We start from the raw sequence: 57,671 nt of genomic DNA on the forward strand, positions 1-57,671 counted from the left end.
AAGGTTTTTTTGTCTTCGGCATGAAGATATTTGTAGAGTCTTGAGGCGGCCTCCCCTTTGACAGAGATCAAACTGTTTCCAGGAACCAAACCAACCAAACCAGCTTCTTCAACTGCTTTGATTTGTTGCTCGTGAGATTCTTTAAGAAATTCAGGTGTGTCAATGGGAGGTTCCTTCAAAAAAATGGCGTTGCTAGAACCATCTTTAGTTGGGATACTTCCGGTGAATTGGCCTTGGTAAATTTTGTCTAGTTTGGCAAGTTCTTCAGCTAATTTTTTCCCGTAGTCGCCAGAACTGTCACTACTAGGTACTGGGTTGGGGGTCTCTGGTTGAGGGGGGTTTGCAGCTACCGCTGTCTCGGTGGGTGGGTTTTGATTCTCTGCCTCTTTTTGATCAGTTAAAAAAGCTGGTTTGGGAAAAACCGGTGTTGGTTGGTCTTGGTTTTGAGCAGTATCCATAATTTAGTTTAATTTTGGGCAACGCTTAATAAAAATTTCTTTCCGAAAATTGCCTCGCAGATATAATAAGATGGGCCTTTTCTTTTGTCAACAGGAAATAAGCAAGCCCTTAGCTGTTTTGCGCTTCGTTAGTGTCTTCTTCTCGGTAATTTTTTTCAATCATTTCTTCAATAATCTGACGAGCCTTTAAAGCTTCTTTTCTCGTTAAACGAGTGATGATCATTGGTTCTTCAGTGCGAAGTTTTGGTACCACATGGATATGACCAAAGATCGGACCACAGTCGGCTTCGACTTGAGCAATATCGTGAAAATGCATGTCGCGCAAGCTATTCATTTGTGGACCCAGTCGGGTGACTAAAGTTATTTTATTTTTGTAAACAATCAATTCATCAGGGAAGAGCTGGAAAGGGAAAACTGCCCTCACTTTAAAGACTAAATTTGCATCCTTTGGATCAATTTTCTTCTCTGTTTTAGAAGCAAATTCGGCTAGAGCCTTTTCTTCTAAGGCCTTGGCTTCTTCTGGGGTTAAGGATTCAAACTTTGCCATTCCTAAAATCCTTTTAGCACAAAGAGAGAAAAATTGCTAATGACCTTTCTTATAAAAGCGAGAACGTACTTCACCGACCAAATAAAGAGAGCCAGTTACGACCAGAAGCGAAGAAGTTTCCCGAGCCCGATTTTTGGCCGACAAGAAAGCTTTGGTCAGATTCTCTTCTTTGATACATAAGTCATCTTTGTATATCAAACTACAAATATATGCAGCAGATATTGCTGGGTTTTTGGCCATATCAGTGTTGGCGGTAAACTGACTGGCGAAGATCTTTTCTGCCTTTGGTTCAACAATTTTCAGCATTTCGTTTACATTCTTACCCTTTTTAAAGCTAAGTAAAAAGATCAGTTTTTGTTTTGGAAAAAGTTTTTCGAGTGCGTCAATTAAACTGCTCATTTTCATCGGATTGTGCGCTCCATCGAGTATGGTGGTCGGTTTGGCCGCGACAATTTCTAGACGCCCAGGAACAGCTAAACTTTTTAGGGTATTTTCAACTTTTGCCCAATCAAGTTTAATGACTCCTTGTTTTTCCAAAAGCAAAAGAGCGGCTAGAGCTAAGGAACCGTTTTTAAGTTGAAAACCACCCAGGGGAGCAATTTTTAAGTCAGGATAAAAGTTTTTCCCAAAGACAAAGTCAAACTTGGAGCCTGTCAAAGAAATAGATTTACTTACAAAGCGAAAATCTTTTCCTAGCAAAAAAAGAGGAGAAGAAGTTTTTTGAGCTCTAGCAACGACAATTTTCTGAACTGAGGTTTGGGTGGCACCACTGACGACCGGAATCTTAGGCTTGAAAATTCCAACCTTGTCGCGGGCAATTTTTTCAACCGTACGACCCAGAATTTCAGTGTGATCCAGACCAACGTTGGTTAAAATCGAGAGCAGGGGGATGATGACATTGGTTGCGTCCAGTTTCCCTCCCAGACCAACTTCGACAAGCGCAAAGTTGACCTTTTGTTTATGAAAATAATCAAAAGCGAGAGCAACAAGAGCTTCAAAATAAGTCGGCGCCCCCAAGCCCTTTTTAGCGACTTTATCAATATGCTCGAGAAGAAAGTTGACCTCTTCAACAAAATCCTGATCGGGAATATTGGCTCGATTGATCTGAACTCGTTCAGTGATTTTTTCCAAATGTGGAGAAAGAAAAAGGCCAACTTTTTCACCCTGTCCTTGCAACAAACTAGCCAAGATCATTGCCGTCGAGCCTTTGCCAGCTGTTCCACCCACATGGATTAACTTTAAATTCTTCTCTGGGTTGCCCAAAGCCTTTAGTAAAAGCTTGATGCGCTCAAGTTTGAGAGCTTCTTCGGATTTAAAGTTGGCGGGTATTAAATTTTCCAAATAGTCTTGCGCTTGTCGAAAGGTAGAAATTTTCATTTCCTCTCGCTTTTAACAAAAAGAGGTTTTCTTGTCAAAACCTTGCTAGTTGCAATTCGATCTCAAATACGTTAGGCTAGGAGCACAAAATTTCAAAAAAGGAGCTTAAAAGCTGTATGTCAAAAGTAGTTGTAGATAAAATTAGTTCAAAAATGGCTGATCTCCTGGCCAAAGAGGAGTACAGTCCCAAGGTCATTAACCGGGGACAGGTAGTTGAAGGTTTGGTAGTTGCCAAATATCCCGAGCAGATACTGGTTGATGTTGGGGCCAAAGCAGAAGGAATTATCAGCAGTCGAGAAATTGAATCTGAAGGAGCTAATATAGAGGACATGAAAGTTGGTGACAAGATCTTGGTTTATGTAGTTTCAGCGGAAGGGGAAAACGGTCAAGCCATTCTTTCTTTGAAGAAAACTGGCGGAGAACGACGCTGGATCACAGCCACCAAAAAAATGGAAACCGGTGAAACCGCCTCAGTTAAAGTTCTTGAATCCAATCGTGGTGGTGTCATCGTTGATTTTGATGGTGTGCGTGGTTTTATTCCTTCCTCACACTTAGTCACCCCTAGTTCCGAAGTGATGGGACGGACTCTTGAGGTCAAAGTCATCGAAGTCGACAAAAAACTCAACCGCCTCGTTTTTTCCGAGAAAGAAGCTCACCCAGAGAGAGCCCTACCCAAGGTTGAACTGCCTTTCAAGGAAGGGGACAAATTGGATGGAGAAGTAACCAAGATGCTACCATTTGGATTCTTGGTCAGCTTACCTTCCGGGGTTGAAGGCTTGGTTCATATCAGTGAGGTCTCCTGGGAAAGAGTTGGAAATCTAGCTGAGATGTACAAGGTTGGAGAAAAAGTAAAAGTAAAAGTAGTCAGTATTGACCCCAGCAGTGGTAAAGTTAACCTTTCAATTAAACAACTTTTACCCGATCCTTGGCAGGAAGCCGAAAGCAAATATCCAATCGGAAAAGAGTTGGATGCCGAAATTTCGCGGACCAGTTCCTACGGAGCTTTTGTTCAGCTAGAGTCTGGAATTGAAGGTTTGATTCACTCCTCCAAGATTCCTTATGGAACCAAACTTGAAGCTGGGTCCAAAGTCCATATTAGTGTAGATATTTTTGATGCCAAAACTCGCCGAGTTGCCTTGCGTCTTGTCACCAAAGAAAAAGACAAAGACTTGCCGGCTCTCAAGGCAGGAGACAAACCTAAAAAGACCAAGAAAGGTTAGGTCATGAGCAAAAGACTGACAGAAAAATTTACGGATCGAGCCAAGAGATCTCTGGCGGTGGCTGCGCGTGAAGCCAAGCAACTAGGCTCAAGCTTGGTTGATACGGAACACATCTTACTGGGTGTTCTTCAAGATGAGACTAGCGTTGCTTTCAAAGTTCTAGCAAGTTTTCAAATCGATGCTATCAAAGTCAAAGAAGCAGTTGTCGCTTCAACAGATCCCAGAGACAAAAGTAATGAAGGTGAGGAGGGTTTTTCCGAAGCAGCTCAGGAATCAATCGCCGCCGCAGCTCTCCAAGCTTATCTTTGGGGTAGTGCCTTTGTCGGAACAGAACACATTCTTTGCGGACTAGCCAAGACCCCTTCTGGGTTGGCTTGTCACATTTTGCGCAGTTGGGGAGTTACCTACGAATCCTTGAAAAACCGAGTTGAAAGCTATTCACCTTATCAAAATCCGACAACCACTCCGAAAGAACCAAACACACCTCTTTTGAATACTTACAGCCGCGATCTGACTGTGTCCGCACGAGAGAAAAAGCTTGATCCAGTTATCGGTCGGGAAATTGAGATCCAAAGGCTGATCCAAGTTCTTTCGCGGCGTACTAAAAACAACCCGGTTCTTTTGGGAGATGCCGGTGTCGGTAAAACCGCCATTGTCGAGGGTTTGGCGCAAAGAATTGTTGACCGAGAAGTCCCCTCCCGCTTCTTCAATACCAGACTAATTAACCTTGATTTAAACGCTTTGGTGGCCGGTACTCGCTTCCGAGGCGATTTCGAAGAACGTTTGCTCGGAATCATGGACGAAATAAAAGAAGCGAGCAATATCATTCTTTTTATTGATGAGATCCAAACTATTGTTGGGGCTGGGGGTGCGGGGGGAGCTTTGGACGCAGCCAATATTCTCAAACCAGCTCTGGCCCGAGGCGAAATGCGCTGTATTGGGGCAACTACAATTGAAGAGTACGCCCACTTTATCGAGGATGATGCTGCTCTTGAACGGCGCTTCCAACCTATTCTTGTTGGTGAGCCCGATGGTGCGACCACAATAAAAATTCTGGAAGGATTGAAGTCACGTTATGAAAACTTTCACGGAGTCAAAATAAAAAAAGAAGCGATTGAACTTTCGGTAAAACTAGCCGCGCGTTACCTCACCGAAAGACACTTGCCGGATAGTGCGATTGATATTCTCGATGAAGCAGCCAGCAAAAAGTCAGTCTCTTTAAACACCTTTAGCAAGGACATCCTAAAAATTGAGGAGTCTTTGCAAAATCTGCGTGATGACAAAGAGGAACTAGTTAAAGTTGAGGAGTATGAAGAAGCCATGGAGTTGCGCGAACGAGAAAAAAGACTTTCAACCAAACTCAATATTATTGTCTCCAAAGATCCAGAACCAAAAAACTCAACTTTTGTTACAGCCGAAGACGTAGCCAGTGTGGTTTCGATGATTACGGGGGTGCCGGTGGAGGAACTAACTAGCAACGAAGCAGAGAGGCTGCTCAATCTAGAAAAAGAATTGGGTAGGAAAGTAGTTGGTCAAGACGAAGTCTTGAAAGATTTGGCTTCAGTGTTGCGTCGCAGCCGCGTCGGTTTGCGTGACCCACGCCGGCCGATCGGTTCTTTTATCTTTCTCGGTACAAGTGGGGTGGGAAAAACCTTGGTGGCCCGAACTCTAGCCGAAGTAATTTTTGAGGACCCAGAGAGCCTAATTAGATTGGATATGAGTGAGTTTTCAGAAAGACACACGGTTTCTCGTTTGGTGGGGGCACCACCGGGCTACGTTGGTTTTGAGGAAGGCGGGGAGCTGACGGACAGATTAAAAAGACGACCTTACTCAGTCATCTTACTCGACGAGGTTGAAAAGGCGCACCCAGAAGTTTTCAATATCCTCTTGCAAGTTCTCGAAGATGGTCAGCTCATGGATGGTAAGGGGCGAGTCATCAATTTCCGCAACGCGATCATCATCATGACAAGCAACGTGGGTTCTCATCTCATTCGCCGTGAAGGAGATATTGGTTTTGTCCACATCAACCCAAGTGAAAAAAGAGCAATCGACGCAACACATAAAGACCTGTCCCAAAAACTAACTGGAGAATTGCGAAAAATGTTTAAAGTTGAGTTTTTGAATCGAGTCGATTCAATACTAGTTTTCAAACCTTTACACAAAGATTCAGTCAAAAAAATCGCCAAACTCCTTTTGGATGAAGTCAAGATCCGTCTCAAAGACTATCGAATTAAACTTGATGTCCAGAACAAAGTTTACGATTTTTTGGTCAAAAAAGGTTTTTCTACTGAGTTTGGAGCTCGTGAACTACGACGCCTTATCCAGGAGGAGATCGAAGATCCGCTCTCCGAAGGGATTCTTTCCGGTACCTTTAGCCAGGGGCAGAAACTTTCTGTCAAAGTTGACCAAGACAAGATCGTTCTCAAGTGAGCCTTGCCAAACCCTCCCCCTCTCTCTACAATGTTTTGACCATGTCCAAAGCCGCGACTATTTATATCTGTCAGCAGTGTGGGTACCAATCACCCTCATATTTAGGGAAGTGCCCGAACTGTGAGAGCTGGGGGTCCTTGGTCGAAACTCTAGTAACTGAGCCTAAAGCCGGTAAAGGTCTAAGCCCAGCTCGGACAAAGCCAGTTAAGCTCGCAGAAGCCTCTCTGAAGCCCCTGAAGAGACTCGAGACTGGTTTGGAAGAGCTTGATCGGGTTTTGGGCGGGGGGATAGTTCCCGGCAGTCTGACCCTGCTTGCGGGCGATCCAGGCATTGGCAAATCTACCCTCTTACTTCAGCTGGCTTCAGAATTTACTTCCCTTTACGTTTCCGGTGAAGAATCAGTCGAGCAGGTCAAGATCCGCTTCAATCGGCTCAAACTCAAGGGTAAATTGATATCAATTTTACCCGAGACGAACCTAGAAAGTATTTTGGCCTCAATTCAAGATGAGAAATACCAAGTTGTGATCGTAGATTCGATTCAAACCCTACTTTCTTCTGAGCTCAACTCAACTCCCGGAAGTATTGCTCAGGTGCGTGAATGCGCCTTTAAACTACAGAGACTTGCCAAGGAACAAAATGTGGCTGTTTTCTTGATTGGGCACGTAACCAAAGAAGGAGCAGTGGCTGGACCAAAGGTTCTTGAGCACCTGGTTGATACAGTCCTTGTGCTTGAAGGTCAACGTGAGTCTGCTTTCCGTTTGCTTATTTCCAGCAAAAATAGGTTCGGTCCGGTTGACGAGATTGGAGTTTTCGAAATGGAGGAAAGCGGAATGAAGCAGGTCAGCAATCCAAGTAAACTTTTTCTCGAGGGTAGGGTTGAGGCTGCAGGTTCAGTTATCTTGCCCGTAGTTGAGGGTAGCCGTGTCTTGCTCACCGAAGTTCAGGCGCTCACCAATTCAACTAGCTTTGGTTTGCCGATTCGCCGCAGCTTTGGTTTGGATCAGAACCGACTGCAACTGCTCGTAGCTACGCTTAACAAGCGGGCTGGGCTCAATTTACAAAATCAGGATGTTTTTATCAATGTTGTCGGTGGTTTGAAGCTAGTTGAACCGGCTGCTGATCTGGCCGTCTGCTTGGCTATTGCTGCGAGCGTGTCCGATAGGGTAATATCAAAGCAAACAGTCTCTTTCGGTGAGGTTGGGCTTATGGGAGAAATACGCACCGTTCCCAACCTAAAGAAAAGAGTAGCTGAAGCTAAAAAGCTTGGTTTCAGCAAATTTATCACGCCAGAGACGGCCCGAACTTTGAAAGAGGCGATCGATCTGGCTTTTGAAAAGAAGTTTTTTACTAAATAAGGGCAAAACGAATTTATCCTGTCTTTATCTGAAAATTGCCCGCCCTGAACTAGATTTAATTTAGCGCAGGGTAAGAAAGGAATTATCTTTATGAGTTCAGGCCCCACCCGCCTGGTTATCGGTGGTATTTTCTGTCTAATCGGATTCTTCTTTGTGCGCACTTTTGTTCATTTGAACGAGAGCGGTTTGCAGTTAGCTGCCTACTTCGGTGCGGTAGTTGTCGGGGGAGCAATCGGGGTCTATTTGATCCCGTTTCTTACAAACTTTCTCGCCGTTCTCACCGCCAATATTTCAAAGAGAGTTGCTGCCGAAGTTTCATCTCAGCTTCGTTTACCCTCGATTCCCAGGCAATTCCCACGACGGGAAAAAGAAAATGGCCAAAAATGGATCAACCCAATCTGTGTTGATACCAGTGCTTTGATTGACGGTAGAATTGCAGAAATCGTCGAATCAGGCTTCCTTTTCGGTACGATCGTTGTTCCCAACTTTATTTTGCTTGAGCTACAGCACATTGCTGACTCAGCTGACGATCTCAAGCGAGGTCGGGGAAGAAGAGGTTTGGAGATAATGGAAATGATCAAAAAATCCAGGTATGTGAAAACGGTCGTTTACAGTGCGCCTGGTGAGGGTTTAAAAAATATTGACGAGAGGCTGCTCAAACTTGCCAAAAACCTCCATGCCAAGATCTTGACTACTGATTTTAATCTGAACAAAGTTGCCACTGTCTCAGGGGTCAAGATTTTGAACGTAAATGAGCTTGTCAACGGGATCAAAACCCCTTTCTTGCCTGGTGAAGAGATTGAAGTCAAGGTTGTTTCTGAAGGAAAAGAAAAAGAACAAGGAGTTGCCTACATGCCGGACGGAACGATGATTGTGGTCGAGAGAGGAGCTGGCTACGTAGGTAAGAAAATAAAAGTTGTCGTTTCTCGCGTCTTTCAGACCGTTGCTGGACGCATGATTTTCGTCCAAATCCCCGAACAAGTTACTTCCCACAAATAGACCGCTTTTTTCTCTAGCCACAAATTGCTGTACCAAACTTATAACAGAACCCTTGAGAGGAAAAGCCATTGGGAAGATCCACTAACTATCCACAAAAGGAAAAACAGCTATTTTTGAAGCTAAATTAACTATGGGGTAGAGGAAGAAGAGGACAATCTTTTGCTATAGGGTTGACAAAACTTGACAAAACAACTATAATATGCCAAGATACCTCCAGTGAACGTTAAAGGTAGCTGGTGTATCTAGCTCTTTTAACAAAACAGGAACTGCCTTTTAGGTAGGCCTTGAGAGATTCTCGAACGGGCAGGGCGAGAGTCTTGACCCGCCATCTGGCGGGTGGAATTATCCGAAAAAGCCTAACTGTTTTCTTGACAGGATATTTGAGGGGTAGAAAGTAAAACTCTTCAAAAACGAAGCACCACCATGGCCTGTGGATCAATAGTCGCCGATGGCGGTGCCCCGGGAATACATCTGGACAGCAGGTGTACTCTTTAATGATTATTAAGACAGCAACGAAAACAAAAATCAAGTCTGAAATGATCCTGACAAGAAAAGACGAAGCACAGTTATAACAAATAGTGAGTCCGAGGCATCCTAATTCGAACCTAGAAATGTTTAAGCAGAGGTCCCGGCGTCTGGTTTGGGGTAACACTCTTACTGGGCGCTGAGATCTCTGCTTAAGTTTTGCAGGATCGAAAAAGGGTGTTTTATGACAAGAAATTGACCAAGGCCTTTACAAGGCCTTTTTTTGTGCCTAAAAAAGGTAATTTTGTGCCTAGAGAAAATTTGAAAAATAAACAACTGAGATTTTTATCGCACCTTTAATAACCAGTTTTTGGGTAAAAAAACTGATCATAAATTCGAAGCTATGAGTGTTTCTCCTTAGCCTCAAGAAGGGCAACCACTAGTTAAAAAACTCTTTAATTGGTGGTTGCCCTCACTCGAGGCGCAAAATTGAATTCAAATGGAGGAGCATCATGCCTAGCGAACTTCCCGGGGGTCCAATCCTGATCGTCTACGTTGCTGCTGCTGCCTTCATGGTAGCTGGACTAATCTGGAACCTCAAGTGGAGGAAGAAGAAGCGGTCTGAAGCCGACGACGCCTTCATGATCGCCCATCGGCTTGCCGCGGCGAACCCAAACCTCAACCGCTACCAGCGTGAAGCAAACTACTTTCGCTTCACGGCCATGGTGCTGGAAGGGAGGGGTTCAGCAGTGGTGAGTGAGCACATCGGCTACATCCTTGAGGCTCTCGAAAACGGGCCGCAGCTTGTGGCGCAAGGAGGTGGAACTCCTTAACCATCAAGGTAAACCGAACTCATCAACAGGAGGAAAACGATGAATACCGGAAACAAACTGATGGGGTTGGGGGCGTTCCTCTTCGCCATCGCAGTCGCACTGACCTTCGCCATGGGCGGAGAGAAGGTGTTGACAGGCAATGACGTGGGCTTCCGAGTCCCGTTGAGGCCTGCTGACCCTTCGATCGCCGAGTCCTTGCCTTGCAAGGAAGATGAAGGTCAGTTGGTTGTACGCCCCCTGAACCGCCTTACTGGCAGCCTTTACAAGGGTCTCCAGGCAACGGCGGTGTACGGGTCTGAGCCTCTGCGCGGAAAGACGCAGGACGACGGCACGATCGTGTTCAGTGGAGTGCCGATAGGTGCTCAGCCGGCCGTCATCTTCGAGAGTAACGAGTTGGTCTGGACGGGTGATCGTATCTCCGAAAAGCACGTCCCGCTGCAACGCAGCCATGAGGACTGCACTGCGGAGACGGCGGTCTACCTTGTTCCGCTCAGTGATCCGAAACCGACCGACTATACGACCAACATCGATCAGGACGGGTGGGGTCCGCAGTCGGCACCAGCGCCTTTGGCTCTCTTGCCCGGCCACGAACAGCAGCTGGTGAGTTCAGTACCGATCGCGCCAGACCCGAGCGCGGAACAGTTCTTCATGGGTCTCGACCCGCGAGAGCAAACTCGAGTCACTATGAACTGTAACGGGTTCAAGGTCGACGCTAATTCGGATCCGAAAGAGCTGATCTTCGACTACGATGAGGCCGTGAGCAAGGGCTTTATCAGTCAGCTCGAGGCGGCTGGTTTCGATTTCGAGAAGGGTCCGGGTGGAAAGCTTCTCATCAAGGGAAGTGGCTACAAGGTGAGCGTTCTTCTGGACGCAGGTAGCTGCGACACCCGTTTGGCAGGGGGCTTTAGCTTCAGCGGTGAGCCAGCCTCAATCGTCCAGCTCTTGGACGGTACGGTGGCAGTTTTAGACGACAAATGTCTGAACCTGATCACCCCCACGAAACCGCCTGAGGAGACACCAACCCCGACCAACACCCAGACCAAGACGGTCACTCCGACGGGGACAGTACCGGCAACAGGTACGCCAACGCCTACCTCGAGCCCAACGAACACACCGAGCCCGACGAAGACTTTCACACCGACGAAGACGCCGGTCGTGAAGGAATTCCCGTCGTCGACACCGAAACCGCCGACCAGCACACCGGTGCCCTCGGCTACGGCAACTCCCGGTTGTCCAGGAGACTGTACACCGCCGCCGACGATAGCACCGACTAAAACGCTAGCGCCGGTTACGAATACGCCAGCGCACCCGACGAACACGCCGATACCGTGCGACTGTCACAAGACGCCAACGATACCGGTGCCGACACCAACGGACTACCCAACCGAGGTGCCCACGCCGACACCCTGGATAGTCTGACGAATGAGTAAAAGAGAGGGAATACAGGGAGACAGGAATAGAGATCAAAAGACTTGTAGTGGCAACACTGAAGTCTTCCTGCCCCTCTCTTTGAGCAAATCAAGCAAATTGGTTTTCTCGGAAAGGGGAGAACAAAGAACTACAAAGCCGATAGAGAGAGCTTTGGCTTGTTTGTTGATAAAGTCACTATTACGCTCTTAAATTAAGGTATAAGGCCTTTGCCAGCCCCCAAGGGTAAAGAACGCAGGGCTTGACAAGGACCTATAGTGTAGGATATAATACTTGTACTTTTAACTCCCGCCCCGCTTTCAGAAGCGCTTATAAATTTGCCTGACCCAAGTTCTGTAAGTAAAAAAATATGTTGAAAAAATTAACAGCGAGTTTGCTTACTGCCATTTTATCATTACCACTTTCTTTAGGGGTGGTTTCTCCATTGGCTTCTGTTGCCAATGCTACGGCTCCTCATTACACTCCAACTTTTGGAGTTGATAAGGATCAAGCTAAAGCAGGAGATACTCTCACCTATACTTACAACGTCAAAAACGATGGTCAAGTTGATCTTACCAGCGTCTTTTTGGCTGGAAATCTTTCCAACTACATTACTTTGAAGCCTGGTACAACTACCGCTACTAAAGGTTCTACTTCTGTAACTGGATCTGATGCTTGGATCACTGACGGTCTCAACCTCGGTGGTCTTAAAGTTGGGCAAAGTGCTTCTGTAACTTTCAAAGCTACAGTTAAAGCGGGTGTTGCCGCTGGCTCTCTTATTCAAACTGTGATGCAAAGCAAAACAAATGAGCTTCCAAACTGGATTCAATGTGCTGCTTATACCAATGTGGGTGCTACTTTGCAGTACAAACCTTCTAAGAGTGTCGACAAGGCGACCGCGACTATTGGGGACACTTTGACCTACACTTTGAAAGTAAAGAACAGCGGTGACTTGCGTCTGCACGATGTCTCTATCGCGGAAACCTTACCGACCAACGTTGACTACATTGCTGGCTCTACTGTCTCAACCAAAGGTAGTTCTACAGTTAACGTTACCGACGCTTGGATTGCTGATGGAGTCAATCTGGGAAGCTTAGAAGTTGGACAAACTGCAACCGTAGTCTTCAAAGTCAAAGTTTCTGACTCTGCTAAAGACGGTGACACACTTCAAAACGTTGGACACTTCACAGCTAAAGAGTTGCCAAATGAAATCCAATGTGCTGCTTTGACCAAAGTTGTCGTTCCTAGCAAAAAGGGTTACATCAAAGTCATCAAGTTTGAGGACTTCAACGGCAACGGTGTCAAAGATGGCGCTGACAAAGCTCCAAAGACAAGCTTTACCTTCCGTGTCGTTGGTATGGGTCTTGATTTCACTTTGACTACCAATGCTAAAGGTACAGCTGTCAGTGGTGCCCTTCCAGTTGGAAGCTACACTGTAACTGAGAAAAGTAAAGCCGGTTGGACGGCAACTACCGCTAAGACGGTAACTATCGAAGTCGAAAACAACAAAGTTACCGAGGTGCGCTTTGGTAACAAGCAAGCTGGTAAAGTTCTGCCAACAGAACTTCCCAACACTGGTCCTGAACTATTCCTCTTAGGTCTGCTTGGTATCGGTCCGGCTGGACTGGTCATCAAGAAGCTTAAGAGCCGAATCTAAGAAGCTTAGAAACTGATCTCCTGCCCGATCGGTTTTTAGCCTGTTGGAAAGAGAAAAGGCAGTCTATTGACAAGAGGTAGTGCAGAGTGTTTTAATGAGTGCGTTCTCAAACCTCACTTCAGTTTCCCTAGAATTTAAAACAGTGAGCTAGCCCAAAAAATAAAATGCCAAGAACTGCAAAAGAAAAAACTGATACCAAGGTTTCTTCGGATGAAAAAGTCCTTGAGGAAACTCCACAAGAAATAGCAACACCAGAGACTCCGAAAGGGAGTGACTTTGACTACGAAACTCGCGATAGTTTTGATAGTTTGGCTGCCCCAAGTACACGCGGAAAAGGTGTGCTCGAAATGATGCCGGAAGGTTACGGCTTTTTGCGGGCCAACGGTCTGACTGCCGGTAACGGAGACATCTATATTTCCCAATCCCAAATTCGTCGTTTTGATATTCGAGCTGGAGACAGTGTTGAAGGGTTGGTTCGTCCTCCCAAAGACACCGAGCGTTATTTTGGTATGCTCAAAGTTGAGAAGATCAATGATGTCAGCCCAGATCAGGCGATGAAAAGACCAAAGTTTGAAAACTTAACCGCCGTTTATCCTGACAAACAACTCAAGCTTGAAACCGGTAAACTACCCCTTTCGACCAGAATGATTGACCTGCTTGCGCCGATTGGTTTCGGACAGAGAGGTATGATCGTCTCCCCACCCAAAGCAGGTAAGACCACGATTCTTAAAGACATCGCTCACGGTGTTGCCACCAACTACCCTAAAGCGCATTTAATGGCCGTCCTGATCGGTGAGAGACCTGAAGAGGTGACCGACATTACCCGCAACGTCAAAGGTGAAGTCCTTTCCTCAAACTTTGATGAGCCGGCTGAAGCCCAAACCAGGGTTGCAGAAGTTGGTTTGGAAAGAGCCAAGCGCCTAGTTGAAAAAGGGGAGGACGTCATCATTCTTTTGGACAGTATTACTAGACTGGGACGTGCCTACAACTTAGCCTTACCACCTTCAGGAAGAACCCTTTCCGGAGGTTTCGACCCAATCGCTCTTTACCCACCCAAGAAATTCTTTGGGGCCGCCCGAAATTTTGAAAAAGGTGGCTCGTTAACAATTCTGGCAACTGCCTTGGTAGACACCGGAAGCAGAATGGATGATCTCATTTACGAAGAATTCAAAGGAACAGGAAACATGGAGCTCCATCTCGACCGCTCGCTGGCGGAAAGAAGAATCTTCCCCGCTATTGATGCGTCGAGATCTGGTACCAGAAACGAAGAGCTACTTCTTGGTGAGAAGGATCTTCAACAAGTTTGGCGCTTGCACCGCATGTTGGAAGCTCTGAACGAGCTGGAAAGAACCGAACTTCTCATTGAAAGACTTTCAAAATCAGGAAGTAACGAAGAATTCCTCGCTTCCCTTCATAAGGGCGACTAAATTTACCCAATATTAACTAAATATTTTGTTGCAACAACCAATTGAACTATGGTTAGCAGACTAGTCCAGAGAGTGGTAAGTTAAATTGGCCAAGACTTGCTAGTCTATGTTAGAATAAAAGTTGTTAAAAAGTTAGTCGTTTGAGCCACTGCCTGGCAAGCAAAGGCAACTATTTAACGGAGGGCACCCAGCGCTTTGTTGGTCAGTCTAGACAGTTTAGACATTTAGGATTGGTTGACAAAGTGCTGGGTATTTTTTCGATGGAACAACCCATCAAAGAGGACAGCAGCGACAATCTTTACAGCTACAATATCACTTCAAGTTTCCTAGATCTCGCTTCTTACAGTGAAGAGGGCTACGCAGTCAAAGAAAGAAAAGGTCTGCTCTTTCAGACTAGACTGGTTCTTCAGGTGCTCTTAGGTTGGCTAGGGTCCCTAGTCTTGGTGAGCTGGGACAGCCTGAGATTTCTTTTTGCTTACGCTTTCTTCATACAAAAGAAAGCAGTTGCCCTGGTTCATTTTCTTGATCTCTCAAAGGATCAGGCGGTTCATTTTATGATGTGGCGCCGCGGAGTTCTTTTTCGACCCGCCACCCACGGTGGGTTTTTGGCTCTTGGGGCGCTGGCGATTCTCGTTGGAGGGATTTTTTCTAAAGTTGAAATTGCGGCACAAGATTTAACTGCTTCTGAAAACCTAGTTTCAGCCCCCAACACCCCGGAGACGATTATTCCTCTGGGGCGACCACGCTCCGAGATCGTAAAGTATCAAGTAAAAAATGGTGACACTATTTCCTCAGTCGCCAAAAAATTCTCAGTTTCGGCTGACAGTATCAAGTGGGCCACCAGCTTAAAGGCAGACAAAATCAAACCAGGAGAAACCCTGAAAGTACCTCCGGTGACAGGAGTAGTCTATAAAGTTGCCGCCGGCGATACTCTAGCTAGTGTGGCAGCCAAATACTCAGCTGATAAACAAACGATTGCCGACTACCCGTTCAACTATATCGACGCAACTCTGCAGTTAAAGTTGGGACAAACCCTGGTAGTTCCCAACGGCAGTATTCCTGAGCCCAAACCGGCGCTTGCCACTCCGGCTCGATCCTATCTTCCAAATCTGGTAGCCCACGGTAGCGGTGCTTTGGCATGGCCAGTCCGCGGCTGTCAAATCAGTCAGTATGCTTCCTGGTTCCACCCTGCCATTGACATCGCTTGTCCTTATGGGACTGCCGTTTACGCAGCCGATTCCGGCCGGGTCATTGTTGCTAAAAAACTCGCTTACGATTTTGGTTGGCACGTTGTCATTGATCACGGCAACGGGATGACCTCACTCTATGCCCACATGTCAGCTCTTTACCCGAGGGTCGGGGATAATATCGGCCGCGGGCAATTGGTTGGGGCAGTTGGAACTAGTGGACGAGCGACTGGTCCTCACCTGCACTTCCAGGTTACAAGAGCAAGCAGCAGTCTCAACCCAATGTCGTTGCTGCCTTAAACCATCTTTAACCTTTCCCAAAATTCCTTTAAGCTTAAGCAATGATTGATAGCGTTCAAATAAGTCTAAAAGCCGGTCGAGGAGGAAACGGTCAAGTTTCCTTCAATCGCATGACTGGCAAGACTTACGGGCCTCCTGATGGGGGCAACGGCGGTAAAGGGGCAGACCTTTACTTGGAAGCAACTTCTGATTTAAATACCCTTTTACCGTTTCGTTTCAGTAAAGTTTTTGAAGCAGAAAATGGAGAAAACGGTGGTAAAAACAACAGACAAGGCGCTGCCGGCTCTGACCGGGTTCTAAAAGTTCCGGTTGGGACTATCCTCAAATCAATCAAAGGCGAGAAGCTTTTTGATTTGGAAGTCGAAGGTAAGAAGGTTTTAGTTGTCCAAGGAGGTAAAGGAGGGCGGGGCAACGCTCACTTGCCTCACTCACAGCTTTCTGATCCCAGGCCAGGGAAAAAATGGGACTATCTAAAAACGGCTGAGAAGGGTGCTGCCGGGGAAGTGATCGAACTAAACTTAGAGCTGCAGGTATTGGCCGACGTTGGTTTAATTGGTTTGCCCAACGTGGGCAAGTCAACCTTGCTGTCAAGGTTAACTGCTGCCAAACCAAAGATCGCTGATTATCCCTTTACCACCCTAGAACCGAATCTCGGCGTGATGAACTACGGAAGGGGAAACACACAGTCTTTGGTTCTCGCTGACATTCCAGGGCTGATTGAAGGGGCTTCAGAGGGGAAAGGCCTTGGAGATCAGTTTTTGCGTCACATTGAGAGAACTAAATTGCTGGTGCATGTTTTGGCTGTAAATGAAGCAGACTTACTTAAAAACTACCAAACCATTCGAGAAGAACTAAAGGCCTATGATCCGACCGTTACTACCAAAAAAGAAATCGTCGTCCTCAACAAAGCCGACCTGGTTACACCAAAAGAAATGAATGAGAAGGTAAAACAACTGTCAAAATTAAAAATAAAGCCACTCGTGATTTCAGCTGCGGCTGAGATTGGTTTGGATGAGTTGAAAAAGAAAATCGTCCAGGCCAGTAAATAAGGTTAGATTTCTACACTTTGTCCGTCGTCGAGGACAATTACTTCGACTTTTTCTGGGGCTTGGTTAGCAAACTCATTTGGGTCCGCTTTCCAGGCCGAGTAATGAATCGGAACGATGCGTTTTGCACCTAGGGATTTTGTTAATTCCCAGGCCTGCGGAAAGCGAACTGTCGGCCCGGCAATAGGAATAGCAGCACTTTCAATTTTTAGATCAGCAATTTTGATCCCGTCTCCCGGATCGAAAAAGATTCCGTTTATTACATAACCAGTGTTGGGTGGGCCGTCTCTACGCTCTGGTTCCAAGTCCATATGGAGCCCGCACTTTCCGTCTTCGGTGATTGTTTCTGTGGTGACTCTGTTATTACAACCACGGCACCAAAGACCTTGAAAGTGGGCTAGGTCTATGGGTAAAATTTTGAAATTTTCCACCTCGAATTCGACCCGGTCTTGAACAGGGTTAACTTTTATCCCAGACTTTGCAGCTAGTTTTACTACCGCTGAGTTAGCATAAATAGGTAGTGAGGTAAAAGCCTTGAGGTGTTCGGCGTCGAAGTGATCTGGGTGTTCGTGAGTAATTAAAACAGCATCAACTTTCCCCAGATCAGCAGCGGAAAATTTCTCAAAGGTATAGACTCCCGGATCAATCATCAGGTACTTACCATTTTCTTCGATTATTAAATTGGATTGGGGGAATTTAGTTATTTTCATAGTTTTGGTGGACCGAGGGAGATTCGAACTCCCGGCCTTTGCAATGCGAATGCAACGCTCTACCAACTGAGCTATCGGCCCCGGATGAAATTGTTAATGGTGGACCGGAAGAGACTCGAACTCTCAACCCCCTCCATGCCATGGAGGTGCGCTACCATTGCGCCACCGGCCCAAAGGTTGGAAGCATTCTATCAAAATGTGGGATTGAACTCAAGCTAAAGAGCTATTTTTAACTTTTATTGTTTTGGAGCTGCTGATTTACTTGCTTCTTGCGCTTTCTTCTTGATCTCATCCAGCAGTTTTTGCGCTTCCTCTTTTTTCGGATAGCCGGTAGGTACCTGATTGCCGGGCAAAATTTCTAGGTAAGCACCCAACTCGTTGACAGCCTGATTTAGACTGTCCACCCCACCTTTGGCGATGAAAGCTTGAGCTAGATCGTAGCGAGCTGGTAGATAGTCAGCTTTAGCTTGAGTGGCCGACTGCAAGAGTTTAATCGCATTTTCGTAATCCTTTTCAGAGTAATAGAGGGTTGCTAGCGACTGATAAAGCTGCGGGTTGAGCGGGTCGAGTTGAATCGCGCGGATGTAAGTATTTTTGGCGTGAATGAGGGCATTGGCTCTTTGATCCCCACCAATATTGCTGTAGATCAAAGCTAAAGATTCCCAGTTGGCCACGTTGAGGTTGCTGGTCCCAGGAACTTTCTTGATAGTGATCACACCCAGACCGCGAGTTTCATAGCCAGAGGCGATTTTACCCTCATTTTGTGCTTCACCAATCAAACCGACCAGAGTGTTTTGCTCATCTTTGGTGAGTTTACCTCTTTGACTGATTGATTTGGCCAAAGAAAGGTCAGTCAACATCAGGGTGCGGTGGTAAAGGTCAAAGTAAGAGTTGCTACGGATAGAGGCGAGCAGGTTGTCACGAATGTTTTTCCCGTTGGCGGGTTTTTGATTGGCCTCGTTGACGGCGCGGCGGAAGTAAACTTCACCGGCATACACTCGGTAACCAACAAAAACCAAGGCCAAAAAGACAAAGATAGCCGGAATGAAGCTAACCAGAGCCAAACTGTTTTGTTTCGGTCGGCCGGCGGGCTCAACTTGAATGATACCGCCACTGCGCAGTGCTACTAGACGAAGGTCAACGTCATCAACTCCGGCGACACCAGCATCTCTCAATAGGGAAAAGGCAGCAGCAGTGATCAAGAGAAAGACTAAGAAGGTCGCAATACCAGAGTTGAAGAAGACCAGACAAAGAGAGAAAACAACAATTGAGACTGCCAAAAAGAGGCTCTCTGAGTTCTGCTTGAGGTTCGGAGAATTGAGAACATATTTGATTGTCGGTCTGACGGCGGCAAGGACGATCAGCGAAAAGGCAATCAAACCAATGATACCCATCGTTGGGAGAATACCCAAATAGTCGCTTCCGGACTCATCAAAACGAATGTTCCAATTTGAAGTTGAGTTCATTTCAAATGGTTTGAAGGCGGTGAAATTAAAAAGATACGTCCCTGGTCCGGAGCCAAGAAGAGGTTTTTCGCCAGTTGCTCGAGCGGCAACTTTCCAACTATTAGCGAGAGGCAGAGTATTTTCTTTGACCAGCTCCAGACTGGCGGGCTTACCCTTTACCATAGGCTTCAAGAGAGTGTTTCGCAGCGATCCAGAAGCAAAGACTAGGGCGACAACAACGAAGATCGCGACCAGACCACCAGCTAGCCAACGATCAGTCGGCTCGAGAATGAGTTTTGGTGAGAGTACCAGAAAGGCGGCTCCGGCTACAGCAAGGCCAATCCAACCCACTCCCATGTTGCTGAAGATAAAGGCAAGACTCATGAAAAAGATTGCCAAGGCGGCGGCGGCTTTCAGAAAGTAGTTTTTTTCTGAAAAAAGAAGCGAAAAAGCAATTGGCAGGCTTACAACTAAGTAAAGAACCAACTGATTGATACTTCCAATTGGAGTCCAGTTTCTTGCTTTGGTGTAGGCTTGGGGAAGAAGGTACTGACCAAAGAAAGAAGCCGTGCTCAGAAAACCAAGGACCAAACCACTGGCCACTACAGCCCAAAGCAGAAGACGGCGAGTTTCTTTGTCCAGGTTGGAGACGGCAACGAAGTAAAGCAAGCTGTAAGAAAGAATCGAGAGAAAGGAGAAGTGGAACCTCGGGTACCAACCGGCAAGAGAAATGACCTGATCAACACTAAAAACAGTCGAGAGTAAACTAACAGCCAGGAAAATTAAGATAGGTATATCCAGCGCCGTGCGCACCACCCGGACCCGACCTTCAAGGAGCATTTTTCCAGTCCAGAGAAGAGTCAGGATGGATGCCGAGCCAACGAGAAGAATATATTTGTTGAAGTTGAAGGCCTCACTGGTAAAAGTTAAAAAGAAAAGCGGAGTGATAAAGGCCAAAGCAACTAGGTAATAACGAATAATAAGATTTAGGGTTTGTGTGTAAGCTTCTTTCATGGCGCTAAAAAACCCAGGCTAGTGGCAAATAAGCTTGGGCAATAATACCTTTCTCTTGCTTAAGTTAAGAGAGTGCAAGCAAGGTGCACTTAGTCTAGATTCTTCTGAAATTATTGTCAATTCCTTTTTTGTCACCTTTAGCAGCAAAGGTGACACCAAACTGCCGGCCGAGAGACTCCGCCTAGAATCTACTCCTCCTGATCAACTAAGAGCCAGTTAAATTCAACCGCCTTTGGCGCTGTCACTGGCGCGTTACTTTCAAGACTACTGTCAAGACCAACAGTGAAAGACTCTCCTTCTTTGACTTCCTTTATATATAGACTCAGACCCGCAGTTTTTGTTTTTGGGGTCAGATAAATTAACGATTCAGACTTTACCTTTGGAGTTTGGATCGTCACCTCTTCCTGACCAGCTTCAAAGCTAGCAGTCCCGGCGATTTGGGCAGTTTTTTTGATTGTTAATCTCTCGCCAATGACCAGCTCTTGAACTCGAACAAAAGTTGCTTGAACAGAGCTAAAGATAGCCTCACCAAGATCAGAAATCGAAGCAACAACTTCTCCAAAAGCGTTCTTAACTTTAAATTGACTTTGAGCTGAAAGTGAGGCAACTAAGTTCTTTTCTTCATCAAGACTTAGTTTTGCTAGGGCTGAATCATCCAAAGCCAAGGTGCTGACATCAGTTGGATTCGAAGACCCAGTTTCTTGGTTTTGGGTTTCGCCTTCGGCGACAGTTGTCAAAAGATCAGAATTTTCTGGTTGGGTGATACTGTCGTCCTGCCAGACGCGGAAATAGTCAACATCAAGATTAGCTGTTCCGGCGGCGGTCGTTACCGACATCAAAAACATTGACATGGCCGTGTTACCCATAGCTGAAGTAGTTGAAGTCACAGTTCCACAACTAGTCTCGACAATTCCGTTGGTGACATCATTGTCGACAAAAAACTGAATTTCCGGTGAGGTTGTCGAAGTTGCTTTACGAAACTCAATTCTTAAATAAGAAAAGTTGGTCGTTCCGAAACCAGTGGTTGGACAGGTGACGACGTTGGCAGCGTTGGTCCCATCCTGGACGACCCCGTACCAGCCAGTGGTGTTGCAAGTCGGAGTGGTTGGGGCTGAACAAGTAGAGAAGTAAACTCCTTTGTCCCCGACAACAGGAGCGTTTTTCGCAGTTGCAATGTTGCTGATACCAGCATAGTAGCGGGTTGTAGTCGCACTAACATTGGTTCTCACTTTCATGACAACTTGGGGGAAATTGCCGGTATTAAAGATATTGTTGTTGGTGTTGTTGGCATTGGTTCCGATGGACTCGAGACAGGCGACCCCAGTGCCCGTGTTGTAGCTGGAAGCAATCCGCTCAAAACCGTTGGTTGCGTTGTTGGAGGAGTAAGTACAGGTATTACTAGCATTGGAAGTACCGGCAATAGAGTTGGTGGTGATTTCACCGGTTTGGGCAGTACAGGAAGTAGCTGGGTTGCCGTATTCACCGCGGGCCTGTTGGTGGCTGGTAGCAGTAAAGCTAGAGTCCGCACAGTTACCACCGCGAAAACTATTGAATTCTTCGGCGAAGTAGGATTGTTTGCTGACAAAGGCGTCAGCCAAGACCAGGGAGCCAAACTGGGTGCTGTTGCCGGTCAAGTCACGAATTTGGAGAAGGTTGGTAGAGGCAGCATTATTTAGTGTCAGAGAAGTGACAGAGTTGGCCCCTGCCGTATTGATAGTAAAGACAGAGGCAGCTTTGTTAAGTCGAATATCAGCTCCGCTTCCGCTGTTTGCAATACTCAGGACCGCACCAGTTGCACTAGGGTAGGCCTGATTTAAAGAAAGAATGTTGGCCGAATCGGTGACTGCACTTCCAAAACCGGTCCAACTACTTGTGAAAGAAGCAACTGCTCCGGTGATATTTAAAGCGGTACCATCATTAATAGTTGTTCTAGAAAGAGACAGTAGGTTCCCACTTCTGGTGCTAGTTCCGGTATCCGAGAAGACCGCTTCCTCAACATTAACCAAATTCCCACTGATCGTGGCCCCACTCCAATTAAGGAAGTTAGGGTTGAGTTGAATATCCAAAAGTCTACCACTGCTTAGAGTGTTTTCAGCGGTAATCTGAACAGCTTTCCCCTCGGTCAGGGCACCTGCAGAAGTAACAAAGCCAGTACCACTGGTAAGCGCATCGACTGAGGCGGTGATAGCGGTTGCAGTTTGGACTCCACTGAAAAGAGAAATAGTTGAAGAAGCGTTGGTGTTGCCGATGTTGATCAGACTTATCCCCGGAGAGTCGTTGTTGTAGCCAATATTTATTTGCTTGTTGGAAGTTCCGGCACCAAGATCAATTTTTGAGGTAGCCGCAGCACCAGTAGGTACCTCTAGACTAATTGTGTGGACGTTGCCACCAAGATCTTCTAAAGTGGAGATACTAAAGTAGGTATTACTACCGTTTTTAATAGTCAGAGCGTTGCTCGTGCTGTTGGCCAAAGCAAGGTTGCTCGCCCCAACGAAGTTGATGGCGTTGTCCCAACCGGCACCAATATTGATTGCATTTTCGGTCGCTTGGGCATCGGCAGTAATACCGGCAATATCGATACCATTGAAAGTGTTGCTTGAGCCAGTGTGGTCAGCGTTGGTGTAGTTGAGATAAAGACCGCGGAAAGTATCTGACCCGTCAAAGGCAGCTAAAGAGCCGGAAAGGGTCAAAACATCAGCCCCGTTGCCAGCCGTGTTGACGCCGTTGTAAGTCCCGGTAGTGAAAGTCGAAACACCAGCTGAAGTAATTCTTGTAATAGCACTGAGCAAAAGGTTCCCACTAGTCAAATCAATATTGCCCCCGGTTTCGTTGAGGATAGAGTCCCCAATGTGACTGCCGTCAGGAGTAAATTTGGCAATTCTACCGTCAGTTCCGCTTCCGCCAATGATTCCACCTGAGCCTGCACAGTTGCCCAAGGTTAGTAAGCAAATTGAGTCTGAAGCAGCACTTGAGACGGGAATAATCACTGTTTTGTCCGCTCCTGGGTCAGCGGCAGTCAGTTCAATTTCAAAACTGTCTGCAGTTGCGCCTTCAAAGAAGAGACTGTTGCCATCGCCACCAGCGGTAGCGGTGAAGGCGGCTCCAGAAGCGATATCTCCGACGGCGATAATGTCACCGGCAGCTCCGACGCCAGTAATTTCTTTCCAGGTTAAGGTGTTTCCAGTTTGCCAGGTAAGAACATAATCAGCGGAAGGGGGAAGAGAATCGTCGTCAGGTAAAGTGTAAATTCGGTCAGTGGTGATCGCGTCCGGAGCTTTGAAGCCAGCATAGCCGCTACCGTTGGCAGCAAGCTCGAGAAAGCGCAGTTCACCAGTATTTCCTGCCCCGCCTCCCGTGGGGTTTAGTAGTAAGCCAACAAAGGTAGGAGAACTTGTAGTTAGTAGGTCTTGGTTCAAACTGACATCAGCTCCACTCACAGTTAAGGTTCTTGAAGTTGTCCCACCGGAAAGAGAGAAACCGTCTGCGTTGGCTGAAGCCAATGTCTTAGTACTTCCAGCACCTGTATCAACAACTGCATAACCGGAGACATCAGGGAAGACTAAGGAACGTATTCCGGTAGGGGCGGTTCCAATATATAAATACTGGCCCGAGCTAGTGTCTCCAAAAACTAGGTTTCCCGAAACAATGTTTAGGTTCGTACTTCCAGACGGGTTGTTGATTTTTAAGTTGCAGCCAATACCAAGGACAGAATTGCAGACTTCGATCGTTTTATCACTTGCATCGCTGAAAAGTAGGTTAGCATCACTGATAGTCAAGGTTCCACTGGAATTTATTGATAGAGCATCACCCCCGTCACCAATGCTGGCTGAAGTAGTAAAATTGATATCTCCACTTACAGTTAGCTCATCGCCGATAACCGCGCTCGAGTTGGTTTGAAGAGTGGTTGCGACCAAAAGACTGCCACCCAAAGTAGTATTGCCGTCAAAATCAACCCGAAATTCTTCGGTAGCACAGCTAGCACCAGTGCAGAGGTGTATTAGATCGCCACTAGCTCCGGTTTTGTTGATGTAAATTGAGTTTCTCGTGGTGTTGTCTATGTCAGCAAGGGCTGAGCCCGGGTTGTCTGGGTCTTCTGGAGCAAGATGGACAAAAGCGTTGCCGACGACACCTCCACTGGCGGAACAAGAAGCAATCAGGTTTGTGGTTGTATTGTTACGACAGAGAACTTCTGTATTTAGATCAGGAGCAGCTAAAGATCCGGTTAGTTCAATGTTGGCATCAAACCGGACTAGAGATTGAGAGTGAATGCCATAGTCCCAGCCAGTTCCAACACTGATTCCTGTTTCTGACCCCGAACCCCCCGTGATTCCCGAAATCGAAATCCCGTTGATGGTGCTGGTGTTGTTACTGGGAGCCGAGATTGTTAGTGGAGTTGTGTTGATATAAGGAGTAGCGAGATTTAAAGCTCCGAAATTGTTAAGAGTAAAAATATTGGTTCCACCATAGGCAACTCTCAAATAATTTCCAGAAGTAGTTGCCGCAATCGTAGCAGAGTAGGCAGTTGCCGGACCAGCAGTAATGCTATTTACAAAAACCCGAGCGTAATAGCGGGGTGTGACACCGGTCTCTGCACTTTGTATCCAACCACCCGGAACAGCCCAAGTGACAGTACCGTCACTTGTTAAATTGCTAGTTCCGTCGGAGACCCCAGTCAAACTACTCCAAGTATCACAGGCCGTTGCGGTGGAAGCGTTGGCACTACAATATTCCCAGCTAACGCTAGTTGGGGCCCCCGCCAAAGTAGCAAAATCAATATAAACGCGGCTAAAGGGGGTACTTTCGCCGAAATTGAGGCTGTCATTTGCAGAAGCCCCAACCGTAAAAGGAGTACCCCCCAAACTAGCTGCCTCAGACGTTACCGTAGAAGTGGGTGTTCCATTGATAGAGTAGAGGACATGGTCGAAAACCCCGTCAGTCGAAGAAGCCCCACTAATATCGATATAGTCTCCGGTGAAAGTTGCCGCCCGATTTTCTAAACGAATCACATCAGTTGTTGAAGTATTGCTGGTTGCAGCGCGCGCGTAAATGTTGGCGCTATCTGCTCCTTCTGAATAGAAAGCGTAGTCGTTGGTTCCTCCGGTCAAGTTTAGAGCGTGGATCCCGTATTGATTAGTTAAGGTTCCACCAGTGGGAACTTGGTTGTTGATCAAAAAGCCGTTTAAGTTAGTTACGGTTACTCCAGTGGTTACTCCAGAGCCAAGAAAGGAACTTGAGGTGGAGAATTGGTTGACATTGCTAACTGTCAAAGAAGCGGTTCCAGGATCATCAACTAGTAAATCAAAAAAACTAGAGTAGTTTACCAGGGCAGAAAGGGTGTGGGCTCCGGTGGCGCTGCTAGCTACCTCTACGTTTGCGACATTGGATAAGTTGATGTTGTTGGTAAGTATATTTACTCCTGGTTGGTTAATAAGGTAAGTCGGGGAAATAATTTGAAAAAGATCTGCTCCGGCCAAAATATCGGGAGAAGTGTTGACGATAATTGTTGGGTCAAAAGTTAGAGCTGCAAGACTAGCCGCGGCAATATTTTTTACATAATTACCACCAACGTGGATGACTGGGCTTTGGATAGCCGTGACTTCGGTCACTGCGTTGGCATCAGCCGGGTCCACATTAATTTCGATAGCGTTTTCCCAACCCGTGCCGATTCTTAAACCCGCTTCATTGATAGCATTGTTGGGAGTCACATTGCTGACTAAAATGGCATTTAAAACCGGTGTTCCGGAGGGGGAGCCGCCAGTATAGCCACTAACATCTACAGTTAGACCGTTTAAATCGCCAGTCAAAGTAGTTGCAGAGGAAGCCTCTACATTGATCAAACCGCCGCTACTAAGGGAACTACGCACATCCAGAGTGCTAGTCGGAGAGTTGGTTCCAAGGCCTAGATAGTTGTTGGTGTTATTAAAAAAGAAATTTGAATTGTCCTGAGTCAGAAGCCCGCCGCTGCCGGCAAAAATTACCGAGCCAGGAGTAAAACTAGAAACTGCCTGGAGAGCTACTGTTCCGGAGAGATTGGGCAAAGTGTAAGTCCGCTCAGAGCTTAAAGCGGTTGCAGTTAAAAGGCCTTGAGAGCCGTTGTGAAAATAAAGTTCGTTGCCCGCCCCACCGTCAGTAAAAGCTGCTCCGGCTAAGATATCACCAATTGCGGTTATATCACCGTTTTTACCTTGACCAGCACAATTGCCACTATTGAGACACAAAGTACCAGATTGATCAGGTAAAGAGATGTTTCGATCGGAAGTTAAGGTTGCAGTTTCAAGGAGAGCGCTAAAACTCCCACTTGGGAAGGCGACTCCTTCTTTGGCATGAACTAGAGAATTAAAATCAGTTTCGACATTGACATTAAAATAAGGATCGATACTGCTTGCCAGTACTACCCCTCCGTTGATTGTCTTGCTTAAGTCTAGACTTTCAAAAGCAGGACGGGAAAAGAAAAGGCCTTTGGCAAAACTGCCAATCAGTAAAGTTAAAGGAAGAAAAATCAAAATTAGGAAAACAGGCAGGGCAAAATTGCGCGAGAGTTTTAAACTCTTGGCAAAACCCCCCGCCAGAAAGGAAGGCTTCTGAGCTTTTATCTCCTCAAGGCTAGGGGAGAGAGAAACTTCAGGAAAATTTAATTGAGGACGAGCCGGAATAGTGGTGAAAGTTGGCAGTAGAGTGATAGGAAAAGATGTACTTTGATGATTTTGTTGAGCTGCTTGTCTTGTTTCTGTCTCACTATTTTCTTTATCCTCATTTTTTTCTTCGACCTGTCTTTCTCTCAACAAAGCCTGGATCGTTTTACCTGATTTTAGTTCTTGGTCAATACCAACTAGGGTTTCAACGACTGACTCTCGATAAGCCCCAGTTGGTGCTGAGAGAGAAAAAGACTTACGGGTGGCATTGGGAAGAAGACCAATCTTGGTGTAATAGCGCAGACGGTTGCTTGGATCCCCCTTACCAAAATCAACACCGGCATTTTTAGCTCGGCTAATGATTTTTTCGATCGGTAGCAGGTCATCCTTATTTTCCCGAAGAATTGCTTGGATTGATTCACCGGACTTGAGGTGGCGATCAATTTCAACAATTTTTTCAACGACTGACTCTCGATAAGCGCCGGCTGGAGCAGAGCTAGCAAACGATTTTCGGGTCGCTTTTGGCAAAAGCCCAATCTTGGTGTAGTAGCGTAGACGGTTGTAGGGATCTCCTTTACCGAAGCTAGCACCAAGGTTTTTGGCACGTTCAATAACTTCTGGGAAAGAAATGAGGAGGTCGCTTGAATTGGGCAGATTTCCTTTAGCCATGGCAGGTTGGGTTTAAGGCTATTTCTCGCGACTTACCGTCACGGGAAATGTACCTAAATTGTACCCATTATATTAATGTAAGTCAAGTTTGAAAAAAGGACAGAAAAAGTGTTTTTGCGTGGCTATTTGTGTTATAATTAGTTTATTGAAAAGCCTGCCATGAAACTTCGAGTAATTTTTTTGCTTATTTTCATAACCCTTTTTTTAACAAGCAAAGCTTTTGTTTTGGCCCAAGATTTCAGCAACGGACAAATAGCAAAAAATCTGCCGGTTGAAGACAAGGGTGTGTCTAGCGGTGACATAGTTTCCAAAAGTGACACTGGTCTAGTTCGAGCCAGCAGCGCCTATGACAAAAACCTTTTCGGGGTCGTCGTTGAAGATCCGAGTTTGAGTCTAAACAAAACATCCTCAGAGAGTTTCCCAATAGTTTCTTATGGTGTATCAAAAGTTAAATTAAGTGATCAAAATGGATCAATAAAAAAGGGCGACTTCGTCACCTCAAGCAAAACTCTTGGCGTTGGTCAAAAAGCGACAGACTCTGGTTTTGTCCTGGGTAGAGCTTTGGAGGACTTAAACTCAAAAACTGGACAAGTCTCAGTTTTTATCAATATTCAGTACAAGGCCGCCGACAGTCCGCAAAATGCCGTTTCTAAGGCAATTTCCAAGGCGGCTGAAGCTTTTACTTCTCAGCTTGAAAACCCTGAAAATTTTCCCGTGATACTGCGTTACTTACTCGCGGTTATCTTGGCTGGTCTGTCCTTCGGCTTTGGTTTCCTTTCCTTTGTTCGGGCCTTACGACGAGGCATTGATGCCATTTCCAGAAATCCTTTGGCCAAAGGTAGCATCCAGTTTGTGGTCTTTCTGAATTTGGTCGGAGTCTTTGTGATCAGTGCCGCAGGAGTTGGTCTCGCTCTTTTTATCATTTTTTATAAATAAAAATGCAAGAGTTTTTTTTCATCAGCCTTTTACTAAACGCCCTCGCTCTGATCTTGGTTGTCTTCTTGGTTTATCGAGGAGACAAGACTCTAAACGAATTTCGTCCGTATGCAAAAGACTTAGCTCGGTCTAGAAAAGAACTCGATGAGCAGGCGTTTAGTATCGTTTCTCAAGCCAGAGCCCTGGCCGAGCAAATTGTTAGGAACGCTACTAGCGAGGGTGAGGTAAATGTTGAGGCAAGTAGAACATTAACAAAAACCCTGGAGGGAAGTTTAGCCAGGCAGCTTCAAGAAACAGTCTCAGAAAGTAAAGAAATGATACAAAGAGAAACAAGGGACAGTGTTGAGAACTATCAAAAAAATCTGCTGGATCTAAGTATTGATTTGGGAAATTACAGCAAAGAGCTAAAAAAGAAACTCTTGGACCAAGCCAACAACGAAATTTCCTCTCTTTCCCAAAGTATTGAAGAGGAGATTTTGCAGGTGAGAGGGGAAACAGAGAAAAAAATTAACCAGCGTTTGGCGAGCAGCGAAGCAGAAATTTTAGCTTTGCAAGAAAAGAAAATCAAATCTATTGAGGAAAACATTTATCAACTCCTAACAGAAATAGCCAAAAAGACTCTCGGCAAATCAATTGATTTGACAACCCACGAAGATCTTGTCATGGAAGCGCTCGAAAAAGCCAAAAAGGAGAAATTTTTCTCATGAACAGTGAAGAGCTTGCAGCTAAACTACTTGCTCAACTCAACACTCAGGAAGACCTCATCAACTTGGTTGATGAGCTCGAGGCTCTCTCAAGACGAGTTTTTCAAGCCGGTAAGCTCAAGGAAGAGGTCAGAACAAAATTCAGCCCGAGGTTAGAAGAAGTTTTTGTAGTCCTAAGGCAAGAGCAAGCTAGGCTCTCTAGTTCAGAAGACCAGGAAAGATTTTTCAGAGAACTAGTTAATTCTTTACTCAAGGTTAAAATTGCCAAGATTGTCTTTGCCTTTACTCCGAGTCAAGAGTTTTTAGAAAAGATAAAAACTCTTCTTGAGCAAAGGACAAAGGAAAAAATAGTTCTCGATATCTCTATTCAAGAGGAATTGATTGGCGGAATCCAAATCGAGTACAACGGTCTTTACCGTGATTATTCAGTCAGCACTGCCCTGGAAAACTTCTTTAACGACAAAACACAAGTAAACACTTTGATACAGAAGGGGAGACTTTGATGCGGGGGTTTAAAGACTATTTACAAGAAAGTGGGGAAATTGGTTACATCCAATCAATTGTCCACTCGATTGTTTATGTTTCTGGTTTACCCGGAGCGAAGCCAAGAGAAGTGGTGATGGCTGAAGGTGGGCAGAGGGGGATCATTCAGTCTCTTCTTCCCGATAGTGTCGAAGTCCTCATGCTCGAAACTCACGATCTAAAAAACAACTTAGCGGTGACTCGAACCAAGCAGTACTTTACTATTCCAGTTTCTGAGCAGATTCTCGGTCGTATTGTTGATCCGTTCGGACACCCAGTTGATGGTCTTGGTCCAATCCCGGGTGAAAAGAAACCAATGTCGATCGATCCAGGAGCTCCACCGCTGCACACGCGGGTTAAAATTGATAAACCTCTGGAAACAGGGGTACAGACAGTTGATCTGATGGTTCCGTTGGGTTATGGACAACGGGAACTAGTGATTGGTGATAAAAAAACTGGTAAAACTATTTTCCTCTTGCAAACTATCGTCAACCAAGCTTCAAAAGGAGTAATCTGTGTTTACGTTTCAATCGGAAAAAGACAAAGTGATGTCAAGGCGGTGGAAGAGTATTTAAAACATTGGAGTGGGGCTTTCAACAACTGCACTATCCTGGTTGCCAACTCTGCTGACCCGGCCAGTATGATTTACCTATCGCCTTTTTCTGGTTTTGCGATTGCTGAGTTTTTTCGTGAACAGGGCAAGGACGTGCTGATTATTTTTGACGATCTCACCAATCACGCCAAATTCTATCGTGAAATTTCTTTGCTTTCAAAAAGAACCCCGGGAAGAAGTTCTTACCCAGGAGACATCTTTAATTTGCATGCTTCTATGCTTGAGAGGGCAGGTAATATTAAATACGGTGATAAAACAGTTAGTATTACCGCTTTACCAGTCGCAGAAAGCTTTGAAGGGGATATTACGGGGTATATCCAAACCAACTTGATGTCAATCACCGATGGGCACATCTTTTTTGATGTTGAGCTTTTTCGCAATGGTGCCAGACCTTCAATCAACCACGCTTTGTCAGTCTCTCGGGTAGGAAATCAGACTCGTGGCAAGCTTGACAAAGAACTGGCTCAGAAACTGAGAGAAGCCTTGGCAAAATATGAAAAAGACAAAGAAATCGCCCGGTTTGGAGTCGATTTACCACAGGCTACCAAAACAGAAATTGATCTTGGAGAAAAAATTGAACTGATTTTCAATCAAGACACTGAGTCTCTGGTGCCAAGAGAGCTCTCACTGATGCTTTTTGGACTCCTTCTCGGCGGCTTCTGGGCTGGAAAGAATGTTAGCTCGGTCAAAGTTGACGTCATAAAAATCACCGAGAAGTTTCAAAAGGGTGAACTAAATGACTTTCTCACTAGACTTGCCAAGATAGACAAAATAGATGATTTGCTCTCCACGGTCAAAACTTTTTACGACCAGGTAACTGAGAAACTTTATGAATAGCCAAAAAGAGCTTAAAAACGAAATAAGCACAGTTTCGACAATTCAATCAATCACCAGTGTTTACCAGGGCATTGCTTCTTTGCGCATGAATCAGATTAAAGATAGTGTAGCGGAAAACAAAAAATTTATTGATGGTATTGCCGAGATTTATGGTCACGCCAAAACTGCCTATTTAGCCGATATTCAAAAACAACTGAAGAGCAAAGATCGGGAGAAAAAAAACGACCTTTCTTTTATCCGAAGAAACGGAAAGTCAGTCCTGGTTTTGGTTTCAGCTAACGAGCATCTTTATGGGACCCTAATCATCGATGTTTGGAGAAAATTTAGCGCTGAACTCAGGGAAAAACCAGGGGATTCAGTGGTGATTGGCAACTTTGGTAAAAGTTTGATCGTCAATGAAGTGACTCACACCCCAATCCAATACTTCGATCTGGCTGACGATAACCCAGATCCGGCCCAAATAAAAAAGATAATTCAATTTATCACTCAGTATGAGACAGTGATAGTTCACTTTGGCCAAATGCGGACTTTGCTGACTCAAGAACCGACCCGAGTCGAGATCACCGGTGGTGTTGCTTTGGATAAACCAATAGAAACCCCCAAGAAATACATTTTTGAACCAACACCGGCGAAAATAATGGAGTTTTTTGAGAGCGAAATAATTGCTACTTTGTTTAATGAAAAACTGCTCGAGCATCAGTTGGCTAGGTTTTCCTCACGAATGGTGGCCATGGATCAGGCAACCCAAAACGCTGGTTCTTTACAAACAAATCTAAAAAAAGATCTGACAAATATTAAAAGAAGACTGACTAATATCCGACAACTAGAAGTCTTTTCCGGAATGAGCATTTGGGGAAAGGAGAAGAAGTGATGGAAAGTTTTGGTCATATCCTTTCCGTCCGGGGTAATGTCGTCGAGGTTGAATACAAAAAAGACCAACCGGAACGACACGAACTACTTAGTCTCGAAGACAATCAGGAAATTGCTCTTGAAGTTTATAGTAGTTTACCTTCTGATATCTTTGTCTGCATCTCTTTGACTGATCCAAACAAACTTTCTCGCGGTTCAAAAGTAGTTCGAACCGGGGCAAGCCTAAAAGTTCCGGTCGGTCCGCAGTTGCTTGGACGTTTGGTAAATCTCTTTGGTCAGCCGATTGATGGTTTGGAGAAGCTAAAAACTGCTGAGACCAGGGAAGTTTACCGTGGCAGTCCTAACTATGACGAAGTCCGAAGTGGGACGGAATTTCTCGAAACTGGAATTAAAATTGTTGATTTCTTCACTCCGGTCAAAAAAGGGGGTAAAATTGGAGTCTTTGGTGGCTCAGGCGTGGGCAAGACGGTCTTGCTTTCTGAGCTGATGCACAACATTGCTGTCTTTCACAAAGGAGTCTCGGTTTTTACTGGTATTGGAGAGCGTATCCGAGAAGGGCATGAACTCTATGAAACATTGGCTCAAACCAAGGTTTTGCCAAACGTAGCCTTGGTTTACGGGCAAATGAATGAATCAGCAGCAGTGCGTTTTCGAGTCGGCCAGACAGGACTTACTTTTGCAGAATACTTTCGTGACGAGCAAAAGAAAGACGTCCTTTTCTTCATTGACAACATTTACCGCTTCGTTCAAGCTGGCAATGAAGTCTCAACTCTGCTAAACACGATTCCTTCCGAAGAGGGTTATCAGGCCACGCTGGCTGGAGAAATGGGGGCTTTTCAGGAGCGTCTCGTTTCGACCAAAGAAGGGTCAATCACTAGTGTTCAGGCAATTTACGTACCAGCGGACGATCTTTCTGATGCCGGTGTACAAGCAATCGTTCCTTACTTTGATTCGGTTGTTACTCTTTCTCGGGTTGTTTACCAGGAAGGTCGTCACCCAAGTGTCGATATCTTGACTTCATCATCTTCTTTAGTTCAAGCTTCAATTCTTGGGCTGGAACACTACGAAGCGTTGCTTGAAGCTGAAAAACTTTTGAAACACTATACCTACATGCAACGAATTGTTTCGATCATGGGGGAGAGTGAACTTTCGGTTGAAGACCGCTTACTCTTTTACCGAGCCAAAAAACTCTTAAATTATATGACTCAGGATATTCATGTCGTTGCCGATCAGACCGGAGTTCCGGGTAAATACATTAAACGAGAAAAGACAGTTAAAGACGTAAGCGCTATTCTTGGCGGACAAGTCGATCAAGTGCCAGAGGAGCGCTTTCTTTACATTGGGGATCTTTCAGAATTAAAGCAATGAGTGACAAAAACTTTCTTGAAGTTAGTTTAGTTTGGTCTCCATCTTTAAAACAACAAGGCTATTCCGGACAAGCTCTGGCGGTTTCTTCGGAAAACAGTCTCGGTAAGTTTGATATCCTGCCGCAGCACGCCAACTTTGTAACCCAGATAAACAAGCAACTCACTATTCATACTTTGGACAAAAAAGAAACCAAATACGAGTTTAACCGCGGTGTCCTCGAAGTCAGTGAAAATATAGTCCGGATTTTCCTGGGAATTTAGGTTTGATTCTAAACCTAAATTGTATTAAAATAGTTTTAATGCCCAAGATCATCTACAGAATCATTCTACTGAGCTTTGTTTTGTTGTCACTAAACCCCTTTCTATCTCCCAGAAAAATAGAGGCTTCGATAGAGGCTTGCAATGTTTCAGTCGATCCTCATCAAATCCAAGCTTCAAGTCAAGCTAGCTTTTACTTCACAGTCAGAAATTTTGATCAAAACCCGATTAGCTGGATAAAGATCACTAGACCATCAGCCAAATTTTCGATAGTCGAGCCTGTTTCTACCGGTGCTTGGTCGGCGAGCACAACTAGTAGCAGCATGACTCTGACCGGAGATGTAATCCAACCAAATTTCAGTGCCGATTTTGAGATAAAGGTCAGCACCAACGATCAAGTTTCGGCTAGTGCTGATTGGATAGTCCAAGTTTCAGACGATCTTGATGGAGCAAACCCTTTTAGTTGTAGTGGTAGTTTGGATACGGAAATAACTTGTGGTGGCTCTGACTGTATTGGACCGGTGATTTCTAATATAGCCTTAAGCAATCTGACTACAAGCTCAATAACAATTAGCTGGAAAACAAATGAAGCAGCCACTTCACGCTTGGACTATGGAACAACGGCTAGCTACGGTCAGTTTAAAAATAATAGCAGTCTTGTTTTGACTCATTCTCTTTCCCTGACTGGACTTTCTTCAGACCGGAGCTATCATTTCAAAATCACTAGTGCTGATTCTGTCAACAATAGTACTGAGACTGGGGATAACACTTTCTTGACCCCAAAGCTGTCTAGTAGTTCTTCCGCAGGAGAAGGGGTGGCTGAGGAAAACAACTCTTTGGGTTCGAAAAAGAAAGATTTAGTCAAAAAAGAATCAGTTCCGCCAACAGTATCGGTAAAAACTGATTTTTCTAAGCCTTTCAAAAAGGGGCCAGAAATTGAGGGTACGGCCCGGGACAACGCCGGAGTTTTCTTGGTTGAGTACTCTACTGATGGTGGGAGCAACTGGTTGCCAGCTGACAAAATGGAAGATCGAGAAGCGAAAAAAGTGGACTTTAGTTTTACCCCAGTTAATCTTGAAGAGGGAAATTATCGGGTTGTTGTGCAGGCAACCGATACCTCAGGGAACGCTACTTTATCGAAAGAAGAAATTTTGGTGATCGACCGTCTAGACCCAACTGTAGGGGGAAGTGTGATCTCACTTGGTCCGCAGATTTTACTTCCAGACCGCAACGGTCTGACTCGCACTATCGTTGGTCTGGATCAAAAAGTGACTTTGAGCGCACTCGGTGGAGCAACGACAATAGAGATTGGCACCAAAAACCAGTCTCTAAAAGAAGCCAAGAGTCAGCTTTTTTCTCTGACACGTTCAAGCCAAACTGGCCTTTGGAAAGGGGTAATGAACTTTACTAGCCCTGGTCTTTACCCTTTGGTTGTAGAAGCAGTTGACGGGGCTGGAAAGAGAACAAAGAGAGAGATTGGTCAAGTCTTGGTTATTGCTAGCGGCAAAGTAGAAGAAACCCAAGCACCAAACCTAGGAGTTCTACCAACTCCAATTGCTGAGGCTAGAGTCACAGCTCTTTACTTTGAAGAAAGTTCAAATTCTTGGGTGGTTTGGGATGGGGAATCTTATGGACAAGCAAATCCAGAAAAAACTGATAGTGAAGGAAAGTATCAACTTTTTCTCCCCGCCGGAAAATACTATCTAAAGGTAGAAGCAAATGGCTACCAAACTCTAATCAGCAATATCTTTACTCTAGACAAGGCCACCCCGGTAGTTGAAAAAATTTCCTTAAAAAAAGCCCTCAGAATTGGCTTTGGTGACTTTTCCTTCTTTTTGCCAAGCTTTTCTGTTCAGAAAATCGATATTAGTACAAAACTAGAGGATTTAGGGGTTTCAAACTTAACAGAGAAACTAGTCGACAAAGATTTACCAAGCTTAGATTTGGAAGATACGAATTCAAAAGTAAGCAACTTACTTGAAAATTTGGGTAAGCCAACCCTGATCAGTTTTGTTTCGACTTGGGCACCTTCCAGCCAAGAACAGTTTTCAGCTCTGCAGAGTTTGCAGGCAAGTGCCGATATTAACATCGTCCCTGTCGCCGAAGGAGAGAATTTAAGCAAAATTAAAGCTTTTAAAGCAATTTCTGGTTCCAAACTGACTTTCCTAGTTGACCCTGATGGTCTAAGCGTTGAAAAATTCGCTTTTGCGAGCTTGCCAACACACTACGTGGTTGATCGAAAAGGGATTATCAAAAAAGTTCTGGTTGGAGTATTATCAAAAGAAGATATTCTTGAAAACTTAGGTAGTTTGAAATAATGCTGCCCCTTGCCTTTTTAGGTCAAAACTTACACTTTGCAATTAGCCTTTTTGCCTCTTTGGTTTGCTTTGCTGTTTTTTGGCTCTACTTTGACGCCTGGGCCGCTAAGCGTCAGAGAAAAGAAATTTTTCTTTGGTTGGGATTCTTTTTACTTTCAGTTTCTTTTTTGAGCCACGCAACGACTATTGAGGACGGCATCTTGGGCAGCTCAATTTTGGGAAGTTTCAGCGAAATTTTCTCAACCCTTTTTCGCTCTCTAGGCTACTTACTTATTATCTTTGGACTAGCTCAAGATCCTCTGCAAAAGGTTCCTCAAACCGAAGGTTTGGTCTTAGAAAAGAAGCGAGCCTTATTTTTTCTCTCCAAGATCACTTGGTTGTCTTGGCTAAAATTCTTACCACCCTTTGGAGCGGCTTTGGTTTCGGTTCTTTATTTCCGTCGCGCCACCACTGGATTGGAAAGACACCTAAAAAGGGTGGCTCTGTCTTTTCTTGGGTTGACTTTAGCTGAGACCCTTTCTTTAGTGAGTCTATTTCGGGGTTCTGATAACCCCTTTATATTTAACTTAAGTTCCAGTTTCGGACCAGTTTGGTACTTGGAACACTTGGTCCTTTTTGTCAGCGTTCTTATTCTCGGAAAGTGGGTGTGGCAATATTTAACAACCCGGCTGCAAAGCCAGCTCTTCATGATCTTTACGAGCAGTGTTCTTTTAATTTTCCTTACCACTACGGTTAGCTTCACTTTTCTTTTGCTCGGGAACATTCAAAAAGAAGCTCTCGATAACCTTGGAACAGCAACCAATGTTCTTAATTACGCTCTTTCCTCAAAACGTGAAGAAACCCTCGCGAACGCTGAAAGTTTGGCAGCCAATCCAGAAGTAGTAGCTGCCCTGCAAGAAAAGAATCACAAAAAACTGAACACGATCACTCAAGAACAACTTGAGGTAAAGGCTAAAGCTTCAATTATCATTACTGAGAATTCGGGACAAGTACTTTCAAGAGGGGAGGATCCGGCTCGTTGGGGGGATTCACTTTCTGATGACTCTCTCATCAAAAGAGCCTTGATCGGCCTTTCAGCTACTAGTGTTGAGACCAAGGAAGATGTGCTTGCACCTTTGATTTACCTCAAATCAGCCGTCAGTGTGCGCGACAGCCAAAAAAACATCATTGGGACGGTCAGCATTGCTATTGTCATCGACAACAGTTTTCTTGACGGTATCAAGGCTGCCACTGGACTGGATAGCGCTATTTACGCTGGAAATGTACGTTCTGCGACTACATTTGTTGCACCAGACGGAAAATCACGTTGGGTAGGTATCAAAGAAACTAGCCAGGAAATAAAGAGCAAAGTCCTTGAAAGAGGGAATACCTTCAAGGGAAGTGTCAAGGTCCTCAACAAAGCCTTTCTTGGGGCTTACAGCCCACTTAAAGACGTTAACAATGAAGTGGTTGGTATGCTCTTCATTGGCAGAGCCGAAAGCTCTATTTTGGCAGCAGCCGGAGCCTCGATTGAGCTGACTTTTGCCGTCGCTGCTCTTCTTTTAGCCTTTTCAATTCTCCCAGCCTTTTTGATCTCAAGGTTTTTGTCGAAACAGCTCTCCTAAGATGAATATTCGAGTCCAAACCAAACTAGTTTTTTTGCTTTGCTCCCTCTTGGTAGTTTTCTTCTCGATTCTTTTGTTGGTTCGTTTTTTTGCCAACCGCAACATTGATCTCCTTTTCGAGTCGAGACAGGAGGAAAAAGAAGTCCTTTTCGACAATATCATCAAATTAAAATCTTCTTCGCTTTCTGCCTACGCTTATGACTATACCTATTGGGACGAAATGGTTGAGTTTGTTGAAGGCAAAACCAAAGACTTTGGTGAGGAGATCATTGCCCCGAGCTTGTCCACTTATGACTCGAATGCGGTTTGGGTTTACAACACTGATCTCAAACTTATTTACTCAGTCAGTAACACAGAGAAGCAAGAACTTAAAGATTTCCCACTTGATAAAACTACCCTTTTGCGCATTTTCACCCATGGTCTTTTCCCTCATTTTTTTGTTGATTCAAAAGCTGGCTTGCTTGAAGTGGACGCTGCACCTATCCAACCAACTAGTGATGCCGAGAGGAAAACCGCCCCGAAAGGATTTTTTCTGACCGCCAGAGTTTGGGATCAAGAGTACTTGAAGGGAATTGAGTCTTTAGTCTCGGCGCGTCTGAAGATTCTTAAGACCAACCAAAGTGAAAGACAGGTCAGTGATTTTAGCAAAGGAAGTATTGTCTTTGAGCGTGATCTTCCCAGCTGGGACAACACTACCGTGGCAAGGATTCAAGTTGAAACGGATTCCCCAAGCCTGGTTTCTTTGGGCAAAACTTACAACAACCAACTAATTATTTTAGTTATCTTTGGGCTGGTTGTTTTTAGCTTGATCTTTGTCTTTCTTTTTCGCTGGATTGGCAACCCAATTTCTGTTTTGTCGACTAGTCTGAACAAGCAAGACCCTGGTGTATTGGCAAAACTAAGAGTTGACAAAGGTAGTGAGTTTGCTTCTTTGGCTGACCTGATCACCAAGTTCTTTGCCCAACAAGATGAGTTGCGTAAAGAAAAAAACCTTTTTGAGAAAAAAGTGGTTGAGCGTACCGCTGAGCTCAACAAAGAAAAGGAAGGTCTCAGTAAAGCCAACGAGGCGATAGGAGAGGGTTATTTGCAACTTCAGCAAGAGAAAGCACGTTTGGTTTCTTCGATTAACTCATTGACTTTGGGTTTTATCATGACTGACCTGAAAAATGAAGTTTTTATTGCTAACCGTTCCGCGGCGAAAATTCTCGAAATTCAAAAACCAATTTTAACTATGAGCGACATCAAAGGTAAGATTGGAAAACTAGTTGACCTTGACCGCTACATTGAAAAGGCCAAAAAAGAGAAAGTCCCTCAAGAAGTCAAAGAGGTTAGTTTCGGCAACAAGTTTCTGCACCTCTTTTTCTCGCCAATTATTTTGCTGAAAGACAAAGAAGAATACATCGGAGCAGTGGTCTTGCTTGAAGATATTACTGAAGCAAAGATTCTCGATCGTAGTAAAGATGAGTTCTTTTCGATTGCCTCGCACGAACTGCGTACCCCACTGACCGCGATCCGGGGCAACACTTCACTGATCAGAGATTTCTACAGGGATAAGATTAAAGATAAAGAACTAGCCGAGATGATTGACGACATTCATGATTCTTCGATTCGTCTCATCAAAATCGTTAATGACTTTTTGGATACTTCCAGACTTGAACAAAAACGAATGGAGTTTAAAAAAGATAAGTTCAAGATTCTTGATTTAATCAAAGAGGTGAATAAGGAAATTGCTGCCAACGCAGAGCAAAAGAAAATTTCTTTGACAGTCAAAGATTCTGCTGACAATACTGAAGTGGTTGCGGATCGAGATAGAAGCAAACAAGTACTTTTTAATTTGATCGGAAACGCGATCAAATATACTGATAAAGGTGGGGTGGAGGTAGAGATAAACAAAACTAGCGGTTTTGCAAAAATTTCCGTTACTGACAGTGGCAAAGGAGTCCCTGCCGCCAATCAAAGCCTGCTTTTCCGTAAATTCCAGCAAGCGGCCAATAGTATTTTGACTCGGGATGGAGTCGGCGGTACAGGTTTAGGGCTCTATATCTCCAAACTTATGGTTGAGGGAATGGGTGGGAGCATCCAACTGGAAAAGTCAGTTGAAAATAAAGGTTCAGTCTTTAGCTTTACTTTGCCAACGGCAAAGCAGTCCTGAACGCAGTGAAGGTTTACCTTGCCAACGGCAAAGCAGTCTTGATAAAAATCTTTAAACTAACTTATAATTCTTTTGTAGATGGCAAAAATACTTGTAGTTGAAGATGACCCTTTGATGGCTCGCATGTACGAGAAAATTTTCACTTTTGAAAAGTACGAAGTGGAAACAGCCAACAACGGTCAAGAAGGCTTACAAAAGGCGAGAACCGGCGCACCCACCCTCATCTTGCTTGATATCATGATGCCGGAAAAAAACGGCCTTCAGGTCTTAGATGAGCTTAAGACTGATCCGAACACCAAAGCCATTCCGGTCGTAGTTTTGACCAACCTTGCTGGGGAAAAAGATGCTGAGACCGCTCTTGCCAAAGGTGCGGTCAAGTACATCATCAAAAGTGAGCACGAGCCAAAGGAAGTGGCCGACATGGTCAAACAAATCCTTGCCGGCTACACCCGCGACGAGGTTCCTGGAGGTTAGTGGTAAGTTTTAAGCTGTAAGTTCTAAGTTTGAAGAGATTTGATTAATCCACTCAACATTTTGCCAATTTCCTCATGACCTGATTGTAAATTTTGATAGAGATCTTCTTTTAGATAACCAAGGTCTCGGGCTAAGAGTAAGTGATACTTAGTTTCCTCTAAAGATCCTCTCGCCATGTTGAGAAATTGCCTAAACTCCTTTTTGTGTGCCTGGAACTACCTTCCACTATGTTAGTTGTGATTGATGCAGAAGATCGTCTTATTTGATCGCCTAATCGGAATCTTTCTTCACTCGGAAACCGGTTGGTTATTGAATAAACAAAAAGAGTTAGTAGATGTGCTTTTTTCCAAACATCAAGTTTTTCAAAGCTATTTTTTGTTTTGAATCTTTGATCTTGCATCGCTTAATCTTTTTATCTAAATGTATTATTCCTTATTCACTATCAACCAGTTGAAACGAAGGTTCTGGGTTGCCGAGGCACTTGCTTCGCCCGGTAAATCGCCACGGTTTCGTTGTAACCCAACCACAAAGCCCTCACCACTTCGTTTTTCTTTGATATAAAAAGTGAGTCCATCGGTTTTGGTCGTTGGGGTGATATAAATCAAAGAAGAGTCAGTTATCTTTTCTGATTCGATGAAGACTTCATTTGCTCCCGGATCGAAGCTGATCTCACCAGCCACTTGAGAATCGTCTTTGACGACTAGCTCACCAAAAATCAGTTTTCTGAACTCACCTACCCAGGAAGTCACCGAGAGGAAAACAGCTTCACCTGAGTTTGAGATCCAAGAGACAGCTTTGCCTGAGGACTGGTACCAAATACCGGCAGCGTTGTTCAGGACTTGATCGAGCTGGTCTTCAGTGAGTTTGTCAGCGACTAGATCAGAAGCTTGACCTACGACTTGGTGAGATCGAGCCGCAACTGAATCAGGAACATCCTGAACTTCTTGCTCGGGGACCGGGTAGCTGGGAGCATCGTCCTGCCAGACACGAACATAGTCAATATGAAAATTGAAGTTGCTGTTGAGAGAAGCATTAGCATGAGTATTGGCAAACCAACCCCAAGCCAAACCATCGACTGTAACCGAACCAAACGCCGGACAGGCAGTCCAACTGACTCCATCGGAGACATCACCATCCACGTAAGCATTGACACTAGCAGCAGAGGCACCAGCGCTAACGACTTCAATCCTCATGACCGCAAAGTTGGTGGTTGAGATGGTTACACCACAATCTTTGGTACTGATAGTAGCGCCATTCTGCAAACTGACATTCCAAGTCGTGTCGTTACAGGTACTGGCAGTGGTGGGGTCAGTACAGTTGCTGAAATAAATTCCGCTATCGTCACTGGTGTCCATAATGTCTTGAGCATCAGTGCTAACTCCTGAGCCGGCCGTACCAAGATTGCCCAGACCGATGAAGTAGCGTGAATTCGTATCCCCAGAGGCGGCTCGGGTCGGTCTGACCTTAAAAAGGGCAACTGGCAGGTTGTTACTATTAAACATAAGCTGAGCGTCATTGGCAGTGTTGGTACCGATGTACTCGAGACAGGCCGCGTTGCCAGTCCCATCGGCAGCATTAATTTCTTCATAACCACCATTTGAGTCCGCCACTGAGCGAAAAGCACAGGCTGCAGTTGCGCCTAGGGTGACGGCAACAGAAATTGGTCCGGTGGAAGCGGTACAGTTGTTGGTGTTGCCGTCCCCACCACGGGCGTTGACTGTCTCAGCAATGCAACCGGCACCAGCGGTGCGAAGGCGGTTAAATTCTTCTGCATAGTAACTATTGACACTGGCAAAAGCTCCACCAATCGCCAGACCGCCGAAGTTGGTATTCAAATCCTTGAACTGGAAGAGGGTGTTGGAAGAAGTGTCTTGCAGGTTTAAGACAGCAGTGTTGTCTGTAGCGGTCAATTTTAGCACTGAAGTCGCCCCGGAAAGCTGGACTTCAGTGTCTGAGTCAGTGGAAATAACCAAGTCTCCAGTTCCCGCCGGTGTAACGGTGATCGCCCGGTTACTTGCGCTAGTAATGTCAGCCCCACCACTGCTCAGAGTTCCGGTAAAACTGATACCGGTATCAAAAGTACCGGCGACCGTGATGCCGTTGGCTGTGGCCGAAGCCCCACCATCCTTTAAAGTTAAATTCAGACCGATTTGGTTGCCAGAAGAGGAGTTGGGGACGGTGTAGTTGGTGGAGAGGTCAATGTCGAGTCCAGTGAGGGCCGCGCTCTGGCTCACGGCAGTGACTGCGCCAACATCGAGAATATTGCCGGAAGTTTGAGTGGGCGTGAATTTAAACTCACCGTTTTCTTGAAATTCAAGGGTATGAGCAGTAAGGCTCCCGTTGCGGTAAAATACCCAGCCAGTGACATTGTCAGCGCTAGCGTTGCCATTGTCTACGCCAATGTATAGGTGAGCGGAGGCGGAGATATTACCGTGTTGCCCCAATCCTCCAAGGTCAGACACAGTTAAAGTAAGTTGCCCGCCGCTGTCTCCGACCTTAAAACTACCATCCTCATCTATATTTACGCTTGGAACCCCAGCCCCTCCGTTGGTAATTGTTAAAGTGTCAGCCGCCGCGTTGTTTAAATCAATAGTGAACGAACCGGAAGAAAGGATTTTGTTGGTACCAAGATTAATACCGTTGGTACAGGAACAACTAGACAGATCAATGCCGTCAGTAATAACACCGGAATTTGTAGTTTCGATCAGAACACCGTTGCTGATGGTGGAGGCTGGGTAGTCGGAAACTATGTGGAGACCGTTTGTTAGAGTAGAAGTAGATGCCCCACAAACTGCCGTAATACATTGCGATGAGGCGTAGAAAGCATCAGTTCCAACCACACTGTGATCACCTACTTCAATTGAACCTCCTAAAATACTGTAAGAGAAACCAGTGGTTATATTTCCTTCAGAGGCTCCACTCCCCAATTTTACACCGGTAGACAAAGTTGTACCTGTTGGTACAGCTATACTAAGACCAATTCCAGCACTAGTTACAGAAATTGCAGTTGTTGTTGTGCCAATGGAAATTGCAGTTGTGGTCGTTGCGCCCAAACTTATTCCCGTGGTCATCGTACCAGAGAGGCTAATGCCAGTTGTAAAAGTACCACCGGCGGTGTCAACAAGATTGATACCGTTGGTGATATTACCGCCGGAATTGGTTATCTCAATGCCGTCGGTGATACCGGCGTTGGCAGCCGAATCGATTTTGAGAGCATTACTTACTACTATGGAGCTGCCGGTCGAAGTGTCCAATTGCTGCAGTAGTAGCAGGTTCTCGGTTACGTTGTCAGTCGATAAGGAATCGTTTTGAGCGTTGTTAATGACGACTCCAGAATCTGTTCCGGCTGAAGTCCCAGCGTTGGTAAAATTAAAGCTAAAGAAGGAAGCGTTAGCATCCATAGTGGCCCAGTCCAAAGTTTGAACTGTTGATCCAAAAGCAATCGCGCCGTTCCCGGCAGCATCTCCGATCGCGTCCCAAGTGGTGCCGCCAGCTGAGCAAGAACCCCAAGTTGGTACCCCACTGGCACCAGCTCCGGAGAGTAAACACTGACTGCCGGTTTCTGTCTCAGCGACCCTGGTTACAACTCCACCGGTTGGGTGAGTGTACAAAACTCCGTTGGCATCAGTTCCGTAAGATGAAAAAGTAATGGTTCCGGAAGAAGTGATTCCAGTGGCTCCGGTGATGGCTCCGGCAGCCGTGATGTCAATGGTTGGGGTATTTAAAAAATTGCTGTAGCCGTCGCCAAAAGCACCGGTGTTGGTGATCGAGATTGCATCAGTCAGCAACAGATCGGTATCGGCGTTATCAATTGCTATTCCGACATCTAAGCCGTTGGTGTTGGCCGAGGCAGCTTGTTGGACAAAAATTCCCTGAGTAGTTCCAGCCGAAGATGATGGGGTGGCAACTATTGAAATGACATCGACGGTTCCGGCCAGATCGGAGGTCATAGCTACGTTTTCGGTTCCCGCCAGCGTAAAGTTGGTAGCGGTGTTAAAGGTCGCCGTGCCGTTGACGGTGATCGCGTCTCCACTGGCATTGCCCAGGCCAATGGTTGAAGAGTTGACAGCTAGGGTTGTCCCGTCATCTATGGTCAAAGTTCCGGAAGTAAAGTTGTCAGAAGTATCACTTCGCAAAAAGGAAGTTGAGTCAACACCGTCGAGCGCTCCAGAGTTTAGTGAGTAAGAAACTGAGGAAATTCTCTGTCGGGGAGAGAGAGTTTCACCTTCAACTTCGACTTCGAGGTAGAGAGCTGGGTTATCTGTAAAAAGGTCGGCGGGGAAAGCAGTGTCAGCTCCTCCACCAGCGAGACAGTCGTCGGTTGTGTCTTGATCTCCCAGACAAGCCGAGAAAATACCGTTTGAATCTGGGGTAAGGGTCCAAGTTCTTGAGGTCCATTTGAGAGTTCCGGCAGTTCTGGCATCGTAAATGTAGAAAATAATGTCGGTTGCTCCTGTCACCGGAGCATCCGAGCTATTGGTCAGCCTTCCCTGAAAGGAAAGAATTTGGGGTGGGGCAGAGGCGGCCAAGACTGCTCCGGTCAACTCATTGATGTTGATTGGCGCAGGAAGCAAATATTTGCTGTAAAAATTCAAACCGACCAGCAAAACTACTCCGGCCAATCCGGCCCAGTTGACATAGTCCGATATAGGATGACCACGATAGGCATGCCAAAAACCTGGTCTCCAGACGATTAACCTTTTGAACCAACCAGCCTGACCCTGCCCGGAGGCCGGTTGGTTTTTGTAACTAGTTTCTTTATGAAAACCCAGGAAAGATTTTAAGCTCCCCAAATAGCGTTTGATTGAAGACTCGGCTAGATTTTGACTGTGTAGAAACGAAGAGTAACGGTTGATGTCGTTACGATTGATCCTTTTGACCGTCTGGTCATCAATTGAGGCGGAATCCTTTGCGCCAGTTTTCCACAAAAGAAAAGAGGAGACGTCTTTCTGATAGTGGTAAAGAGTGGCTTTTGAAGAACCCTGCCTTTCTAAATCTTCCAAATAAGCAGCAACTGGCCCATGGTTGATAGCTTTTGACACTGTTTGAACAGAAACGGCAGAAGGTTGCTTGGTTGGTGGAGCGGTTTTCTTGAGGGGGTAGCCCTTGCTTTCTGCCCAAGAAAGAAAGGATTTGAGACTAAAATAAAAGCGGCGCAGAGAACTTTCCGAAACCTCTTCGGAAAGTTCTTTTAGAGCTTGGTTCAGATCCTCAGCTTCAAGATAATCAAAAGAAGCAACCTTTGAAAAGACTTTTCGGATGTCCGAGGCGTAGTTCTTTAAAGTTGAACGCGAAGAATTAAGGGAGGAGAGGTGTTCTATGAACTCCGGCAGGAGCTTCTCTAGGTCATTGGCAGTTAACATTGGGCAGGGCTAACTTCCTTTTCAACCGCTATTTTTAAATAACTGATTGATAAATCAGGCAGTTATACTAAAAATAGTAGCAGAAATTTGCCCCTTTGTCAAACCAAATTGAGTAGAAAAATTAACGTTTTAAATTCAGCAAAAATGGCCTCGAAATTGACCCGAAAGTGCCTTTTTACAACAAAATAAAATTACTTGATAAATCAAGTAGTTATACTTGAATAACGTCACGCTCCAGCGGGTCATAAATCGGGTAGTTATACTGATTGAAATATATTACCTGAAGTGATATGGGGTTAGGGTATTTAGTGTCATCCTCGTGAAAAACGAGGATCTGCTTTTTATTACTTTTAGAGGCGTCCCAACCGGGTTAAGAACTCCTTTTCAGTAAAGACACACCGGTAAGAACCCGTCAGGGGTTTTTCAGTCGAGCTGAGGATGATTAGAATAAATAATAGAATTATGAAAAACTATTACGTTTATATAATCGGCAACTCTAGACCGACGCTTTATATCGGGGTGACCAACAACTTAGTTAGGAGAGTTTATGAGCACAAGAATAAGCTAGTTGAGGGTTTTAGCAAAAAGTATGGACTTAATCTACTTTTGTACTTCGAGTTGTTTTCTAGCGCAGAAGAGGCAATTAAAAGAGAAAAGCAGTTAAAACACTGGAACAGAGAGTGGAAATTAAGGCTTATTAAAGAAGGTAACCCAGAGTTTAAAGACTTGTATGGTCAGGCAATTTAACGGTTGTTCTTGTCATCCTCGCGAAGGCGAGGATCTTGCTTGGAAGAACAAAAGATCCTCAATCAAGTTGAGGATGACAAAATTCAGAATTGGAAGAGTTGGTATTTGAGTACCTAGTAGCGGTTATTAATTCTTGGCAGCCCGTGAGACGCTCCAGGCGCGTTGACAACAACTCTTTTAGAATCGTTTGCAGCGCTTGTTCGATTTGAGTCGTGAAGGTTAAAGTTTACTCGTGGGAGTTGCTTTGTTGTTTGGATCTGCTGATAATCCAGGCGTTGTAGCGCCGTATTGCGAAGAAGAGAGCCACCAGCAAGACTACAAGGACCGCTGAGGCGATACCAATAGCCTTCCAAGGGATGATCCAGAAGCTAGTTTGTGCGGAAAGGGTTTTTGAGGTTTGACCGTAAACCAAATCGATTTTGGCCTTGTACAAACCGATCTTGAAACCAAGATCTTTCCAGGCTAGTTCAAAATTTCTGGTACTTCCCGGCAAAATGTTTCCACCGGCTTCATTGACTGGGATGACGGCAACTTTACCACCGAAGATGTTGGTGATGGTGATGTTTCCCTTGGGCGCAACATGGACGTTTCCTGAGTTTGAAATTGTTAAATTTAACTTCACATCATGGGTAGTTGGGTAGTTGGGTTTACTAGTTTTAAAGGTGGTTATGGTAGCACTCTCTTTTGTATCACCAGAGACACGGACCAAAATAAGCGCTCCTGTTTGGTTGATCAAACCAACACCAGTACCGGCGACAGTTGCTGCTTCGGTCGAGAAGAGTATAGCTCCGTAGTGACCACCGGCTTCACCGTTCGTGGGGACAGTAATATTAAAATTGAAAGCTTCAGATTTACCTGGTTCAAGAGTGACTGCCTCTTGAGTAAATTTGATCCACTTGGTTAGCGAGTAGGTGGAATTTTCTTCGCCAACATTGAGAAAGACAGGAGTACCATCGGTATTGTTTGATTTGAAATCAACGACAATTGGGTAGTAAGTAGTTTTTTGGTTGCCAACATTTTTTATTTTGATAATATCTTGTTGGTTGTCTCCGGGATCGAGGTTGAATTCATAAAGCGGGGAGCTGACTTCAATACCAGTAGTTTTATTATTGTTAGTGGACTCCTGAGCCAAGGTAATCGGGGTGAGGAGAAGAGAACCAAGACTGGCAGCGGCAGTTATTTTCGAAATTGTGGACAGTTTTCTCATTTTTCCTAAATCTTCAAGATTATATCTTCGCCAAAGTAAACAAGCAAGCTCCCGTTTAGAAGTTCCCGGTAGTGATCAAAGTTACAGTGTGAGAGTAGCTTCCCGCTGGTGTGGCTCCGGTAATTGAAGCTGCATGACAAAGAGTAACTACGTCACCTGCAGTTGGAGCTGAAGCATTGGCGTAAGTCTCAGTACCGTCGATCGGTTCCGCAGCTTCAGAGGCACCTCCACCACAGGCACCATCGTAGTCTCCAGCGTCTGGAGTCCCGGTAGTGTCGCTACTAGCAAAACCATATTCTTCTGAGCCGGCATTAACAGCACCTCCTGCTGAATCGCCAATGCTATTAGTACAAACTGCGACTGACGGAGAACAGAGGTTTCCATCTTCAACCAGGGTGGAGCCGTATCCAGAAGTAGCGTTGGTAACAATAGTATTGGTATAAGTACAGCCGCTGACACTAGCAGTTGTTAGAGTACCTAGAGCACAAGTAGTGTCGCTCAAAGTCGCAGTAATGGTTGGGTCAACAGTAGCCGAAACGCTGACCTGATCAGCACTCATGATTGGGACGGCGAGACTGCCAGTGTCCCCAAAGGTTCCGCCGATCGAAATTGTGTTGCTTCCGTCTGATCCTGGGTTGGTAATTTGTTCATTTCCAGCTTCATCGGCGGTGGCGTTGGTGCCAATTTCAATGGTTACCACCGAACTGCCGTTAATATAAGTCGCCGCTCCAGAAGGAGCAGTTAGAGTCAAAACGTCGGCAGCAAAGGCAGCTCCCCACTCAGTAGCACTAGCGGTACAGCCGCCAGCTTCTTCCTGTATGTCTTCATCGACCGTGTCGTCGGTAAGGTCGACATCGCCACAATCAATAGTGCTCGTATCAAAGTCAGCGGGGAAAGTCACAGTGATAGTCTCGTCCTGAATTACTTCAGTACCGGCGGTCATCGTAAAGCTGATCAAATGGTTGGAGGCGGTTGTAACTGCCAAGCGTGACATAGTGTCAGAAAGAGCGGTAAGGTTGCCGGCTCTTGAAGGGGTAGAGAAGGCGGGGAAAAGCAGAGAAACCAACAAGGCGGCAGCTAGTATCCTTATTAATTTCTTTCTCAGATTTATTTTCATTGCTGGAACAAGGATTAACTATATTATGAAGGTCAAGAAAAAGTCTGTCAAGCAAATTAAAAACTGCCAGTGGTAATAAAGGTGACAATTTGACTGTAAGAGCCAGCTGGAGTCAAACCAGCTTTTGAAGCGTGATAACAAATTGTGTTCACTTCGCCTGAAGAAGAGGTTGGGCCGACCGCCTTCGCGATTAATTTTGCGCTCGTTGTGACAGCAGCCGCATTGTGATTGACACAACCGGCATCGACTGGAAAATCAAGGCCAGCACTTGAGTTTGAAGTTGCCAGTCCATAGGCTTCAGTGCCAGCGATAATCGGGCTTGCAGCTACTGGATTAATATCATCACCGACACTGGTGCGCAGATTGCCGTCCTGAATTACAGTCAGATTGTAGCCCTGCATATTGGTAGTCACAGTTACAGTATTACTTTGGGTACTAACAGATCCAGTCGAGAGAGTACCAAGGTTAATTGTCGTTGAACTTAAAACTGAAGTAATTGAAGGGATTTGGGCTCCGACGCACTGAAAACCGCTGCAAGCAGTGTAGTTGGTTGAAATTGATTGCCCAGGGGCAAAGCCACCACCGGTATCGCTTAGATTGTAGTTAGCTGAGGATTTTGAGCCACCAAAGATACCAAACTCTCCCTCGAGGTTATAAGTGGCTGAAGTGGAAGTAAAAGCTTCTACCAAGCTAGGGAGAAAAAGAAGTAAAGAAGTAAAGATAGATATAGTTAAACAGAACCGGGCAAGGGCCTTCATTAAAGCAATTTTACTTCTTTAAGATGGGTAACTGCAAATTTGCCTTTTATTTCAGCAAAGCTTAAAATGTGGCAGAATTACAGTTATAATTAATAAATTCATGCGTCCTTATTTACCAAAAGAAATTGAAGCTAAGTGGCGAAAGCGTTGGGAGTCTGCCAAATCCTTCGAGGTTGATATCGAAAAAGCGCCGGAGCCTTTCTACAACTTGATGATGTTCCCTTACCCATCTGGCGAAGGTTTGCACGTCGGGCATGTTTACGCCTTTGGGGGAGCGGATACTTTCGGCCACTACATGAAAATGAAGGGTAAAGATGTCTTTGAGCCGATGGGTTTTGACAGCTTTGGAATTCATTCTGAGAATTTTGCGATCAAACAAGGTAAACACCCCAAAGAACTCATAGAGCAGACTACAAAATATTTCCGTGAAGAGCAATTAAAAAAGCTCGGGGCGCTTTTTGATTGGCAACACTCAGTGACTACTTCTGATCCAGATTATTACCGTTGGACACAGTGGTTATTTATCCAGCTTTTTAAAGCTGGTTTAGCGGTCCGTAAGAAAGCTAAAGTTGACTGGTGCCCAAGCTGTAAAACTGTCTTGGCTGATGAGCAGGTTATCGGCGGAAAATGTGAGCGTTGTGGGACCGAAGTTGAGAGTAAGGAACTTGAGCAGTGGTTTTTTAAAATTACCGATTATGCCCAGAGACTGCTCGACAATTTAGAAAAGATTGACTGGTCTGAGACGACGAAAACAATGCAGAAGAATTGGATTGGTCGCAGTGACGGTGCCGAGATCAAATTCAAACTAAGAAATGTTCCCGGACAGGAAGATGGTAAGCACTCAGTCAGCGTTTATACTACCAGACCCGAGACAATTTTCGGGGCAACCTTTTTGGTTATTTCTCCGGAAACCGTTAAATCCTGGTTGGAGGTTGGTTGGAAAGCCTCTGATGAAGTTAAAAGCTACGTTGAGGAAAGTTTAAACAAAACTGAGATTACCCGCCAAGAAGAAGGTAAGGACAAGACTGGAATCGATTCTGAGATTAAAGCAGTGCACCCCCTCACCGGCGAATTGCTACCAGTTTGGGTAGCTGATTATGTCCTTGGTTCCTATGGTAGTGGAGCAATTATGGCAGTACCAGCTCACGACCGGAGAGATTACGCTTTTGCCAAGAAGTTCAAGCTACCTATTGTGGAAGTTATTGACGGTCAAGTCTCAGATAAAGAAGTTTGGGAAGGAGAAGGCAAGCTGATCAACTCAAGACAGTTTAACGGTCAAAGTACCCAAGAGGCTAAAAATAATATATCAAAATATCTCGAAGAAAATCAATACGGATCAGTAAAAGTTAACTACCACCTCCGCGACTGGCTGATTTCTCGCCAGCGCTATTGGGGTCCACCGATCCCAATGATCTACTGTAGTAAATGTGCAGAAGAGGGTAAATCTTGGTTTACTTCCGAGGAAGCAAAGAATTGGCAAAATGAAAAATTAAAAATTAAAAGTGGAAAAATTCTTCATTCTTCATTCTCAATTCTTAATTCCCAGATGGTTGGTTGGTATCCTGTGTCCGAGAAAGACTTACCGGTTGAATTACCCGAGATCGAAGACTACCAACCCAAAGGCAGCGGTGTCAGTCCACTCTCGTCTTTGCCAGAATTTGTGAGCGTAAAATGCCCTAGTTGCGGCGAAGATGCCAAAAGAGAGACTGACGTTTCCGACACCTTTCTCGACTCCTCCTGGTATTTCTTGCGTTACCCTTCAACCAAGGTAAAGAATGAGCCTTTCGATCGAAGCCTAACTAAAAAGTGGTTGCCGGTGGATATGTATATTGGTGGCAATGAGCACGCGGTCTTGCATCTGCTTTACACCCGCTTCATCACCATGGTCCTACGTGATCAAGGTTGGCTCAACTTTGAAGAACCTTTCAAAAAGTTCCGGGCTCATTCTTTGATCACTTACAAAGGGGCCAAAATGAGTAAATCGCGCGGCAATGTCATCAATCCGAACGAGTACATGGATACTTATGGAACTGACACCCTGCGTATGTACCTTCTTTTCATTGGTCCTTATGATCAAGGTGGGGAGTTCAATGACCGGGCGATTGCTGGTATGTTCCGCTTTCTTGCCCGAGTTTGGACACTCACCCAAGAAGTAAAAGAAAAACCTGGTCATCAAATTGACCCAGAGCAAAACAAGAAGCTCCAAGAACTGATCAAAAATCTTGACCGTGGGATTTCAAGTTTGAAGTTTAACACTAGCATTGCCTACCTGATGGAATTCGTGAACTTGCTTTACAAAAACAAAGAAAAAGTTCATCTTGAACTATTGAAGCAGTTTGTACTAGTTTTGGCACCTTTTGCTCCATTTATTGCTGAGGAAATTTGGGGAGAACTTGGCGGGGATTTTTCAGTTCACCAGCAAAGCTGGCCAGAGTTTGATTCTTCGGCTTTGGCGAAAAAATATGTTACTGTTGTTGTGCAGGTCAACGGAAAAATGAGAGACAAAATTGAGGTCAGTAGTGAGGCCGCGGAAGAGGAAGTAACCCGCTTGGTTGTTGACCGACCCAAAATAAAAAATTACACTCAAGGCAAGAGAATAAAGAAAACGATCTTCGTCAAAGGGAGACTCGTCAATTTAGTTGTTTAAGTTTGGAGACCTCTGTAGAGGGCAGCTACAGCTAAGTGTTCCAACCAAATTTTTTAAAAGAAACTATCTGGAGGAAATCGTGCGCGACAATACCTATTTGCAGTCACGTCTTGACTGGCTTTGGGAAAAATACTTTCCCGATGTTGAACAGAAGAACAAAGTTTATATCAAATTTGGCCGAGCCGCAAAGTATCGCTTTGGCTCGATCAGACTTTGCTACGAGGACAACGGCAGCCACATTCTCATCAACGGGATCTTTAAAGACGATGAGTTTCCCAAAGAAATCATTGATCATACGATTGCCCATGAGATGGTTCATTACGCCCAGGGTTTTTCCTCACTCCGACCCCAAATGCACTCCTATCCGCACCGCGGTGGGGTGATTGACAAAGAACTTAATGATCGAGGTTTAAAGCATTTAGTTTTCTTCTACAACGTTTGGATCGTGCAGTACAAAAAAAGTCTAGGAATTTTCGACTGAGTCTCCAAACAAACTTTACTCCTCTAAAAACTCAAAATTTACTCTTGAAATTCTTTTACTTGCTCCTTATACTGCGATAAGAAAATTTTCTGCTATGGAAGAGAACCCCGTTGTGGATTCAATTTTAGAGTTTACTGACAAAAACAAGGTCCCAATTTTACTCGGGTTGGGCGGTATCGTGTTTGTTCTCCTTGGTCTTCTGGCCCCTAGTTTTAGCAAAAGCAAAACCCTCCCTGAGATTACAGAGTCTGGAAGCAGCAACTCGTTCATTAGAGTAGATGTTGAAGGCGCTGTCAACAAACCCGGGGTCCATCGAGTTGCGAGTGATGGTCGGGTTGAGGATGCCCTCAGGGAGGCCGGAGGTTTGAACAAGGAGGCAGACAGGGAAAGAATTGCCGAAACCATCAACCTAGCAGCCAAGCTCATCGACGGCCAGAAGATTTATTTCTTTCAAATCAATGATCAGAGCAGCCCTGCCTCTTCCTCAACCTTGATCAATATCAACCTAGCTACTAGCAAAGATCTCGATACTTTGCCAGGAATTGGCCCAGTCACGGCCGAGAAAATAATTAACGCCCGACCCTTTGCTAGTATTGAGGATCTCAAAGCAAGAAAAGTTGTTTCCAACTCAGTTTACGAAAAAATCAAGGATTTGATTAGTGCCAACTAAAAAAACAGCCGTTCTTCTTTTAGTTATCTTTATCTCGGCTTTGCTTTGGGTGCGTTGGGTCATCTACAGACAGACCTTACCGGAGATAACCGACCAAGGGAGAGTCACTATCAAAGGGACACTTTTGGAAGAGCCAATCGAAAAAGGGAACTTGTATTTCTTTACTCTCAACAGAACCAGAGTTTACAGTCGAGAAAACCTTCACTACGGAGAAGTCGTCGGTCTGACCGGAACTCTTGAAAAGGGAAGACTCTACCTTCCTGAGGTAAAAAGACTAGGGGGCGCAAGTTGGTTAAATTCAAATCTCCACAGACTACGACTTAGCCTCAAGGAAAAAATAAACTTTCTGTTTCCGCAGCCCGAGTCAGGGTTGATGAATGGGGTTTTGCTGGGAATAAAAAGTGAGCTAAGCCCTGGGCTGGGAGAGGATTTAAAGAGAAACGGAACGATTCATGTGGCAGTTGTTTCCGGCTACAACATCACTGTTGTTGGCGGCCTCTTTTTGGCTCTAGCAAAATTTTTGGGACGCAAAAAAGCGCTACTTTTAAGTTTGCTTGCGATTTCTTTCTACAGTTTGGTTACCGGTCTTGGAGCTCCTACCCTTCGAGCCGCTCTCATGGCTAGTATTGCTTATTTGGGGGTGCTCAGTGGAAGGGTAGTTTACCCGGTCTACAGCCTTTTTTTGGTTGCTCTTGTTTTGTATTTTCTAAATCCAGAAATAATCTTCGATATTGGTTTTCAGCTTTCTTTTTTCGCTACTCTGGGTATTTTGCTTTTTTCCGATCGAATCAGAAAGTTCACCAAACGCTTACCAGCTTTGTTAAAGGAAGATTTGGCCATTACCCTTTCTGCCCAGATCTTGGTTGTTCCAATCATCTTTTATTATTTTGGAACCGTCTCTCTAGTTTCACCTTTGGCTAATGCCCTCACTCTCTGGACTATACCCTTTGTGACTATAGTTGGTTTTGTAGTACTTTTTATCAGTTTTATCTATTTACCAATGGCCTCAATTTTTGCTTTGCTGCCCCTTTTTGGGCTTAAGTTTTTTATTCTGGTCAACGCCTTTCTTGCCTCTTTGTCTTTTGCAAGCCTGAGTTTGGAGAAAAACAATCTCTTCTTGCTTTTAGGCTACTATTTAAGCGTGGCTTCTTTAGTAATTTTTTATAAAACCAACTATGTTTCTAAAAAAACTTAAACCAATTCATTTTCTAATCCTGACTTTGGCCCTGAGCGCGACCTTTTTTTCTTTGCTCTATTTTCAAAGGCCAGACAGTAAGCTTCATATCAAAATTTATGATGTTGGCCAAGGGGACTCAATCTTTATCCGCACCGCCGCTGGCTACAAAATCTTGGTTGATGGAGGTCCGGACAATTCAGTTCTTGAGCAACTAGCCAAAGACATTCCGGCTTGGGATCACAAAATTGACTTTTTGATTCTTACTCATCCTCAAGCAGATCACCTTACCGGTCTTATAGAAGTGGTCAAAAGGTATCAAATAGGTAAGTTAATCTATAGCGGAGTGGTCAACAACACCAAAAACTACAAAACCTGGGAGGAACTAGTCGAGGAGAAAAAGATTGACAAAGAGATTGTCAGCGCCGGAGAAGAAATAAATTTTCCTGATAAAACCGAGATCAAATTTCTTTGGCCCAGAGAAGAGCACCCAATTGTCAAAGACCTTAATGAAGCCTGTGTAGTTTTTGAATTGAACTTCGGCAACTTCTCTGGTCTCTTTACTGGGGACGCAGATCAACAAGTTCAGCCCTACAGCGGAAACATTGGTGAGATAGATTTTCTTAAAGTACCCCACCACGGCTCTAAAACTTCTTTGCAGCCAACCTTCTTTATGAGACTTTCACCCACTGTTTCAGCGATATCGGTGGGAGCGAAAAACAAGTACGGGCATCCACGAGCAGAGCTATTAAATTTGTTAACCTCAATAAAAGATAACAAAGTCTATCGTACTGATAAAAACGGTACAATAGAAGTTGTTAGTGACGGTCAAAGCTGGTACACTAGCCTAGAAAGAGGTAACTAAACTTGATTAAACAAGAAATAAGCTATTTATTGAAGCAAGCTCTTGAGCAAATTCCCTTGGAAAACAAAGATATTTCCACGGAGGTTTTCAAAGGAAAGTTCGGAGATTATTCGACTAATCTAGCCTTTAAGCTTGCTGAAGCTAACAATAGCAAAGATACTAGCGAGATTGCTAAAAAAATCGTGGCTGAGATAAAAAATAACAACCTTTTTGAAAAGGTCGAAATAGCCGCGCAAGGCTTTATTAACTTCTATTTAAGCCCTGAGTTTCTCCAAAAAGAGCTACAAATAATAACCGAAAAAAAAGAAAGCTTTTCGCGACTAGAAATTAATAAAGGAAAAAGTGCGCGAGTAGAATACATCTCGGCGAATCCAACTGGCCCGCTGCATTTGGGCAACGCCAGAGGAGGCCCTTTGGGTGATACTCTAGCCAATGTTTTGGCGGAATCTGGCTACCAGGTTTTAAGAGAGTACGTTCACAACGATATCGGAGGTCAAGTTGAAAGACTGGGCAGATCACTTTTTCACTATATAAAAATAGAACAAAATGTACAATCTGAGCTTCAGGAAGATGACTATAAAGGTGAGTATGTCAAGGAATTGGCAAAGGAAGCAAGCAAAAAAATTGCTCTGGAAAAACTTGCCAACGAAGAAGAGGCAGTCAGGGCTCTTTCTGACTTTGCTTTAAACAAACTTTTTGACGAAAATTTGCTCGTGGTCGAGGGGTTGGGGATTGAGATCGACAAGATCTTTAATGAAAGCGATTTTCTTATCAGCGGCGAAACTGAAAAGGTCATCAAAAAACTACAAGCTTTAGGTTTGACCCAGGAAAAGGAGGGGGCAGTTTGGTTTGCACCAAACGATGATTATTTAGAGGATCGAGAGGCAGTCTTGGTGAAAAGCGATGGCAAACCAACTTATTTTGCCAATGATATTGCCTATCACAACCTCAAGTTTAAAGATAAACCAGATTTGGTTATTGATATCTTTGGTAGTAACCACCACGGCCATGTGCCCAAACTACAAGCGGCAATCTCTGCTTTGGGATACGATTTAGCTAAATTTAGAGTCATTTTGTACCAGTATGTTCGATTAAAAAAAGGAGAGGCAGTTGTGAAAATGGCCAAGAGAACTGGTGATTATGTTACGGCGGAGGAGGTATTAAAAGAGGTAGGTAAGGATGCTTTTCGCTTCTTTCTCTTGCAGCGCAGCCCTGAAACACATATGGATTTTGATTTAGAGCTGGCCAAAAAAGAATCAGATGACAACCCAGTCTATTACATTCAATACGCCTATGCTCGTATGAGTAGTCTTATCGCCAAAGAAAATAGAGAAAAAGCGGTCAAAGTAGATCTAAAACTCATTAAAGAAGATCAAGAACTGGAACTGATCAAAAAACTAATTGAACTACCGGAGTTGGTCGAGACTATCTCAAAAAATTTTGCGGTTCACCAGCTGACGAACTATGCACTTGAACTGGCTGACTGTTTTAACCGCTTTTATGAGGCTTGTCGCGTCATTAGTGAGGACAAAGAAATGACTGACTCAAGGTTAAATTTGGTTTCTGCTGCTAAAATAACTCTGGGCAATACTCTACGCTTGTTGGGTATTTCAGCTCCAGAAAGGATGTAGTGCCAGAACAATTAAAACTTTCTTCTCCTTAACCGTAGTTCTAATATTTATTTTTGCTTTTTTGTCTTTATCCCTAAACAAGTTTGGTAAAGATTTTTTTCAAGAGCTTAGCAAAATAGAGACTAGCTCGAGGCTTTTGGGTTTGGAAAAAAATTCAGATTCAAGACAGCCTCAAGGCAAAATGATCAGTAAATTCGCGCTCTTCAGTGATACACATTCAGACTCAGAAAACACTGCAAAAGCTCTCGTGCAGGCTAAAGAGGAAGGAGCCGGGTACATCGTTCACAGCGGAGACTGGAGCAAAGTGGGGACTCTTGAAGAGCTTAAGGAGCAAAGGGAGCTATTGAGCAAAAGCAAGCTACCTTTTTGGGGAGTGCTTGGTGATCACGACCTTTGGCAATCAGGAACGGAGAACTTTAGAGAAGTCTTTGGTTACACTTACACAAGCTTTGACAAAAATGGGGTTCACCACATTCTTCTCGATAGTTCTGACACTAGTCTTGGCCTGGGTGAAAAACAACTCTCTTGGTTAGAAGAAGATTTAAAAGTTAACGCCGGCAAGATAACTTTTATTTTCATGCATTTGCCGCCCTATAATCCCTACAACGCTCGGACAATTTGGGAGAAGGGGGGTAGCAATAGCACTATCAAAGGTCAGGTTGATAAATTTCTGAAGCTTATAAAGGGAAAAGTGGCAGGAATTTTTTCTGGGGACCAGCATTTTTCTTCCAGCTACACAGAGCCTGCTAGCCATGTTAAAATAACCATCGTCGGTGCTGTTACGGGTGAAAGAAACTTACAGCAGCCGCGTTTTGATATCGTTGAAGTTTACGACTCAGGGGAATTTAGAGTCAGCGAAGAGATTATTAAATAGGTTTTGTTATTGATAAAGGTTCAAATGCAAGCAAAGGTAAAAAAACTAAGGAATAATTTGAGTTTGATGACGGTAAATCTACCTGCTTTTAAATCCGTTACCATCCTTGTTTTCGTTGCCACCGGATCTCGCTACGAGATAAAGAGAACCAATGGCATTGCTCATTTTGCGGAGCACATGTTTTTTAAAGGTACGAAGAAGCGACCAACGGCAGCAGATATTTCAGCCACTATCGATGGGATTGGTGGAGAGTTTAACGCCTTCACCTCAAAGGAATACACTGGCTACTATGTTAAGGGTTCCT

Annotated in this window: 42 protein-coding genes and 2 tRNA genes (2 of these 44 cut by a window edge); 30 read left to right on the forward strand and 14 right to left on the reverse strand. The window is 44.8% G+C overall.

The genetic code is table 11. The annotated features are described in order from the left end of the window. From Q8P13_01070 to Q8P13_01080, 3 genes are all read right to left on the reverse strand, one after another. A protein-coding gene (locus Q8P13_01070; GenBank protein ID MDP2671037.1) for a hypothetical protein crosses the window boundary here: on the reverse strand, positions 1 to 458 show its 5' portion. The gene continues 253 nt to the left of window position 1, outside the view; 458 of the gene's 711 nt are visible here — the first part of the coding sequence; it begins with the start codon at positions 456 to 458; its stop codon lies beyond the left edge, outside the window. Between the two features lie 109 nt (positions 459 to 567). Further along, positions 568 to 1,005 carry a hypothetical protein gene (locus Q8P13_01075; GenBank protein MDP2671038.1) on the reverse strand — a complete coding sequence of 146 codons (438 nt, stop codon included), beginning with the start codon at positions 1,003 to 1,005 and terminating at the stop codon, positions 568 to 570. 36 nt (positions 1,006 to 1,041) lie between these two features. After that, positions 1,042 to 2,382 (reverse strand): folylpolyglutamate synthase/dihydrofolate synthase family protein, encoded by a 1,341-nt coding sequence (locus Q8P13_01080; GenBank protein ID MDP2671039.1) that lies wholly within the window; start codon positions 2,380 to 2,382, stop codon positions 1,042 to 1,044. A gap of 116 nt (positions 2,383 to 2,498) precedes the next feature. Between Q8P13_01080 and Q8P13_01085 the strand changes: the two genes are divergently transcribed. The 10 genes from Q8P13_01085 (at position 2,499) to obgE (ending at position 16,711) form a co-directional block, all read left to right on the forward strand. Then, positions 2,499 to 3,602 (forward strand): S1 RNA-binding domain-containing protein, encoded by a 1,104-nt coding sequence (locus tag Q8P13_01085; protein MDP2671040.1) that lies wholly within the window; start codon positions 2,499 to 2,501, stop codon positions 3,600 to 3,602. 3 nt (positions 3,603 to 3,605) lie between these two features. Further along, positions 3,606 to 6,032, forward strand: coding sequence for an ATP-dependent Clp protease ATP-binding subunit (locus tag Q8P13_01090; GenBank protein ID MDP2671041.1), 2,427 nt, complete (start codon positions 3,606 to 3,608; stop codon positions 6,030 to 6,032). Between the two features lie 41 nt (positions 6,033 to 6,073). Further along, positions 6,074 to 7,387 (forward strand): DNA repair protein RadA, encoded by a 1,314-nt coding sequence (gene radA, locus Q8P13_01095; protein MDP2671042.1) that lies wholly within the window; start codon positions 6,074 to 6,076, stop codon positions 7,385 to 7,387. A 90-nt stretch (positions 7,388 to 7,477) separates the two neighbouring features. Further along, the gene (locus tag Q8P13_01100; GenBank protein MDP2671043.1) at positions 7,478 to 8,386 is read left to right on the forward strand and encodes a hypothetical protein; all 909 of its coding nucleotides are present in this window, start codon (positions 7,478 to 7,480) and stop codon (positions 8,384 to 8,386) included. Between the two features lie 977 nt (positions 8,387 to 9,363). Beyond that, entirely contained in the window at positions 9,364 to 9,684 is a 321-nt protein-coding gene (locus tag Q8P13_01105; GenBank protein MDP2671044.1) for a hypothetical protein, read from the forward strand. A gap of 39 nt (positions 9,685 to 9,723) precedes the next feature. After that, a complete protein-coding gene (locus tag Q8P13_01110) occupies positions 9,724 to 11,103 on the forward strand; it encodes a hypothetical protein (GenBank protein ID MDP2671045.1) in 1,380 nt (459 codons plus the stop codon). A 358-nt stretch (positions 11,104 to 11,461) separates the two neighbouring features. After that, positions 11,462 to 12,748, forward strand: coding sequence for a SpaA isopeptide-forming pilin-related protein (locus Q8P13_01115; GenBank protein MDP2671046.1), 1,287 nt, complete (start codon positions 11,462 to 11,464; stop codon positions 12,746 to 12,748). Between the two features lie 164 nt (positions 12,749 to 12,912). Beyond that, the gene (gene rho, locus Q8P13_01120) at positions 12,913 to 14,175 is read left to right on the forward strand and encodes a transcription termination factor Rho (GenBank protein MDP2671047.1); all 1,263 of its coding nucleotides are present in this window, start codon (positions 12,913 to 12,915) and stop codon (positions 14,173 to 14,175) included. Positions 14,176 to 14,435: 260 nt separating this feature from the next. Further along, positions 14,436 to 15,662 (forward strand): M23 family metallopeptidase, encoded by a 1,227-nt coding sequence (locus tag Q8P13_01125; GenBank protein MDP2671048.1) that lies wholly within the window; start codon positions 14,436 to 14,438, stop codon positions 15,660 to 15,662. Between the two features lie 41 nt (positions 15,663 to 15,703). Beyond that, a complete protein-coding gene (gene obgE / locus Q8P13_01130) occupies positions 15,704 to 16,711 on the forward strand; it encodes a GTPase ObgE (protein ID MDP2671049.1) in 1,008 nt (335 codons plus the stop codon). Positions 16,712 to 16,713: 2 nt separating this feature from the next. Here the strand turns inward: obgE and Q8P13_01135 are convergent, their stop codons facing one another. The 5 genes from Q8P13_01135 to Q8P13_01155 form a co-directional block, all read right to left on the reverse strand. Further along, positions 16,714 to 17,418: an MBL fold metallo-hydrolase gene (locus tag Q8P13_01135; protein ID MDP2671050.1), complete on the reverse strand. Its 705-nt coding sequence runs from the start codon at positions 17,416 to 17,418 to the stop codon at positions 16,714 to 16,716. A gap of 5 nt (positions 17,419 to 17,423) precedes the next feature. Then, positions 17,424 to 17,499 (reverse strand) — tRNA-Ala (locus Q8P13_01140). 16 nt (positions 17,500 to 17,515) lie between these two features. Next, positions 17,516 to 17,590 (reverse strand) — tRNA-Ala (locus tag Q8P13_01145). 64 nt (positions 17,591 to 17,654) lie between these two features. After that, a complete protein-coding gene (locus tag Q8P13_01150) occupies positions 17,655 to 19,877 on the reverse strand; it encodes an O-antigen ligase family protein (GenBank protein MDP2671051.1) in 2,223 nt (740 codons plus the stop codon). 188 nt (positions 19,878 to 20,065) lie between these two features. After that, a complete protein-coding gene (locus Q8P13_01155; protein ID MDP2671052.1) occupies positions 20,066 to 27,178 on the reverse strand; it encodes a hypothetical protein in 7,113 nt (2,370 codons plus the stop codon). Positions 27,179 to 27,337: 159 nt separating this feature from the next. Between Q8P13_01155 and Q8P13_01160 the strand changes: the two genes are divergently transcribed. The 11 genes from Q8P13_01160 (at position 27,338) to Q8P13_01210 (ending at position 39,833) form a co-directional block, all read left to right on the forward strand. Further along, positions 27,338 to 28,114, forward strand: a complete 777-nt coding sequence (locus Q8P13_01160) for a hypothetical protein (GenBank protein MDP2671053.1) — start codon at positions 27,338 to 27,340, stop codon at positions 28,112 to 28,114. Positions 28,115 to 28,116: 2 nt separating this feature from the next. After that, positions 28,117 to 28,821: a hypothetical protein gene (locus tag Q8P13_01165; protein ID MDP2671054.1), complete on the forward strand. Its 705-nt coding sequence runs from the start codon at positions 28,117 to 28,119 to the stop codon at positions 28,819 to 28,821. Continuing rightward, the gene (locus tag Q8P13_01170) at positions 28,818 to 29,321 is read left to right on the forward strand and encodes a F0F1 ATP synthase subunit delta (protein MDP2671055.1); all 504 of its coding nucleotides are present in this window, start codon (positions 28,818 to 28,820) and stop codon (positions 29,319 to 29,321) included. The genes Q8P13_01165 and Q8P13_01170 overlap by 4 nt, the downstream gene beginning before the upstream one ends. After that, a complete protein-coding gene (locus Q8P13_01175) occupies positions 29,321 to 30,790 on the forward strand; it encodes a F0F1 ATP synthase subunit alpha (GenBank protein ID MDP2671056.1) in 1,470 nt (489 codons plus the stop codon). Before Q8P13_01170 ends, Q8P13_01175 begins: the two co-directional genes overlap by 1 nt. Beyond that, positions 30,783 to 31,661 (forward strand): F0F1 ATP synthase subunit gamma, encoded by an 879-nt coding sequence (locus Q8P13_01180; protein MDP2671057.1) that lies wholly within the window; start codon positions 30,783 to 30,785, stop codon positions 31,659 to 31,661. The genes Q8P13_01175 and Q8P13_01180 overlap by 8 nt, the downstream gene beginning before the upstream one ends. Continuing rightward, positions 31,661 to 33,028, forward strand: a complete 1,368-nt coding sequence (gene atpD / locus Q8P13_01185; protein MDP2671058.1) for a F0F1 ATP synthase subunit beta — start codon at positions 31,661 to 31,663, stop codon at positions 33,026 to 33,028. Before Q8P13_01180 ends, atpD begins: the two co-directional genes overlap by 1 nt. Beyond that, positions 33,025 to 33,288 carry a hypothetical protein gene (locus Q8P13_01190; protein MDP2671059.1) on the forward strand — a complete coding sequence of 88 codons (264 nt, stop codon included), beginning with the start codon at positions 33,025 to 33,027 and terminating at the stop codon, positions 33,286 to 33,288. The genes atpD and Q8P13_01190 overlap by 4 nt, the downstream gene beginning before the upstream one ends. Before the next feature lie 38 nt (positions 33,289 to 33,326). Beyond that, positions 33,327 to 35,603, forward strand: a complete 2,277-nt coding sequence (locus Q8P13_01195) for a redoxin domain-containing protein (GenBank protein MDP2671060.1) — start codon at positions 33,327 to 33,329, stop codon at positions 35,601 to 35,603. After that, complete coding sequence (locus tag Q8P13_01200) at positions 35,603 to 37,207, forward strand: cache domain-containing protein (protein MDP2671061.1); 1,605 nt, start codon at positions 35,603 to 35,605, stop codon at positions 37,205 to 37,207. The genes Q8P13_01195 and Q8P13_01200 overlap by 1 nt, the downstream gene beginning before the upstream one ends. Before the next feature lies 1 nt (position 37,208). Beyond that, positions 37,209 to 39,359 carry an ATP-binding protein gene (locus tag Q8P13_01205; protein ID MDP2671062.1) on the forward strand — a complete coding sequence of 717 codons (2,151 nt, stop codon included), beginning with the start codon at positions 37,209 to 37,211 and terminating at the stop codon, positions 39,357 to 39,359. Positions 39,360 to 39,437: 78 nt separating this feature from the next. Beyond that, positions 39,438 to 39,833, forward strand: coding sequence for a response regulator (locus tag Q8P13_01210; protein MDP2671063.1), 396 nt, complete (start codon positions 39,438 to 39,440; stop codon positions 39,831 to 39,833). A gap of 23 nt (positions 39,834 to 39,856) precedes the next feature. Here the strand turns inward: Q8P13_01210 and Q8P13_01215 are convergent, their stop codons facing one another. From Q8P13_01215 to Q8P13_01225, 3 genes are read right to left on the reverse strand one after another with little or no spacing between them, the layout of a single operon-like run. Continuing rightward, positions 39,857 to 40,009, reverse strand: coding sequence for a four helix bundle protein (locus Q8P13_01215; GenBank protein ID MDP2671064.1), 153 nt, complete (start codon positions 40,007 to 40,009; stop codon positions 39,857 to 39,859). Continuing rightward, positions 39,991 to 40,233: a four helix bundle protein gene (locus Q8P13_01220; GenBank protein ID MDP2671065.1), complete on the reverse strand. Its 243-nt coding sequence runs from the start codon at positions 40,231 to 40,233 to the stop codon at positions 39,991 to 39,993. The genes Q8P13_01215 and Q8P13_01220 overlap by 19 nt, the downstream gene beginning before the upstream one ends. A gap of 25 nt (positions 40,234 to 40,258) precedes the next feature. Continuing rightward, complete coding sequence (locus tag Q8P13_01225) at positions 40,259 to 45,196, reverse strand: site-specific integrase (protein ID MDP2671066.1); 4,938 nt, start codon at positions 45,194 to 45,196, stop codon at positions 40,259 to 40,261. 462 nt (positions 45,197 to 45,658) lie between these two features. On the opposite strand from Q8P13_01225, the gene Q8P13_01230 reads away from it, so the two are divergent. Further along, entirely contained in the window at positions 45,659 to 45,943 is a 285-nt protein-coding gene (locus Q8P13_01230; GenBank protein ID MDP2671067.1) for a GIY-YIG nuclease family protein, read from the forward strand. A gap of 226 nt (positions 45,944 to 46,169) precedes the next feature. On the opposite strand, the gene Q8P13_01235 is transcribed toward Q8P13_01230, so the two are convergent. From Q8P13_01235 to Q8P13_01245, 3 genes are read right to left on the reverse strand one after another with little or no spacing between them, the layout of a single operon-like run. Further along, positions 46,170 to 47,150, reverse strand: coding sequence for a DUF916 domain-containing protein (locus Q8P13_01235; protein ID MDP2671068.1), 981 nt, complete (start codon positions 47,148 to 47,150; stop codon positions 46,170 to 46,172). Between the two features lie 55 nt (positions 47,151 to 47,205). Next, positions 47,206 to 48,267: a hypothetical protein gene (locus Q8P13_01240; GenBank protein ID MDP2671069.1), complete on the reverse strand. Its 1,062-nt coding sequence runs from the start codon at positions 48,265 to 48,267 to the stop codon at positions 47,206 to 47,208. A 56-nt stretch (positions 48,268 to 48,323) separates the two neighbouring features. After that, positions 48,324 to 49,025, reverse strand: coding sequence for a hypothetical protein (locus tag Q8P13_01245; protein ID MDP2671070.1), 702 nt, complete (start codon positions 49,023 to 49,025; stop codon positions 48,324 to 48,326). A 100-nt stretch (positions 49,026 to 49,125) separates the two neighbouring features. On the opposite strand from Q8P13_01245, the gene leuS reads away from it, so the two are divergent. The 8 genes from leuS to Q8P13_01285 form a co-directional block, all read left to right on the forward strand. Then, complete coding sequence (leuS, locus tag Q8P13_01250; protein ID MDP2671071.1) at positions 49,126 to 51,672, forward strand: leucine--tRNA ligase; 2,547 nt, start codon at positions 49,126 to 49,128, stop codon at positions 51,670 to 51,672. Between the two features lie 79 nt (positions 51,673 to 51,751). Beyond that, positions 51,752 to 52,153, forward strand: coding sequence for a hypothetical protein (locus tag Q8P13_01255; GenBank protein ID MDP2671072.1), 402 nt, complete (start codon positions 51,752 to 51,754; stop codon positions 52,151 to 52,153). 94 nt (positions 52,154 to 52,247) lie between these two features. Then, entirely contained in the window at positions 52,248 to 52,823 is a 576-nt protein-coding gene (locus Q8P13_01260; protein MDP2671073.1) for a ComEA family DNA-binding protein, read from the forward strand. Next, positions 52,813 to 54,018: a ComEC/Rec2 family competence protein gene (locus tag Q8P13_01265; GenBank protein MDP2671074.1), complete on the forward strand. Its 1,206-nt coding sequence runs from the start codon at positions 52,813 to 52,815 to the stop codon at positions 54,016 to 54,018. The genes Q8P13_01260 and Q8P13_01265 overlap by 11 nt, the downstream gene beginning before the upstream one ends. Then, positions 53,999 to 54,862, forward strand: a complete 864-nt coding sequence (locus Q8P13_01270) for an MBL fold metallo-hydrolase (GenBank protein MDP2671075.1) — start codon at positions 53,999 to 54,001, stop codon at positions 54,860 to 54,862. The genes Q8P13_01265 and Q8P13_01270 overlap by 20 nt, the downstream gene beginning before the upstream one ends. A 2-nt stretch (positions 54,863 to 54,864) precedes the next feature. Continuing rightward, positions 54,865 to 56,493 (forward strand): arginine--tRNA ligase, encoded by a 1,629-nt coding sequence (gene argS / locus Q8P13_01275; protein ID MDP2671076.1) that lies wholly within the window; start codon positions 54,865 to 54,867, stop codon positions 56,491 to 56,493. A 181-nt stretch (positions 56,494 to 56,674) separates the two neighbouring features. Next, positions 56,675 to 57,367 (forward strand): metallophosphoesterase, encoded by a 693-nt coding sequence (locus Q8P13_01280; GenBank protein MDP2671077.1) that lies wholly within the window; start codon positions 56,675 to 56,677, stop codon positions 57,365 to 57,367. A 24-nt stretch (positions 57,368 to 57,391) separates the two neighbouring features. Beyond that, positions 57,392 to 57,671, forward strand: partial view of a pitrilysin family protein gene (locus tag Q8P13_01285; GenBank protein MDP2671078.1) — the beginning only. It continues 989 nt past the right edge of the window; only the first 280 of its 1,269 coding nucleotides appear in the window; the start codon lies at positions 57,392 to 57,394; its stop codon lies beyond the right edge, outside the window.

It is taken from the genome of bacterium, from assembly GCA_030704665.1.
GTDB lineage: Bacteria > Patescibacteriota > Microgenomatia > Woykebacterales > RBG-16-39-9b > JAUYID01.

Coding starts and splice junctions, on each gene's coding strand:
- Q8P13_01225 (MDP2671066.1), bottom strand. CDS start 45,196: ATGTTAACTGCCAATGACCTAGAGAAGCTCCTGCCGGAGTTCATAGAA.
- Q8P13_01135 (MDP2671050.1), bottom strand. CDS start 17,418: ATGAAAATAACTAAATTCCCCCAATCCAATTTAATAATCGAAGAAAAT.
- Q8P13_01220 (MDP2671065.1), bottom strand. CDS start 40,233: ATGCAAGATCAAAGATTCAAAACAAAAAATAGCTTTGAAAAACTTGAT.
- Q8P13_01175 (MDP2671056.1), top strand. CDS start 29,321: ATGCGGGGGTTTAAAGACTATTTACAAGAAAGTGGGGAAATTGGTTAC.
- atpD (MDP2671058.1), top strand. CDS start 31,661: ATGGAAAGTTTTGGTCATATCCTTTCCGTCCGGGGTAATGTCGTCGAG.
- Q8P13_01125 (MDP2671048.1), top strand. CDS start 14,436: ATGGAACAACCCATCAAAGAGGACAGCAGCGACAATCTTTACAGCTAC.
- Q8P13_01110 (MDP2671045.1), top strand. CDS start 9,724: ATGAATACCGGAAACAAACTGATGGGGTTGGGGGCGTTCCTCTTCGCC.
- obgE (MDP2671049.1), top strand. CDS start 15,704: ATGATTGATAGCGTTCAAATAAGTCTAAAAGCCGGTCGAGGAGGAAAC.
- Q8P13_01235 (MDP2671068.1), bottom strand. CDS start 47,150: ATGAGAAAACTGTCCACAATTTCGAAAATAACTGCCGCTGCCAGTCTT.
- rho (MDP2671047.1), top strand. CDS start 12,913: ATGCCAAGAACTGCAAAAGAAAAAACTGATACCAAGGTTTCTTCGGAT.
- radA (MDP2671042.1), top strand. CDS start 6,074: ATGTCCAAAGCCGCGACTATTTATATCTGTCAGCAGTGTGGGTACCAA.
- Q8P13_01075 (MDP2671038.1), bottom strand. CDS start 1,005: ATGGCAAAGTTTGAATCCTTAACCCCAGAAGAAGCCAAGGCCTTAGAA.
- Q8P13_01105 (MDP2671044.1), top strand. CDS start 9,364: ATGCCTAGCGAACTTCCCGGGGGTCCAATCCTGATCGTCTACGTTGCT.
- Q8P13_01200 (MDP2671061.1), top strand. CDS start 35,603: ATGCTGCCCCTTGCCTTTTTAGGTCAAAACTTACACTTTGCAATTAGC.
- Q8P13_01195 (MDP2671060.1), top strand. CDS start 33,327: ATGCCCAAGATCATCTACAGAATCATTCTACTGAGCTTTGTTTTGTTG.
- Q8P13_01090 (MDP2671041.1), top strand. CDS start 3,606: ATGAGCAAAAGACTGACAGAAAAATTTACGGATCGAGCCAAGAGATCT.
- Q8P13_01260 (MDP2671073.1), top strand. CDS start 52,248: ATGGAAGAGAACCCCGTTGTGGATTCAATTTTAGAGTTTACTGACAAA.
- Q8P13_01155 (MDP2671052.1), bottom strand. CDS start 27,178: ATGGCTAAAGGAAATCTGCCCAATTCAAGCGACCTCCTCATTTCTTTC.
- leuS (MDP2671071.1), top strand. CDS start 49,126: ATGCGTCCTTATTTACCAAAAGAAATTGAAGCTAAGTGGCGAAAGCGT.
- Q8P13_01190 (MDP2671059.1), top strand. CDS start 33,025: ATGAGTGACAAAAACTTTCTTGAAGTTAGTTTAGTTTGGTCTCCATCT.
- Q8P13_01085 (MDP2671040.1), top strand. CDS start 2,499: ATGTCAAAAGTAGTTGTAGATAAAATTAGTTCAAAAATGGCTGATCTC.
- Q8P13_01210 (MDP2671063.1), top strand. CDS start 39,438: ATGGCAAAAATACTTGTAGTTGAAGATGACCCTTTGATGGCTCGCATG.
- Q8P13_01245 (MDP2671070.1), bottom strand. CDS start 49,025: ATGAAGGCCCTTGCCCGGTTCTGTTTAACTATATCTATCTTTACTTCT.
- Q8P13_01150 (MDP2671051.1), bottom strand. CDS start 19,877: ATGAAAGAAGCTTACACACAAACCCTAAATCTTATTATTCGTTATTAC.
- Q8P13_01240 (MDP2671069.1), bottom strand. CDS start 48,267: ATGAAAATAAATCTGAGAAAGAAATTAATAAGGATACTAGCTGCCGCC.
- Q8P13_01160 (MDP2671053.1), top strand. CDS start 27,338: ATGAAACTTCGAGTAATTTTTTTGCTTATTTTCATAACCCTTTTTTTA.
- Q8P13_01100 (MDP2671043.1), top strand. CDS start 7,478: ATGAGTTCAGGCCCCACCCGCCTGGTTATCGGTGGTATTTTCTGTCTA.
- Q8P13_01170 (MDP2671055.1), top strand. CDS start 28,818: ATGAACAGTGAAGAGCTTGCAGCTAAACTACTTGCTCAACTCAACACT.
- Q8P13_01165 (MDP2671054.1), top strand. CDS start 28,117: ATGCAAGAGTTTTTTTTCATCAGCCTTTTACTAAACGCCCTCGCTCTG.
- Q8P13_01280 (MDP2671077.1), top strand. CDS start 56,675: ATGATCAGTAAATTCGCGCTCTTCAGTGATACACATTCAGACTCAGAA.
- Q8P13_01080 (MDP2671039.1), bottom strand. CDS start 2,382: ATGAAAATTTCTACCTTTCGACAAGCGCAAGACTATTTGGAAAATTTA.
- Q8P13_01205 (MDP2671062.1), top strand. CDS start 37,209: ATGAATATTCGAGTCCAAACCAAACTAGTTTTTTTGCTTTGCTCCCTC.
- Q8P13_01270 (MDP2671075.1), top strand. CDS start 53,999: ATGTTTCTAAAAAAACTTAAACCAATTCATTTTCTAATCCTGACTTTG.
- Q8P13_01215 (MDP2671064.1), bottom strand. CDS start 40,009: ATGGCGAGAGGATCTTTAGAGGAAACTAAGTATCACTTACTCTTAGCC.
- Q8P13_01115 (MDP2671046.1), top strand. CDS start 11,462: ATGTTGAAAAAATTAACAGCGAGTTTGCTTACTGCCATTTTATCATTA.
- Q8P13_01230 (MDP2671067.1), top strand. CDS start 45,659: ATGAAAAACTATTACGTTTATATAATCGGCAACTCTAGACCGACGCTT.
- Q8P13_01180 (MDP2671057.1), top strand. CDS start 30,783: ATGAATAGCCAAAAAGAGCTTAAAAACGAAATAAGCACAGTTTCGACA.